The following is a 57,671-nucleotide window of genomic DNA, read 5'->3' on the forward strand; positions in this document are numbered from 1 at the left end:
CGGTTTGTAAGAGTTGTCTGGCGATTTTTTTAGCACGGTCAATGTCCGGTAATGCAACAGTTATATGCCCCATTTTTCGGAACGGTTTGGTTTGTTTTTTTCCGTACAGATGCACATACACTCCTTCTTGCTGCATTGCTTCTGTCATTCCCAGGTACTTCGCATCTCCGTGATATCCGGCTTCTCCTAACAAGTTAATCATTACTCCGGGGAGTACGATTCCTGGAGCACCAAGCGGCAAATCGAGGACAGACCGGAAGTGTTGTTCAAACTGGGAAGTGTAATTACATTCAATCGTATGGTGACCACTGTTATGTGGCCGCGGGGCGATTTCATTAATCAGAAGCTCCCCGGATTCCAGCAGGAAAAACTCAACGGCAAGTATTCCGATCATATCCAGTTGATTGATGACATCAATGGCAATTTCTTTTGCTCTTGCTTCTGTTTCCGGTGAAATAGCTGCGGGAGCAAATAAGAATTCAACGAGGTTCAGTTGCGGATTGAATTCACATTCTACGACAGGGTAAGCCACTGTTTCATTGCGTTCATTCCGAACAACAATAACAGACAATTCTTTGCTGAACGGAACAAATTTTTCAAGAATTCCCGGTGCGTCAAATCCGTTTGGGATATCGGTTTCCGACCGGAGTAATACAACACCTTTTCCGTCATATCCACCGGTTCTTATCTTATTTGCAGCAGGTAAAAAATCGCGATTTTCACGAAGTTCATCCATGTTGTTTACCAAGATGAACGGAGCGGTTGGTAAGTGGTGATCGAGGTAAAACTGTTTTTGAAGTCCCTTGTCTTTAATGATCCGTAAAACACGGGGTTGCGGGAATACTTTTTTTCCTTGTTGTTCGAGTGCTTCAAGCGCCTCGATATTGACATTTTCAATTTCTACTGTCAGCACATCTTTGTCCTGACCAAAATCCAGTACCGTGGCATAATCGGTGATGGAACCTTCACGGAAACTCGTTGCGATGGACTTACAGGGCGCATTCGGATCACCGTCCAGTACGTGAACATCGATGTTGTAAGAGATTGCTTCCTGGATCATCATGCGCCCTAATTGACCGCCACCTAATAAACCCAGTTTTTTTTTCTGGGTATCGAATACATCTGAGTAGACCGGATTTGCTTCATTCATGTGGCAAAGATACATGCGATTTTTACGCAAAAAAACGGATCGCAATTTTTTACGCGAAAAAAAATGAAAAAAATACTAACTTTGGATTTCCTTATTGTGAAAATGAACGAGATTCAAGTGAATGATAAATCCTTTGTGCCTTTCTTAAGTGCGGCTTCCATTCAACATGGAGTAAAAGAACTGGCCACTGCGATCAATAGTGATTACAAAGGTAAAAAAGTGGTATTTGTAGCCATTCTAAACGGAGCATTTATGTTTGCTTCCGACCTGATGAAAGAAATAGACCTGGATTGTGAGATTACCTTCGTGAAAGTAAGCTCCTATAAAGGAAGTGCCTCAACAGGAAGGGTGGACGAATTGATCGGACTCAATAAAAACTTGTCGGGTGCCCATGTGATTATCCTGGAAGATATTGTGGACACCGGGATTACAATGGATAAAATTCACAAGTTAATTGAGCTGCAATACCCGGAGTCGTTGAAAATTTGTACATTGCTTTACAAGAAGGAAGCACATCAGGGGAAGGCCATTCCTGATTATGTGGCGTTTGAGATAGAAAACAAATTTGTTGTGGGATATGGACTGGATTATGATGAGGCTGGCAGAAATCTAAAAGAGATATACCAAATTAAAGAGTAATAAAGTTAAATTTACAGATTATGTTGAACATTGTTTTATTCGGACCTCCCGGAGCGGGAAAAGGAACTCAGTCAGAGAGAATCATTGAAAAATACGGACTCAAACATTTATCTACAGGCGATATTTTCAGAGCAAATATAAAAGGCGAAACGGAACTGGGTAAATTAGCGAAAAGCTACATGGACAAAGGTCAGCTGGTTCCGGATGAAGTAACAATTAAAATGTTGCAGTCAGAATTTAAAAAAGCAGAAAATCCAAAAGGATTTATTTTTGATGGTTTTCCACGTACCAACGCTCAGGCGGAAGCGCTGGATAACTTTTTAAGCTCTGAAGGCACTTCCATTAAAGTAATGTTGGCATTGGATGTGGCAGAAGAAGAATTAAGAGAGCGTTTGAAAAAACGTGCGGAAGTAAGCGGAAGAGTAGATGACGCCAATCCGGAAGTGATTCAGAACAGAATCAACGTCTACAAGGCAGAAACATTACCTGTCAAGGAATATTACCTGAAACAGGATAAATTCATTGAAATTGACGGGATTGGTACGGTAGATGAAATCACCAACCGTCTGTTTACTGCAATTGACAAATTATAAGAAATATCCATAACAGATAGATATATAAAAAAAGACCCGGGAATACCGGGTCTTTTTTGTTGGCGTATTGTTGATCTTTATTCCGTCAGAACTTCCATCCGATACCAAAACTCGGAAGGATCGGGAATTGATAAATAACTTCGTTGGTAATACGATTCACATAGAAGATATTCTTGCGATTGTACACGTTTGTAACACTTGCAATCAATTCTAACTCCATTGCATTCTTGAACAGGAAACGATGTTTTACTGTCATATCCAATCGGTGATAAGAAGGTAAACGGGAAGAGTTAAATTCACCCAGTAAAACGCCCATTGTTGTTGAATTTGACGTTGTATAATCCGTTGTGACACCACCCGGGAAACTCTCCGGTTGATAATATCCCGCTGTTGGTGTGAACGGCAATCCGGAACCAAAGTTCCAGCGAACATCGATTTCTGTATTTTTCTTTTTACCCAAATAATAAGAAGCAACCAGGTTGATGTTGTGACGACGGTCAAATACGGGGAAGTATTCAACAAATCCATCCCATCGTGTCGATTTACTCAATGAATAAACGGCCCATAAATGGAAACGACTCAAATCGTATTTCAATAAGAAGTCAACCCCGTAAGATTCTCCCGATTCGATCAGGAAGTTCTTTTTGTATACATCGTCGATGTCCGCAAATTCAGGAGTGTCATCGTAAATTTTATTCTGATTGATGTTACTCAACTGGTCAAAGTACTTGTAATATCCCTCCACATTCAGAGAGAGGTTTTTCGCAAGGTCAAACTCGGCTCCTAAAATTGCATGCCATGCTGTTTGAAGTCCGTTTCTTGGTGAACGTTCTTTTCCAAACTGGTTTACGAAGTTGGATTGGATGTTCTCCGGTGCGGAAAGCATTCCGTTAAACAAGTTGACAATATCTCTGTCAGATGATGCGGATGTGAAGTTTTGTGTATAACGTCCTCCTGACATTTTCAAACGGATAAATTCAGTGGCGTTGAATTTAACTCCCAAACGCGGCTCCGGTGAAATATTTGCAACAGAAGGGTAGGCCTGTACACGGAAACTCGGTTGCACAACCCATCTTCCTGCAACATACCGGTAACTTACGTATGCTCCGATTTCCGTTGAGAAGTTGGTGTTTTCAATTTTTCGTTTTAATTCATTGTACGTCAGGTAAGACGTGTTGAATCCACTGATGTTTAAACCATAAGTCAACTCACTTTCTTTTTGTAAGAAATAGGTAAAATCGAATGCCAGGTCAAATCCACCGATTTCTGAACTCCTCAACGGGCTTCCGGTTTCCTGGAATGTTGTTTTATAGTGGCTACCTGTCAAACGTCCTTTGATAATTGTTCGGGAACTTGCCGGTACCAACAGGAAGTTGATTCCCCCGCCGGTTGAACTCCAGTCCAAATCAGCTATGGCATAATTAACACTGTCTCTGTTGTGAAATGCAAACGCGCTGAATTTCGTTCCAGCATCTCCGTTAAAGGTAATTTTTCCGTAAACATCCGTAAACGTATAGGGCATTCCCGCTCCGGATGAAGTACTCATGTTATTGATGTTTCTGTAGAGCGTTTTAGAGGTGTAATCCAATAAACTGTGTTTTGCTGATAAGATATATGAACCGGATCTCGGAGAACCATCTGCTTTTCGTTTTCCCAACGGACCTTCCAGAACAGCTTTTGCCATGAAAGGTGAGGCAGACACTTTTCCTCCGAACTTCTGACGGTTACCGTCCCGGTAGGTAATGTCCATGATGGATGAAATTCTTCCTCCGTATTTTGCATCAAAACCACCGGTATAAATATCCGTGTTTTTGATCAGTTCCGTTTCGAAAACAGAGAAGAAACCAATGGTGTGAAATGGTGAATAGATGGTCATACCATCCAGCAATATTTTATTTTGAATAGGCGTCCCCCCGCGTACATACAACTGACCTCCCTGGTCACCTGTGGTAATCACTCCCGGCGTAATACTCAATGCTCCGATGATGTCATTTTCCGCCCCGATGGTCGGGATACGCTCAATTGCCGCCTTGTCCAGACTGATCTTTGAAACTTGTACCTGTGTTTTATTGCGCTGTGCTTCGGCAGTAATGGATACACCTTCTATTTTCTGAACATTTTTGATCTTTTCCAGGTTGAATTTCAACTCGGTAATGCCATCTGCTTTTGTGACACTTACAGGATGTTCGATTAATTCATAGTCAAGCGTTTCAATGGACAGGTAGTATTCTCCTTTCGGAACACTGGGAATGGAGAATAATCCATAGACATCTGTCATTGCACCACCGAAAAGCGTACTGTCTTTTTTGAAGAGTTTTACTTTCTCAAACGAAACAGGTTCACCGTTTTCTTTGTCGTAAATGAATCCACGAATGTTATGGGTTTGTCCAAATGATACTGCTGATAAAACCAGAGATAAAAAGGAGAATAAGAAAAATTTCATAAACAGTCTTATAAAAAAATATAAAAAAACAGATTACGAATGTACGACTTTCTGTTTTAAAATAAACGTATGCAGTGCATTTTTAATTTAAAATGCACGGATTATTGATTAAGCGGCTTAAATGGAGTTGCGACTACCTGGTTCCGAAGATTAAACTGCCGACCCGAACAAGTGTACTGCCCGCTTCAATGGCAAGTTTGTAATCACCGCTCATTCCCATTGATTTTACATCAAATGACGGTTGGTCGTTAAAATAGGTATGTTTGAGAAACAGAAACAGCTCCGCCAGTGACTGAAACTCGTTGCGTATCTGATCCGGATTATCCGTAAAGGTGGCCATTCCCATGACACCTCGTATGCGAACGTTGGTCAATTGCAGGAATGTTTCATCTTCAAGCAGGTTGATCGCTTCTTCGCGGCTAAGTCCGAATTTAGAGGTTTCCTGTGCAATGTGAAATTGCAGCAGGCAATCAATAACACGGTTGTACTTTTTGGCTTGTTTGTCAATTTCAACGAATAATTTCAGGCTGTCAACAGCGTGAATCATCTGCACGAAAGATGCAATGTATTTGACTTTATTGGTCTGCAAATGACCGATTAAATGCCATTCAATGTCTTTGGGAAGTGCTGTGTACTTTTCCGTAAGTTCCTGTACTTTATTCTCTCCGAAAATGCGTTGTCCCTGGTTGTAGACTTCAAGAATTTCCTCCACAGATTTTGTCTTGGATACAGCGACTAATGTCACTTCATCGGGGATATTGGCAATAACTTCCTGGTAACTCATAGCCTTGCAAAAATAATGTATTTCTTCAATATTCAATTACTCTGAAGGTGAGGTTAACACGTGATTCTGTAATTTTTTTGGTTGGTGGTAACCGGTGCAGCCAATAGGTTTGAGTAGTATCCTTCATCAGGAGTAAACTTCCGTGTTCCAGTACCAGGTCTACCTTTTCCTGCGAATATTTGTGTTTGAATGAAAATTTTCGCTCCGCCCCGAAGCTCACAGAAGCAATCGTTCCGTCTTTTTTGAGGTCTTTTTCACCGTCACTGTGCCACGCCATTCCTTCATCACCTGTATGATACAGGTTGAGCAGGCAGGAATTAAATGATTCCCCGGATCCGGCTTCTACTATCTCTTTTAATTCCAATAATGTTTTTGTCCATGGCGTAGCGGTTTTTGTCGTATTGGAATACGTGTAACTAAACGATGAATCGCCATACCAGGCAACTTTTCGTTTGGTAATGATTTTTTTTCCGAAAATCACCGCTTCGTCGTTTTTCCACTCAATGGTGTCCAGCAATTCACGGAAATACCGATCTGCTGCATCTGCTGATACGATTTTGCCGAAGTAATGAACAGTTCCGTCTTTGGGAAGCAGGTTCATTGTTTTATTTATTTCGTCATCAAAGAGTTTCATCACTGCTGTTTATTTGTGCATGTTCCCAACCGATAATCGCTGTTTTTCGTGTCGGTCCCCACATGTATCCGCCAAAAACGCCGGACGACTGAATGACTCTGTGGCAAGGAATCAAAAAGGCAACCGGGTTGCTTCCGATTGCTGTTCCTACGGCGCGCGAAGCAGTTGGCTGATGAATCGCTTCAGCTATTTTCCCGTAAGTAGCGAGATGACCCAGTGGTATTTTTAGCAAGCTCTCCCATACTTTGAGTTGAAAATCAGTTCCTTTCAGATGTAACTTTACCTGTTGCGGATGATTCCAGTCGTGTTCGAATATTTTCAGGGCGTTTTTTTGGAGTTCGTCTGTTTGCCGGGAGAAGGATGCGTTCGGAAATTTAGCCACCAGGTCGTTGAGTGCTTTTTCCGGGTTGGAATCAAATGCCATGTAACAAATCCCTTTCGGTGTCGACGCAACAATTACATTTCCAAACGGACTCTCTGAAAATTCAAAGTTGATCTGAAGGTCTTTCCCTCCGTTTTTATATTCGGCAGGAGTCATTCCCTCGATGGTAACGAACAGGTCGTGCAGCCTGCTGGTACTGGATAATCCTGTTTCATGCGCGACATCAAACAAGGATAGCTGCCGGTCTTCATTGATCAATTGCTTGGCATGCTCAATGCTGATATACTGGAGGAATTTTTTCGGACTTGTACCTGCCCAATCCTGGAATAATCGCTGAAAATGAGAGGGACTGAGGTGAATTTTTTCCGCGACTTCATCTAAATTGGGTTGTCCCCTGAAGTTGTCCCGAATGTATTCGATTGCCGCCTCGATCCGTTGATAATTTATGTGTTCTGTTGCATCCATTTTACCGGTTTTGATAACAAAGTTGGGGCTATTTTTTGTATTTTAAAATCCGAATCTTGCTGAAATACTTCTCAACCTACCGGAAAAGGTAATTGATTCTTCTTGGAAATCCAAACCCGAACACCTGGAGATTTGTAATGTCATTCACCAATAAAATGCAATCCGCTTCTTTCATCGCATCTTTTATTTTATGAATATCGAAAGGGATTAATTCCAGATCACTATTGTAAGTTCTGCTAAAATAATAATGGTAGAAACTATCGTCCGTAAACATGGCTTTTCGGGCTCCCGAATTTTGAATAGTGAGGAAGAAACTGTCTCCTATAATGACTGCCTTTAATCGTTTTTTGCCTTTTTTAGGAGTAATGATAACGTCCCTTAAGCGCGTGTCTTTTGGTTTTACCAAAATATTCCGCAATAATTCGAGGTCCAGGTCATCCACGTTGAAACCATTGTGATAGACGGTGTCATAGCTAAATGAATCATAGTGTTCCTGCTTGACAGAACTGATGTATTTCATTAAACTGTCAGCTGCTACAGTTGATGCGTAGGATGTCCAGTGAATCCCTCCTTTTGCAAAAATGGCAGGTATTTCCGATCGGTTGTTTAGAAAATAATGATTAAAATCAATGTGATGGAGTTGCTTTTGTTTTAATCCGGCTAAGACATAGTGGTAATTGGTTTCTTTTGAACGTGTCCGGTTGCGCTCAGGAAGAAACTGTTGATAATAATGATGTTTAGAAGGAGGGATAATGGTAATGACAGGAATAGAATCACCCAGGTAGTGTTGTAGCTGAACAATTTCGTCAAGTGTATGTTCGATGGAGTCTTTTCCTATAAAATTGGAGGCATCGTTAAATGAAGGGATATAAAAGCGGAAGTAGTAATCTCCGAATTTATAGATGTTATTGGCATTGATTTTTCCAAATAATGTGTACTGATATTGATTTCGGAACCGAAGCAGGTATGTTCTTGAAACCGAATGATCCATTAACTTTTTTTCAAATTGATGTTGAGCGGATCCGTCCAGCCAGGAACCTGAAACGGAATCTTGTTGTTCCTCGACCCCAAACACATGTGCTTTCGGTATACCGGGCAGGTGGTTGACAAGCAATGGCAGAAACAACAACCCCATTAGTGTCAATGCAATATAGCGATATGTTGAGGAGCGTGTTTTCATCAGAATTTAAAATAAATAAACGGATTAAAACTTCCTGTAACTACATGCGACAGCGATATGAAAAATAAGATTCCGGCAATGAATAAGTAAATCAGGCTGGTTTTGATATTTCGGATCTGTGTCAACTTCAGGTAATAGAGCCTGCTCAATTTAGTCATTCCCAATAAAACAATCATTGTTGCAATGAAAACATGACTGTTGAAGTAAAATAAGTCTGCGCTATCCATAAACTCAACAGACTCGAAGCGGTACATTGCTGTCAGGTGATTCCACGCTTCCGAAAATGAATCTGCATCAAACAAGACCCAGCCGTGAAGCACAATAATAAAGGTAATGAGCATCCGCAGGAAGGAAGTGGATTTTTGTAAGCGAAACAGCCGTTCAATGATCAGCCAGCAACCGTGAAATACTCCCCAGAGGATAAAGTTCCAGGAAGCGCCGTGCCACAATCCGCTTAGTGTAAATACAATGAATAAATTGAGGTACATCCGATTGGTACCGACCCGGTTTCCTCCCAGGGGAATGTAGAGGTAATTGCGCATGAAATCACCCAGTGAAATGTGCCATCTTCTCCAGAATTCCGTAATGGATTTGGAAAGATACGGCCGGTTAAAGTTCTCCGGTAAGCGGAAACCAAACATCGTTCCCAGCCCGACAGCCATGTCTGAATATCCTGAGAAATCAAAATAAATTTCAAATGTATAACAAAGGGCAGTCATCCATGCGATCGAAGTTGAGGAAGTCTGCAGCACAGTGGTATCCCAATTGTGTAATAAATCCCCGTATTCGGAAAGTACATTAGCGATCAATACTTTTTTGGCTAATCCGATGGAAAAGCGATAAAACCCGTTAATGACGTTTTCCAGCCGGTCCTTCCGATGAGAGAGTTGCGGGGCGATTTTTTTATACTTGACGATCGGACCGGCAACCAATTGCGGAAAAAAGAGAATAAACAACCAGTAGTTGAACATACTCTTTTGCGGTTTTGCTTCTTTTCGGTACACATCAACACCATAGGTAATGGAGTGGAAGGTATGAAATGATATTCCGATCGGAAGCGCGATGGCAGCCCATTGTATTTGCTGTAAACCTGTCTGTTCGAGCAACAGGTTGAAGTTGTCAATGAAAAAATTGAAGTATTTATAATAACACAGGAGTGCCAGGTTGATCGTTACGTAGAGAACCAGGTAAAATTTCGGGCGTTCGGAGTTATGAATCCGGTGAACGACATAAAAATTAATCCCGCTGACCAACAGCAAAATCCAAATGAAATCGGGAGCTCCCCACCAGTAAAGGAAGATGCTTCCGGCCAGTAAAAGGCCATTGCGGAGAATTGTTGGTGAACAAAAATAAATAAGGAGGATCAGCGGTAGAAAATAAACCAAAAAGATACCGCTTGAAAATGTCATGTCCTTCCTAACTGATTGTTGTTGAAATATGGAAGCAAATATAACGGTATTTACAGAATTACGAAGGGAGAAAACAAAAAAGAGGACTCCTGATGAAGTCCTCCTCTAACAAAATTTAAAATTCACTCATTTACTTCGCCTTGTCATATCGGGCTTTGTAATCCTGAGCTTTTTCAGTGTTACCTAAGTTCTGATTGATTTGAAACAAAATCAACAATACGTTTGCATCATTTGGTTGTTTCTCAATATATTTTTCAAGGGGACCAAGTGCTTTTTTATACAAATCCTGGCTTTTGGACAACATTACATCATAATTGAAGTCATTCGGATCCAGGTCATTTGCTTTGTCGCGTAGAGTCGTTGCCCACGTTACGTAGTGTGCTCCTAAGTTATATTGTGCTTCCAGGTAATTCGGATCAATTTCCAATGCTTTCAGCAATGCTTCTTCCGCTTTTTCGTTTTGTCCCAGATCCGTATAAATCGTACCGATAATGTAGTGCAACTGTTTGTTCTTCGGATCAGCGGCAATTGCGTCATTCAAGGATTTTTCAGCGGCAACGTTATCTCCTAATGTCATGTTCAAACGAACCTGCTCCAATAGAATTGTTTTGTCGTTCCCCAGCTTCGCTCTTCCCTTTGCCAGAATCTCTTTTGCCTTGTCGTAGTCTTTGATTTTTGTATACGCCCCTGCTGCCAATGCATATCCTTCTCCACCGTGGTAACCGATTTCTGCCAGTTCGCTGTATGCTTCAGCAGCTTCTTTATCCATGTTTGCTTTTTCAAAACACAATCCCGCGTTGAACAAGTTGGAAGTATCCGTTACATTCTTAGCTGTCGTGATTTTGTAGATGTAATAAAACGCAGCCCCTGCTTCAGCATATTTTTCTTCTTCGTAAAATTTTCCTGCCATCGGAGCTAGCATACCTACCTGCATATTCACCGAATTTTCGATGTCCGGACGGAATTTTTTGTCTTTCGTATAGCTTTCTTTCAATGCGGCAATCGACACTTCAAATGCATCCGGCCCGAAATTTTTGATCACAAAATTTGTATCGCCAGTCATCATAGCAACCTGAGCTGCTGCACCGTAAATTTCACCTTTGTAATACAACGTTTTTGATGTTCCTTTTGTATCCGGGTGTTCTGACGCCAGGTCGATGTATTTTTTAGCATTCAGCAATGCTGTTTTAGCATCGTCTATTTTTCCTGTCATAAGTGCCGGCTGGTACTTTTGTTTGAATTCAACGGCCGCACTGGTTTCATTCGTTTTTTGAGCAAAACTCATTCCGGAAGCAAGAATACATCCGGCTATAAGTGTAAATGATCTTGTTTTCATTTTCAATAACATTTAATTATTCTTCATTTCCATCTTCAATAGTTGTGCCATTCTCATTAGACACATCTCCTTCCGGTGCTTCCGTACCCTCATATCCTTCTTCATCTTCCTCCTCATCACTTCTGGGTACACGCGCAATCGCAGCGATTTCAGCATTTCCTTTCAGATTGATCAACCGGACACCCTGAGCGGCGCGTCCCATTGTCCGAATCGTATCGATGTGCATTCGGATTGTTACCCCAGATTTTGTAATGATCATCAGGTCTTCTTCATCCGTCACATTGTTGATTGCCAATAACGGTCCTGTTTTATCCGTAATGCTGAGTGTTTTCACTCCTTTACCTCCACGGTTCGTGATTCTGTAGATCGGCTCGTGATCTTCCGGATCGTTCAGGAAGGTACGTTTTCCATATCCTTTTTCAGATACAACCAGTACAGTCGAGTAGACATCTTCCACGCAAATCATTCCCACAACGGCATCTGTTTTGCTGGTCAGTGTAACTCCGCGCACCCCTGAAGCATTTCGACCCATCGGGCGAACGGTTGACTCGTTGAAACGAATCGCACGACCTTCTCTTGTTGCCAATACGATTTCGTTTGTTCCGTTTGTCAATCGTGCTTCCAGTAATTCATCTCCGTCACGTACCGTAATGGCATTGATTCCGTTTGTTCTCGGACGGGAATATGCCTCCAGTGAAGTTTTCTTGATCACTCCGTTCTTGGTACACATGATGATGTAGTTGTTGTCTACATATTCTTTATCTGTCAGATCCTGTACTTTCACATATGCTTTGATCTTATCGTCCTGTTCAATGTTGATCAGGTTCTGTACAGCTCTTCCTTTTGATGTTTTGTTTCCTTCCGGAATTTCAAACACACGCATCCAGAAACATTTTCCTTTTTCTGTAAAGATCAACAGGTAATTGTGATTGGTAGCAACAAATAATTGCTCCAGGAAGTCTTTATCCCGTGTTGCAGAGCCTTTTGATCCCATTCCACCTCTGTTCTGTACTTTGTATTCAGAAAGACTGGTACGTTTGATGTATCCGGCATGTGAAATTGTTACGATTACTTCTTCATCCGGGATCAAGTCTTCAATGCGCATTTCGCTTGCCGAATATTCGATGGTCGAACGACGCTCGTCTCCGTATTTCTCTTTTACATACGTTAATTCGTCTTTGATAATCTGCATTCTGCGTTCTTTTTTCGCCAGAATGTCTTTCAAATCTGCAATTAAAGCAACCAAATCAGCATATTCTGCACGCAGTTTATCTTGCTCAAGACCTGTTAATTGTCTCAAACGCATTTCAACAATCGCTCTGGATTGAATTTCGGACAAATTGAATCGTACGATCAATTGTTCACGTGCTTCTTCCGGGCTTTTTGATGCACGGATAATAGCGATTACTTCATCGATGTTGTCCGAAGCAATGATTAATCCTTCTAAGATATGCGCCCGCTCTTCTGCTTTCTTTAATTCGAATTGCGTACGGCGGATCACTACTTCGTGACGGAATTCAATGAATTGCGCCAGGATTTCTTTTACATTCAGCAAACGTGGTCTTCCGTCAACCAAACAGATGTTGTTAACCGAAAAGGACGTCTGAAGAGATGTGTATTTGAATAATTTATTTAAAACGACATTTGGAATGGCATCACGCTTCAATTCATAAACGATACGCATACCATTTCGGTCAGATTCATCGCGAATATCGGAGATGCCTTCTATCTTTTTGTCATTGACCAAATCCGCTGTTCGCTTGATCATTTCCGCTTTGTTAACCTGGTAAGGGATCTCGGTTACAATGATTTGCTCTCTTCCCTGGTATTCTTCAATTTCTGCTTTGGCACGGATCACAACACGTCCCCGACCTGTTAACAACGCTTCTTTTACGCCTTCGTATCCGTAGATGATTCCACCTGTCGGGAAATCCGGTGCTTTGATGTAATGAAGTAATTCTTCGTCTTCAATATCATTGTTGTCAATGTAAGCAATTGCACCGTCAACAACTTCTCCCAGGTTGTGTGGCGCCATATTGGTTGCCATTCCCACCGCGATCCCGGAAGAACCGTTCACCAACAGGTTTGGTATTTTGGTCGGTAAAACAGAAGGTTCACTTAAACTTTCATCGAAGTTTGGTGTAAAATCAACCGTATCTTTGTCCAGATCGTCCAGCATTTCTTCTGCAATCTTACGCAATCGCGCTTCTGTATAACGCATTGCCGCAGGACTGTCCCCGTCTACAGATCCGAAGTTACCTTGTCCGTCTACCAACGGATAACGCAATGACCACGGTTGAGCCATACGTACCATTGTGTCATATACTGAAGAGTCACCGTGCGGGTGGTATTTACCCAACACTTCTCCTACAATTCTCGCTGATTTTTTGTGTGGTCTGTTTGAGAATACTCCTAATTCCTGCATTCCAAAAAGTACCCTTCTGTGAACCGGTTTGAAGCCGTCACGCACATCAGGTAGTGCACGCGATACAATCACTGACATTGAATAATCAATGTAAGCTGACTTCATTTCGTTTTCAATGTTAATCTGGATTATTCTTTCTCCGTCTGCCATCTTGTCACTTAATTTAATTATTGCACACTATTTGTGCAGTTATAAAGCAAACGCCGAAATTAGTTATTTTGTAGATATGAAAAACGCTAAAAAAAGGTGAATTACTAACAAAATTCTGTGGAAAATACGGTTTTTTGGGGAGTTATTAACAATTTTATTTTTTTAATTTTGTAAACAAGGATAAATACGCAATTTTATCCATTGAAAACGAGTAAGAGTATGGAGGCTAAATTTTCACCTAGAGTAAAAGATGTCATCGGATACAGCCGGGAAGAGGCACTGCGCCTTGGGAACGATTTTATTGGTGTAGAGCATCTGTTGTTGGGACTTATCCGGGAAGGGGATGGTACGGCCATTCGGATTTTAAATGAATTCAATCTTGATCTGCGGCACATCCGTTCAGAGGTGGAATCCAGTCTGATTAAATCGAACCAGGTATTCAGCAATGCAGGACAAATTCCGTTGGTAAAGCAAGCGGAGAAAGTACTGAAGATGACTTACCTTGAGTCGAAATTGTTTAAAAGCGCGATGATCGGTACCGAACACCTGTTGTTGTCTATCCTGAAAGCGGAGGACAGTGTCGCGTGTCGCGTGCTGAATAAGTACGGTGTGATTTATGATAATGTAAAAGACGAATTAGAGACAATGATGACAGAACATAATGACGAAATAAATGCAGCTCCGAGGGCAGAATTTCCGGGGTCCGGAGAGGACGAAGGACAAGATTCGTTTGGTGCTCAGAGGAGACAGGCAGATCCGAAATCAAAGACACCTGTGTTGGATAATTTTGGAAGGGACCTGACAAAAATGGCGGAAGCCGGGCGTTTGGACCCGATTGTAGGCCGTGAGAAAGAAATTGAGCGTGTCAGCCAGATTTTATCCCGCAGAAAGAAAAATAATCCGATCCTGATCGGTGAACCGGGGGTTGGAAAAAGCGCTATTGCAGAAGGACTGGCGTTGCGTATTGTACAACGAAAAGTTTCCCGGGTCTTGTTTAACAAGCGGGTGATTTCTCTTGACCTGGCTTCACTGGTTGCAGGAACAAAATACAGAGGACAGTTCGAAGAACGCATGAAAGCAGTCATGCAGGAAATTGAAAAAAATCCGGATATCATTTTGTTCATTGATGAAATTCACACCATTATCGGAGCGGGAGGAGCTTCCGGGTCACTGGATGCATCCAATATGTTCAAACCGGCATTGGCACGTGGTGAAATGCAGGCAATCGGAGCAACAACACTGGATGAATACCGTCAGTATATCGAAAAAGACGGTGCATTGGAACGCAGATTCCAAAAAGTAATTGTAGAACCGACAACAATTGAAGAAACGATTCAGATTCTGAATAATATCAAGGAGCGTTACGAAGATCACCATTCGGTAACATATACACCGGAGGCAGTCGAAGCATGTGTCAAATTGACAGAGCGCTACATTACCGATCGCCATCTGCCGGATAAGGCGATTGATGCACTGGATGAGGTGGGTTCCCGTGTGCACATCACAAATATCAACGTTCCCAAGGAAATTGTTGACATAGAAGAACAAATCGAAAGTCTGAAAGACGAGAAAACGGAAGTTGTAAAATCTCAACAGTATGAAAAGGCTGCTGAACTTCGTGATAAGGAGCGTAAATTACAGGAACAGCTGGAGGTGGAGAAACGCAAATGGGAGGAGGAATCTAAAAACAACCGTGTTGTCGTGACGGAAGATCACGTGGCAGAAGTTGTTTCCATGATGTCAGGAGTTCCCGTAACGCGTGTATCTGAATCGGAAACAGCGAAGCTGGCGACTATGGCGGATGACCTCAAAGGAAGTGTGATCGGACAGGATGAAGCCGTTAATAAAGTTGTAAAAGCGATTCAGCGAAACAGAGCGGGATTGAAAGATCCGAACAAACCGATCGGTTCGTTTTTCTTCCTCGGGCCAACAGGGGTCGGGAAGACACAATTGGCGAAAGTACTGGCAAAATACCTGTTTGATTCAACAGATGCATTGATTCGTATCGATATGTCGGAATACATGGAGAAATTCTCAATTTCCCGATTGGTCGGAGCGCCTCCGGGATATGTGGGATATGAAGAAGGTGGTCAGTTGACGGAAAAAGTGAGAAGAAAACCGTACTCCATTGTGTTGCTGGACGAAATTGAAAAAGCACACCCGGATGTATTCAACCTGTTGTTGCAAGCATTGGATGACGGACACATGACGGACGGATTGGGAAGAAAAATTGATTTCAAGAACACCATTCTGATCATGACTTCAAACATCGGTGCACGTCAATTAGCTGATTTCGGATCCGGAGTGGGATTTGGAACGAAGGCGAAAGAAGAAGCGCGGGATGAAAATGCACAGGCTGTTGTTCAGAATGCGTTGCGAAAAGCGTTTTCACCGGAGTTCCTGAACCGGGTGGATGATATGATTATGTTTAACTCTCTGAAACGAGAAGATATTCACAAGATTATTGACCTGGAACTGGCGAAATTGTACTCTCGTTTGAATAACTTAGGTTACCAGATTGAATTGACGGAGAAAGCAAAAGATTTCATTGTAAACAAAGGGTATGATGAAAAATTCGGAGCACGTCCGTTGAAAAGAGCAATCCAGAAGTACATCGAAGATCCGTTGGCGGAGGAAATTATTAAATCTTCTCTCCACGAAGGTGACACAATAAAAATGGACCTGAATCAAGCCGAAGACGGATTGTCCGTTGTGATTGAGAAAGGAAAATCCAAGCAAAAAGCGAAATAATCAGTTATCAATACAATAAGAAAGTGGGCGAAGTGAAAACGAAGCCCACTTTTTTTAGCCCCTTGCCCACAAATTCAGTTATTTCATGCCGAGATTGCGCATCATACCGGTTTTACTGCTTTCAGAAAGAGGATTGGTAAAATCAATCAAATTTAAAGAACATCGTTACATTGGAGATCCGATTAACGCTGTGCGTATTTTTAATGACTTACATGCTGATGAACTGGTGTTTCTTGACATTGAAGCAACCCGGAAAAAACGCTTGATTTCTACCGAACTGATAACGGAAATCGGAGAAGAAGCCAATATGCCCTTCGCCGTCGGAGGAGGAATCAACACGCTTCAGCACATCCAGGACATTATCAGCTCAGGAGCCGAAAAAGTAGTGATCAGCACAGCAGCAGTCACACACCCTGAATTTATCCGGGAGGCGGCGATTACATTCGGATCATCAACCATTGCCGTTTGTATGGATGTCCGAAAACCCTTCCTGAAGAGCAACAAAGTATACAGTCATGCGGGGACAAATGCATCCGCTTACTCCCCGATTGAATTTGCCCAATTGATGCAGGAAAAAGGGGCGGGGGAGATCATCGTTCAATCTGTTGATAAAGACGGAACGATGAGCGGATATGATATTGAACTCATTCACTCCATTTCCGAAGTAACAACAATTCCCGTGGTTGCATTGGGGGGGGCAGGAGATTACCACGACTTGTCAATGGTTCACCGGGAAGGATATGCAAGTGCTTCTGCTGCAGGAAGTTTGTTTGTGTATCAGGGCAAGAAAAGAGGAGTGTTGATCAACTATCCTGAAAAAGGTGAAGTAGACCTGGGGTAACCGCTTCAGGGCTGTTGTATGAATATTGCTTTCGGCAAATGCCAATTAATAAATTAATTGTTTTATTTTTGTCGACACTGAAAAATTAATGCATCTTATGAATACGCCATATCAAATATGTGTTCGTTGTGTAATGGATACAACTGACCCGCACATTTCATTTAATGATAACGGGGAGTGTAACCATTGTACAGAATTCATAGATGTTCGCTCCAAATACCAGTACAACCCCGAAAAATCCGAACACGAATTTCAACAGCGCATTTCCACAATCAAAAAAGATGGAGCGGGTAAAGAATATGACGTCGTACTCGGCTTGAGTGGAGGAATTGACAGTTCATACGCGGCATATATCTGTAAGCAGAATGGATTGAGGGTGTTGGCAGTTCATCTGGACAACGGCTGGAATTCGGAAGAGGCCGTTCAGAATATTAAGAACATTGCCCGGAAATTGGGAATAGATTATGAGAGTTTTGTATTGGATTGGAATGAATTCAAGGATTTACAACTGGCTTTTCTGAAAGCAGGAGTTCCGGAAGCAGAGACGCCTACTGATATTGCTATCCCTGCGGTTCTCCACAAAACGGCTGCCAAATACGGCATAAAGCACATTGTGAGCGGAGGTAATTTTGCGACAGAGGGAATCCTTCCTAAACACTGGCATTACAACGCGAAGGATATGCGTTATTTCAACAGCATCTACAAGCAGTTTGGGACCCGTTCGCTTAAAACATTCCCGACCTTCGGATTTAAAAAAGAAATGTACTACAAACTGGTGAAAAAAATCAACTTCTTTTATGTACTGAATACGGTTCCCTACAACAAAGAAGATGCGATGGCTTTCCTGGAAAAAGAGCTGGGATGGAAGTACTACGGAGGAAAACATTATGAATCCAAGTACACCGGGTTTATACAATCGTACTACCTGTACGAAAAATTTGGGATTGATTACCGACGCGCAACGCTGGCGACGCAAATCTGTAACAAAGAAATTTCCCGGGAGCTGGCGTTGGAACTCCTGCAGTCAAAGCCTTACTCTGATGAAAAAGTAGAACAGGAAAAGGCATATATCGCTAAAAAACTAGGAATCTCCAGGGAGGAATTTGACCGGATTCTTTTGCAACCCGCAAAATGGTATACCGATTATCCCAATGATGAAAAACGACTGAAATTTATTTATGATACCTACCGGAAACTTTCCAAAAAAGAAAAATTAGGTAGTTTCTGATCAGGCAGTTTTGCCGGGAACAACGTGTTGTTTTTGTTTGTACTCAGCAGCTGCGTCTTTGTTGTAACGGATAAAAATATTGGCCCATACAATTTTTGACAAGGCATAGTTGAACGGAGCTGTGATGATAGAAATCACACCGACAATAATCAACATGTTCCAGACGTCAATACTTCGGAAGATGAGGTAGTACAGTACGATAACGGCAACAAACAGGGCAACTCCGAATGCGTAAGAGACATACATGGCGCCAAAGTAAAATCCGGGCTCTTTCGATAGTTTCATGCCGCATTCAGAGCAATGTTCATGCGGTTTTCCCATGTTTTTGAAATCATACGGGTGAGAAATGAAAAAATCACCTTCCTGACATTGCGGGCATTTGAACTTTACAATGCTGTACATTTTAGATCCTTTCTGAAGTGCCATCTCTGATTTGTTTAATAATTATACTGCAAAATTACATATAAACCCGAGTAAAAAAAGGGATTTCAAAAAGGTATAAAAACTTTTTGAAATTGTATAAGCCATCTTTTTTGTGTGTATGACGGATGGGATGTAAAGCGCATATCCGGATGAATTGAAAAAATGAACCTGCATTATAAAATATTAAGAAACGGGATGCGTTTTATACCTCATAACATCATATCTTTGTTACATGTCATATTGTGATTTTTGTAAAAACTTACCGGAAGGCCACATTCACCGCGTATATCATGATACAAAGTATGGTTTCCCCATTGTAGATGATAATGAGTTATTTGGACGCTTGCTGTTGGAAATCAACCAGGCAGGATTGTCCTGGGACATTATTCTCAAAAAAGAATCCTCATTCCGAACAGCATACAGCGACTTTCGCATTGAAAAAGTTGCGGCTTATACCGAGCAGGACAGGGAGCGTTTACTGAATGATCCCGGTGTTATCAGAAACCGGCTGAAAGTGAATGCTGCAATATACAATGCGCAGCAAATACAAGCCATTCAGGAAGAAAGCGGCTCGTTTAAACAATGGTTGGATGATCAGGGGCTGACGACCAAAGAAGCGTGGGTGAAACTGTTTAAAAAGCGTTTTAAATTCACAGGAGGAGAAATCGTCAACGAATTTTTAATGAGCACAGGATATTTAAAAGGCGCACATATTGAAAAATGCACTATTTTTGATGAAGTGATAAAAAACAAACCAAAATGGTTAGAGCAGTAAAAAACACACTATTAGCTTCATTTTTGCTGGCTGCAGGAACTGTTTCTGCACAATTCAGCTTGGGGGGAGGACCGAGTTTTATGTTTGAATTCGGAAATGGTAAGCCGTTTTACGGATTACATTTTAATGTTGAAATTCCAAGGAATAACGAAGTAACGTTTTATGGTCGGGCAACTTATTTGTTTAACCAGAATAAAGCAGAATATATCGGAGATCTGGCAGCAATCGCAAAAGATGCGAACACCGACCCGCAATGGGTCAATGTATCCCTGGAAAATGTTACTTCTATCGGTTACTTCATGATTGACGGAGGAACCCGTTATTACCTGATCAACGGATTTGACGAAGGGTTTTCATTGTATGGTGGAACAAACCTGGCGTTGATCGTCAATTCCGTAAAATATGGAAATCGATTCGGGGAATACGATAAGGAAAAGTATACGCTGGACATGACACAATATCCCGAAGGACGGGAAAAAGGAACAATTATCCGGTTGGCAGTAGGGTTTACAGGAGGTATCAAATACACGATACCTGCTTTCGGAAGTTTTTATCTTGACTTCAATCCCCAGTTGACGTTGTTCGGAATTCCAAGTACACAAGGAATTCCAAGCTCCGTATACAAGCCGGTATTTTTTAATTTTAATATCGGTTACAGAAGAGAACTCTATTGACCGGATTGAAAAAATAATTTTATAAAGTTATCTGAATACGGGGGAGCAATGCTGCCCCGTATTTGTAACTGATCACCAATTAAACTAAATGGAAGGATGCAAGTAAAGATCTTATGGGCAGATGATGAAATTGAATTGTTGAAACCGCACATCTTGTTCCTGGAATCAAAAGGTTACTCTGTAACAGCAGTCAACAGCGGGGTAGATGCGGTGGAACGCAATGCCGAGGAACAGTTTGACGTCATTTTCCTGGATGAGAACATGCCCGGAATCTCCGGACTGGAGGCGCTCAGCCAGATCAAAGAGCAAAAAGCGCATGTTCCTGTGGTGATGATTACCAAAAGTGAAGAGGAATACATTATGGAAGAGGCCATCGGGAGTAAAATTGCCGATTACCTGATTAAACCAGTCAACCCGAACCAAATTTTGCTGAGCCTCAAGAAAATATTGGATCAGTCCAAGCTGGTGTCTCAAAAAACAACATCCAACTACCAGCAGGAATTCAGACAACTGGGGATGCAGTTGGGAGGAAGACTCGACGCAGAAGAATGGGCCGAGATTTACAGGAAAATTCTTTATTGGGAACTGGAATTGCAAAGTGCCGATGACTCCGGGATGAGTGAAATACTCAACATGCAGAAAAAAGAAGCCAATACCCTTTTTGCCAAATTCATTGAAAAAAACTACATCGACTGGCTGCATGGAGACGATGACGCCCCGCAAATGATTCATACGTTATTCAAAGACCGGATTGGACCGATTGCGGATAAACAAAAAACATATGTTGTTGTCATTGACAACCTGCGTTACGACCAGTGGAAAGTTCTTCAGCCGATCATTTCAAAGTACTTTACCGTTGATTCAGATGAAATCATATATTCCATCTTGCCTACAGCAACACATTATGCCAGAAACGCTCTGTTCGCCGGGTTGATGCCTTCCGAAATTGCCAAACGATTTCCCAATTTGTGGGCTTCCGAAGATGATGAAGGCGGAAAAAACCTGCACGAAGACGCATTCCTGGAGGCCAATCTCAAGCGCCTTGGAAAAACATACAAGTGGAGCTACAATAAGATCACGAACCTGACAGCAGGAAGGAAATTGGTGGATAATTTCAATCAATTGAAAGACAATCAGCTGAATGTCATTGTCTATAATTTTGTAGACATGCTTTCCCATGCCCGCACAGAGATGGAAGTGATCAAAGAATTGGCGGACGATGAAGCTGCATACCGATCGTTGACACAGTCGTGGTTTGAACATTCTCCGTTGCAGGAAATGATTAAAAGAATAGCGGATCAGAAAGCAAAATTGATCATCACGACAGATCATGGAACGGTGAAAGTCACCAACCCGGTAAAAATTATCGGTGAACGAGCAACCAATACCAACCTGCGGTATAAAACGGGGAGAAACCTTTCGTACAACGAAAAGGAAGTATTCCGTATCTCAAATCCTGATGAAGCATACCTGCCCAAAACATCTGTTTCCGCAGAGTTTGTGTTTACACGCGAATCCGATTTTTTCATTTATCCGAACAATTACAACAAGTTTGTGAATTTCTATGCGAACACATTTCAGCACGGAGGAGTTTCCCTGGAAGAATTATTAATTCCGTTTGTGGTACTCACGGCCAAATAATCAGTGATGTCCGGATACAAATGATTGATCTGACAGTTGATGGGGCTTGACGCTATCGGTTGAGACAGCACGTTTGCCTGACGAGGAATTAATGTAGACTTGTCCGTTAATTTACGATTATCTGTTTATATTTGTATCAATGAACCAAATTGCTGTCAGTGTAAAAGGAGTTTCCAAAAAATATGTTATTGGAAAACAAAAGGATGGAAGTCTTCGCGGAACACTTTCTTCCTTGTTTTCAGCAGGCAGTTCCTCCAAAGAAGAATTCTGGGCGTTAAAAGATGTGTCGTTTGACATTCAGCGGGGCGATGTGGTGGGAATCATTGGGAAAAACGGCGCAGGAAAGTCGACGTTACTCAAAATTCTATCTCAGATCACCCGGCCGGAGGAAGGGGAAATCGAAATCAACGGAAGGGTTGCATCGCTACTTGAAGTAGGTACCGGTTTCCACCCGGAACTCACAGGACGTGAAAATATTTTTCTAAACGGTACTATTCTCGGCATGACCCGAAAAGAAGTTGCTTCCAAATTTGATGAAATTGTAGCGTTTTCAGGTGTTGAAAAATTCATTGATACACCGGTAAAGCATTATTCATCCGGGATGTACGTCCGACTGGCATTTGCTGTAGCAGCACATCTGGAGCCTGAAATCCTGATCATAGATGAAGTATTGGCCGTTGGTGACGCTGAATTCCAGAAAAAATGCCTGGGCAAGATGAAAGACGTGGCCGGAGAAGGGAGAACCGTCATTTTTGTGAGTCATGACCTCGGAGCTGTCAAACAATTGTGTACAAGAGGAGTTGTGTTTGACAAAGGAAGAGTTCTTGAATTTGGAGATCTGGATGTATGTCTGGATAAATACCATACCAGCGAAAAATCCATTTTGTGCCGAAAAATTTATGAACGGGACAAGAGACCAGCAAGCAATTGGGCAGAGTTACATGCCTACAATCTGACAGATGCTGCAGGAAATGATATCAGTTCTTTTAATCTGTACGATGGTGCCTTTTTGAAGTTGGAGTATCAAGTGAAGGAACTCAGTAATGTTGATGATATATTCTTGTTGAATCTCCACGTATTCGATCGTGATAACAGATGTGTTTTTGTTACCAGTGTTAAGCAGGAAGAAGGGATTAATGAACCGGGAATATTTCAAACAACGTTTGAATTTGTGCCGAATTATTTAAATAAAGGAATGTATAGCGTTGGAATAGCTTTAACTTCATATCCGGGAACTCATGTTCACTTTTTTGAAAAAGAGGCCTTTACATTTGAAGTAACAGAAGATAATACAACGTACAGGAACATACCGTATGTTGGTGAGATGCCAGGTGTTACAAGACTGTCGTTACCATACAAAATTGAAAAGCTATGAAAGTCGTAATTCTTGCCGGGGGATTAGGTACCCGATTAATGGAAGAAACAGAAGCCAGACCGAAACCGATGGTTGAAATTGGTGGAAAACCAATTCTGTGGCATATCATGAAAATATATGCACACTATGGTTTCAATGAGTTTATTCTGTGCCTGGGATACAAACAATCCTCCATCAAAGAATACTTTATCAATTATTATTTATACAATGCTGATATAACGGTTGATTTAAAAAATAATGATGTGGAGGTTCATTTGCCAACAGATGAAACATTTAAGGTGACATTGATTGATACTGGTCTGGAAACAAATACTGCAGGCCGGATTAAACGCATTAAAAAATATGTTGGTGAAGAAACATTTATGCTCACATATGGAGATGGTGTTTCCAATGTGAACCTTACAGAATTGCTTACATTTCATCGAAAATCGGGAAAAATGGCGACATTGACTTCCGTTCAGATGCCAGGAAAATTCGGTAATATCTGCATCGATGCAAATTCGGAGGTTAAAGAATTTATTGAAAAACCTACTGGTGACGGTATGTGGATTAATGGAGGTTTTTTCGTCATGGAACCAGGTGTTTTTGAATTTCTTGAAGGAGATATGGATGAAGTTCAGTTTGAAAAGGGACCCTTGGTTGAATTAGCAAAGACAAATAATCTGGCAGCGTATAAACATGAAGGTTTTTGGAAATGCATGGATGCGTTGAGGGACCGTATTGAATTAGAAAAGTTATGGCATTCGGGTAATGCTGAATGGAAGATTTGGAAATAACATGGTTGACTTACGTGATTTTAAAGGAAAGAAAGTCTTTGTAACCGGGCATACGGGGTTCAAGGGGAGTTGGTTAATCGCTATGCTTTATCAATTAGGAGCTCAGGTGAAAGGATATGCGCTTGAACCACTCTACTCGAAAGAATTGTTTGATATCATTGAAGGAAGTCGCATCAGTGACAGTATCATTGCAGATATAAAAGATCAGAAACGATTAGAATCTGAAATTTCCGCATTTCAACCGGATTTTGTATTTCACCTGGCAGCCCAGTCTTTGGTGCGTGAGTCCTATACAGATCCGTCAGAAACGTTTGAAGTAAATGTAATGGGAACGTCTTATTTACTTCAGGCAGTATTGAAATTGGTACATCCATGTACGACAATTGTTATTACCACAGATAAAGTCTACGAAAATAAGGAGAAAGCGATTTATTATTCTGAAAACGATGTCTTAGGAGGCTATGATCCGTATAGTACAAGTAAAGCATGTGCGGAATTGGTTACAAGTTCGTTTATCCGCTCCTTTGCAGCTCAATCCGTTCATCGCTTTGCGACCGCCCGCGCAGGAAATGTCATTGGAGGAGGAGATTTTTCAAAGGATCGTATCATTCCTGATTTGATTCGTTCCATTGAACAGAATGCCCCCCTTGAACTAAGAAATCCGGGAGCAATAAGACCGTGGCAACACGTGTTGGAACCTTTAACCGGATATCTACAATTGGCATTGTTGACAAAAAGTGATTATTCACTCGCTCATTCCTATAATTTCGGACCGAATGAAAAAGATCATCTCGAAGTAGAGGAACTTGTTAAAACAGCAATTGCAGTTGTTGAAAAAGGAAGTTATCTGATTAAAAAAACAGATGATTTACATGAAGCAAACCAACTTCGACTGAATATCTCTGCAGCAAAGAAAGATTTAAATTGGTTTCCTCGTTATAATGCAGAACAGGCGATTCAATATACAATGGAATGGTATTTTTCACCGGATAAAAAGGCATGTACTTTCCGACAAATAAATCATTACTTAGATGAAGTTCACAAAAACTGATATTCCTGGTTGTTTCTTAATCGAATTGTCTGCTTTCAGAGATGAACGAGGATGGTTTTCCCGCTTATTTTGTCAGGATACATTTCTGAAAGAAGGAATTGATTTTCAAGTCCGACAAATAAACCAGTCGATGAACAAAGAACGACACACATTCCGGGGGATGCATATGCAACGACCACCTTTTTCCGAAGGGAAAATTGTCCGTTGTGTCTCCGGTGCAGTTCAGGATTTTGTGTTGGATTTACGTTTGGGATCCCCTACTTTATTAAAAACATCTTCATTTCATTTGAGTGAAAATGATGAGAAATTACTGTATATACCCAAAGGAATAGCGCATGGTTTCCTGACACTGGAAGAATCTTCTTCTCTCACTTATTTACACGATACAAATTACGTTCCTGAAGCTGAATTTGGTGTGCGATTTGACGATCCCGCAATTGATTTAATTCTACCATACGCTATTCGGAATATTTCGGAAAAAGATGTATCTTACCCTCTGTTGTCTGACTTTAAAGGATTTAAAATATGAATTGCCGTTTTTGTAAAACTGAACTAAATTACGACTTTGTTGACCTTGGATTTAGTCCTCCGTCCAATTCTTTTTTGACGGCAGCGCAACTAAATGAGCCGGAAATGTATTATCCTTTGAAAATTAAGCTTTGTGATAATTGTTTTCTTGTCCAGATTGATGAATTCGCGAAACACGATGATATTTTTAATGATTCATATGTTTATTATTCTTCTTTTTCAACCAGCTGGTTGGATCATGCGAAGAAATACACTGAAAAAATGGTTTCGAGATTCGGTTTTGGCCATGCTTCCATGGTTGTGGAGATTGCGAGTAATGACGGATACCTGTTACAATATTTTAAGGCAAATCAAATTCCTGTTCTGGGAATTGAGCCAACGGCAAACACAGCAAAGGTAGCTGAAGAAAAAGGAATAGAAACATGCATTGAATTTTTTGGCAGTGCATTGGCAGAAAAACTGATCTCAGAAAAGGCAAAAGCGGATTTACTGATTGGAAATAATGTTTTGGCGCATGTGCCGGACATTAATGACTTTATCAGAGGCATGAAAATCATGTTGAACGACAAAGGAGTGATCACGATGGAATTCCCGCATCTGCTTAAACTGATTGAAGAAAATCAATTTGATACAATTTATCACGAACATTTTTCATACTTATCTCTTTATACCGTAAAGAAAATGTTTGAATATCATGGGCTCCGGATATTTGATGTGGAAGAGTTGCCAACACATGGTGGTTCTCTGCGTGTTTATGCAACACATCTCGAGAACAATGACCTAAAAACAGAAGATGCCGTAAATTATGTATTAGAAAAAGAGCAAATGTATGGCTTGAGACAGGTTGATCTATACACAACCTTCCAACAAAAATCTGAACAGGTAAAAAACAATTTATTGACATTCCTGCTGGAAGCTAAACAAGAGAATAAAAAAGTAGTTGCTTACGGTGCGGCAGCAAAAGGGAATACGCTTCTTAATTTTGCAGGAATCAAACAAGACCTTCTTCCATTTGTTATTGATGCATCCCCCTACAAGCAGGGGAAGTTTTTACCAGGATCACATCTGCCGGTTGAAAAAGAGTATATATTAGTTCTGGAAAAACCGGATTATATCATTATCCTGCCGTGGAATTTAAAACACGAAATTTCAGAACAACTTTCCTATACAAGGGAATGGGGGGCTCGTTTCGTTGTGGCAGTACCAGAACTTCTAATTTTTTAAAGATGAAAATACTGGTTACCGGTTCAACGGGATTCATCGGTGAAGGAGTTGTAAGTGAACTCTTGAAAGAAGGACATGAAGTCATAGCTACTTCCAGAAACGAACACACTGCTTCATTTCATGACTGGTTTTCATCTGTACATTATAAGCCCTATACGATCGGGAGCAAAGACATTTCTGACTTGTATGCATATTTTGAAAAACCGCAGGCAGTGATCCATTGCGCATGGGATAATCTGCACGACTATAGGGGGCTGCATCATGTTGAAGAGAACCTGATGAATCATTATTTTTTCCTGAAAAGTATCATTGAATCGGGAGTGGAAAATGTTACTGTTTTAGGTACCTGTTTTGAATATGGAATGAAGGAAGGGTGCCTTTCCGAAACAATGAATGTAACCCCGTCTAATCCATACGGGATTGGAAAAAATACGCTTCGCGTGTTTCTTGAGATGTTACAGTCTGTACACGACTTCTCGCTGAAATGGATTCGTCTGTTTTATAACTACGGGAAAAGCAACAACTCGAATTCATTATTTGCTCAATTGGACCGGGCGATTGCACAACATGATTCCGTTTTTAACATGAGTGACGGGAATCAACTAAGAGATTATTTGCTGTTTGACGAACTGGTAAAAAAAATTGCTGCAATAAGTGTACAGGATCGGATTTCCGGAATTATCAACTGTTGTAGTGGAAAGCCGGTAAGAGTTATTGAATTGGTGGAAGAGTACATCCGAATAAAAAATAGCCCGATACAATTAAACAGGGGATATTATAACTATTCTCCGATGGAACCGGTGCATTTTTGGGGGGATAATACAAAATTAAATACGATATGATAGTCAGTCCGATCACACAAACGGAGCATGTAATGTGTATTTTTGAACAAAAGGAAGTTCCTGTTTTTCAAAATAAAGTATATAAAACCAAAGAGGAAGCTGCCGGCTGTATGAAACTTCCTGTAAAGCTATATCAATGCCAGGATACGGGATTTGTTTTCAGTGGAGGTTTTGATCCGGAGGTATTGGATTATAATGAAGATTATCAGAACGAACAAGGGAACTCTGATTATTTTCAGGAACACCTGGAAAGTGTATTCAAACTGATATCGGAACGTCATCTTTTGAATAGAAAAATCGTTGAAATAGGTTGTGGAAAAGGACTTTTTTTGGATTTGATGTTGAACAGAGGGTGTGATGTGATCGGAATAGACCCTACTTATGAAGGAACTTCTGAGTATGTTATAAAGGATTATTATTCAAATGAATATAGCCATCTGAAAGCTGGATTAATTGTATTAAGGCATACACTGGAGCACATTGCTTTACCCTACGATTTTCTGAAAATGATTTCCGATGCAAATGAGAAGGAAACAGTTGTTTATATTGAAATTCCTACCTATGAATGGATTTATCGAAACAATGCAATAGAAGACATTTTTTATGAACATTGTAATTATTTTACCACTAAGAGCATCAAAGCATTATTTCATGAGGCTGAAGTGATACCTGTTTTTAATGGGCAGTACATTGGTATTTTTGCTAAGTTGGGAATGCTCAAAGACAGAAGTGAGATTCATGAAGAAGTAATTGAGACGTATTCCCAATCATTTCAAACAGCATTGAATCATTACAATAACCTTGTGGGAACAGCATCACAAAAAATGATTTGGGGAGCAGGTGCAAAGGGATCTACATTCCTAAACCTGACAGATGATAAAGCTGAAAAAGTATTGGGAGTAATTGATATTAATCCGAAAAAACAAAACAAATTTATAGGGGGAACAGGTCACCGGATTTATTCACCTGAAATTTTAAAAGAACTTCCTGTTGACGAAATTATTGTCGTAAATAAAAATTACATGGCTGAAATAGATGCTACAATTAAAGCAATGGGACTGGAGATTAACCTTAAAACATTAGAAAGATGAATGAAGTTGAAAAATTCAATGAAGAGGTAAAAAATAATATTAGCAACCAGGGACAAAACAACTCCTTGCTGGACAGTGCGAAAGAATTTATGCAAAAAACCATCGATGCACGTTATTCGTACAATTTTTCGTGGATGGGAAGACCGATCATTGCCTATCCCCAGGATATGATCGCCATGCAGGAAATTATATGGGAAGTAAAACCTGATTTGATCATTGAAGCAGGTGTTGCTCACGGGGGATCAATCGTATATTATGCCTCTTTGCTGGAATTGATTGGTGAGGACGGAATTGTTGTCGGGATTGACATTGATATCCGAAAGCACAATCGGGAGTTGATTGAAAGTCATCCGATGATGAAACGAATTCATTTATTAGAAGGTTCATCTGTAAGTGAAGAGATTGTCAGTGCGGTAAAAGAAATTGCTGCAACAAAGAAAAAAATTATGGTTTGTCTGGATTCTAATCATACACACGACCATGTATTGGGTGAACTGAATGCATATGCGAACCTGGTTACTAAAGGGAGTTATTGTGTTGTTTTTGACACTGTTGTAGAAGATTTAACGAATGATTGGGCCGGAAGATCATGGGGCGTCGGAAATAACCCGAAGACTGCTGTTTGGGAATTTTTGAAAGGCAATACGGATTTTGAAATAATGAATTCAATTGATTCAAAACTATTGATCTCAGTTGCTCCTGGTGGATACTTAAAGCGGGTAAAATAATTGATCAAGTCAGTAACATGGTAGAAAAACCATTCTTTTCCATAGTGATTCCTACGAAAAACCGCCCTGAATTATTGAGAGATGCGATTCAGAGCGTTTTACTCCAGAGCTTTACAGAATTTGAACTGATTGTTTCGGATAATCACAATGATGCTGCAACCAAAGAGGTGATCGATTCTTTTCCGGAAGATGGAAGATTGAGATATGTCAGGCCGACTGATGAGTTGAACATGCTTGATCATTGGGAATTTGCCACGTGCCAGGCGATAGGCAGGTATGTTGTATTGCTGACGGATCGAAACGTACTGTGTCAGCATTCACTGAAAAAAATTAAACGAGTTATTGATACACATAAGGATATCAATTTTATTTCATTTGGTACAAAAGCATTTTTAGAGCACCAAAACAAATTTGGAACTCGTTCTACTACCGGAAAATCCAGAATGTATAACTCAAAAGAACTGGTAGACAATTTTAAGGGCGCAATTTATTATTCATCCGGAAGTCTTGACTTTTTTGCACCCAAAACGATTAATAGTTGTTATAAAAATGAAATAGCGCAGAAAATACGACGTGAAAAGGGAAGCTATTTTAATCTGAGAGGTGTTTCAACACCTGATTATGCTAGTTTTTTTGTAAACACATTAATGGACCAGCAATGTTATTTTCTCGGTGATACGATTATGCTGGGGCAAGGTGCTTCGGTTAGCAACGGAAGTAATTTTGCGAAAGGAGATACATCTTATTTTAAAACATTAGGAGCAAATTACGAATTGCATGCATCATTGGCAGATGTTCCATTCATTTATAATTGTATCTACAATGATTTTATTGTAATCTATTCCTACTGGGGGAAACAAGACTTTCCGCTCACGTTTAATTACGATATCTATTTCGCTAATTTATTGCTGGAATTGATGATTAAAAGAGAAGCAGGGGCAAGCGAGGAAATCTGTCTGTCATTTGAAAAATCTGTTCAGCAAGCAATGATTGAACATGGTTTCTCAGAAAAAAAAATACATGAAATAACTGAACTGGCGAACGGTTGTTTTATGAAAGATCGCAGTAAAACAAACATGTTCTTGAAAAACTGGAAGATACATTTTAAGGATTTCTTATTTCATAGATTTAATGATAATAAACTGTTAAACCGTATCTTTAAGTATAAATATGATTCGATTCTGACAGCAGCTGGATTTGATTATTATAAAGCTCTTAGGTGATGCAGTCAATTATTTTTATTGTCCCGTACTTTGGTAAATGGCCTGAATGGATGGATTTGTATATTGACTCCATTCGAAGGAATCCAACGATTGATTTTCTATTTATAACCGATTGTGATACAGCCGTTCTGACGGATATTCCGAATATTTCATTCCGGCAAATTACATTTGAAGAATACATCAGTCGATACAAAAAAATGTTAGGAGAAGACATTCAAATCACTGATCCGTATAAGATATGTGATTTGCGCCCATTTTTTGGAATTATTCATGAGCAGGACATCCACAAATATGATTTTTTCGGTTGGACAGATACCGACTTGTTTTTTGGAAATATCAGATCATTCTACACCAATGATATTTTACAACGCTATCAGGTGCTCTCTACGCATGCCATTCGCTTGTCCGGACATTGCACACTACTTAAAAATACACCGAAATACCGAACAATTGGTTATCAGATTTATCAGTGGGAAGAAGCCTTGAAAAATCCTGATTTTATAGGAATAGATGAACATGGAATGACCAACGCACTCTGTATGACCTTTCTTGATAAAGTTGCCGAAAAATTAAAATGCTCAATAAATAATCGGTTACTTAATGGATTGCGGAAGTGGAAAGCACGTAAGTATTATTTTGTGGAGCAGTATACGACTCCTTTTACGTCAATTCCCTGGATAGACGGTTCATTAAATAGCATGCAGCCCGATGAATGGACGTATGACAAAGGAATCATTACCAATAAACGGGATAAAGACAGACGTTTTATGTACATACACCTGATGAATTTTAAATCAGGTAAGTGGAGACATGATGGAACAAAAGCACCATGGGAAGAAAAAGAAATCTCGATGGATATTCATCCGGATTACCGTATAACAATTGACAGGCATGGAATAAGAACTCAATTATGAAGGAGGAAAGTAAAAAAATTACTCTGCAGACAGGTAATGTAAGTTTAACCCCTGAACTTGGTATGTATTACATTGATATGCGACCAGCAATCATTCATTATACAGATAATATTTTTAATGGCTGTTTTGATGATGACGGTGTTCCCATGTGTGGAATTGAAGGGCACTTTGAATATTCCCCGATTAATATTGCTCAGTACGGTTTTATAGTACACGCGGATTACCTGGAAAACCAGGATGAGGTAACATTCCGGCAACTAAAGAAATGCGTTGAAAAGTTAGTTGAATTAGCGGACATTGATGACCGGATGTGTATTTGGTGGCACCGGTACAGGGAAAGTAAGTACGGAATAGAAGCTCCATGGGCTTCAGCTATGGCACAGGGAGAAATCATTTCTCTTTTTTTGCGGTTTTATCAGTTGACGAACGAGGGAAAATATTTGGAATTATCGAAGAAAGCATTTAATTTTCTAAGTGTAAAAGTCGAAGATGGCGGTGTAAGACAGTATGATCACAACGGAGACCTGTGGTTGGAGGAATATCCGTCTAACCCACCCTCATTTGTTTTAAACGGCTTTCTTTATGCATTGTTTGGCCTGTATGACTTATTCCGGATAACCAATGATGAATTGGTTTGGCAAGAAATAGAGTTATGCATCAGGACATTGAAAAACAATCTACATAAGTTTGATGCAGGATACTGGTCTTATTACGATTTGCAGAAAAAAGAATTGGTAAGGTACTATTATCAGAAGAATGTGCATGTACCGCAAATGGAAGTAATGTATCAGTTGACACACGATAAACTATTTCTTAACTACAAGAACAAATGGGAAAAAACACTTAATCCTGTAAATTTCCTTTTTGTACGTATCATGTATCGAATTTTGCCGAGATGGAGAAAGAAAAGCCTGAAAATAAAATGAAAGCACTGAAGATTTTATTTGTCATAACAGATCTCGGAAAAGGAGGGGCAGAGCGTTTTTTGTTGGATTTGACATCACAGCTGGAAATCTATCCCCATATTGATTATCGGATTGCATCATTATACAACATGGTCCAATATGAAGAATTTAAAAACAATGATAAAATTCACTTTTTAGATTTTGCTACTTTTTCTCTCAAGACAAAGAACTACAATGCAACGTATTCTGATTTATTAAATGACTTTCAGCCGGATATTATTCATACCAATCGATTTTTGGCTGAATTCATAACATCCTACGACATCAGAAGATCGATTAAATATGTGTGCCATTGCCATGATAATATGGTGCAGTTTAAACGGTTTTCCCTAAGTAGTTTAGTCGATAAGGTAACATTGTTAAATTCCATTGAATATAACTATTTGATTCGTCGTAAATACAGGAAAGTACCCACTTATTTTATTGCCAATTCGCAACACACGTATAGTTATTTTCAAGACATGTTACCGGCAAATCAGAAAAAAAATATTCGCTTGATTCCTCTTGGGTTTAATTATGCTAACTTCTTTGTTGAACGGCAATACAAGCAAAAAAAGAAAAAGATAAAACTCTTAAATGTAGGAAGCTATCAGGTCAAAAAGAATCAAGTCTTTCTGCTGGATATTGCAGAAGAACTAAAGAAACTTGGTGTTGAGTTTGAAATAAACCTGATTGGTGACGGACCGGAATTTCAGCATATATATAATGAAATCAGGAATAGAAAACTGGGAGATGTCGTTTTTCAACATGGCCTGCAGTCAAATGTCCACGAATGGTACAATGATTCGGATTTATATATTCATACAGCATATTATGAGCCATTCGGCCTGGTCCTTTTAGAAGCAATGGCCTCGGGATTACCCATTATCTGTTTAGATGGAAAGGGGAACAGGGATATTATAAAAAATGATTATAACGGATATATGTTCTTCGAGCAAGAACCCAAAGCATTTGCGGATAAGATAGTGGAATACACCCAAAATGAAGAACTGTATCAGCTGATTTCCGTTCAGGCCCAGGAATATGCGAAGCGATACGCTCTTCCGGACAAAACGAGAGAACTCGTTGATTTTTATTATTCAATTATAGATTCAGAATGACAGAAGTGAAGGAAGTATAGTTTTTATCCGCGTGGTAGAGTGTTTTCCATGTTTGATAAGCATTCCCCCTTTTTTCAGGTTGTTCCAACAGTTCATAAATTGCAGAACAAATCAGGTCTCTGTGGGGAGGATCCTGTAAAATAATCCCGTTTTGGGTTGTTACAATTTCAGTGTTTCCGCCAACATTTGTTACAATACAAGGAATTCCGAAACTCATCGCTTCCATAATGGAAACTGGGATTCCTTCTGAAGAACTGACATTCATAAAAACATGAGGTTTGATCTCCTGATAAGCTTTAAAAATTTCATTGTTTGGAATTCTTCCCCTTAGATGAACAGTGATATTAACAGGAAGTTTTTTAACTTTTTTCTCCAATTCAACCAGTAAATCACCATCGCCAAAGTGAGTCCATTCAATAGGAAGGCTTGTAATTTGTGAGAGTGCTTCAGCGATTAAATGAACCCGTTTTACTGTATTTACATTGGAACAGCTTACTATTTTTACAGTTCCTTCAGGAGTAACAGGTTGGAAAGGATTATTGACACCTAACCGGGATACAATGATATGATCATTACGGGTAATTTTCCAGGATTTGTAGATGATCTCTTTCCCCTTTTCCGATATAGGGAAAAGAGCCTTCAGGTTAGAAGAAATAAATGATCGGAAAGGTAAATAATTAACTGCACTGACCTCAAAATAGGTATCCCATCCATGTGCTCTTGAAATCCCTGTTACGTGTTTATCTTTGAATGCTGACAACGCAATTCCCAAAGCGGTATCATCACACCAATAACTGTAAAACAGCGTTTGATCAAATTCAGAATGAAAATGCGTGTGAATATAGTTTCTCACCTGCTTAGCACGTTGAAAGGAGACAAGAATGGTCTTCAAAATTCCGAGGGTTATTTTCTTTTGGTAAACGTTACCAACACGCCTGATTTCTGTCCGGACAATAGGGATAAAAATGTTCAGCAGACTTGTTAATCGTGTTGTCAGAGAATAATCCAACTCAATGCGTTTGACAGAACAATTCTTTGGAACAACTCTTGTCTGCACGGCCGATTGATTTTGTGTGATAATAATCACCTGATCAAAAGCATTGCATAAGTATTTTATTTCCGTTTCCAGAAACGTTTCACCGGCTCCGAATGGGTAATCGGAGGTAAAGAGTACCAGTTTTTTTCGATTCATTCGTCAAAGATAAATGATTATCTTCGTGCAGTTGAAGATCACGCAATGAAAAAACTTCTTATTCTTGCCTATGACTTTCCCCCATACGTTTCTGTAGGAGGGCTTCGCCCATATAACTGGTACAGATATCTGAAAGAATACGGAATAGAACCCATCGTTGTGACCCGCCAATGGAGCAATACACACAAAAGCGCATTGGATTATATTGCCCGCGGACATAGTGATCAAACGATTACAGAAGTAAGCGAATACGGAACGGTTCTGTATGCACCTTATACACCAACCTTGAGTAATCGATTATTATATCGGCATGGCAATAATAAATACAGCTATTTGAGAAAATCATTGACAGCAACACATGATTTTAAACAGTTTTTATGGATTTCAGGAGCAAAAAGGGAAATCTATGAAACAGCAAAAAAATACCTGCAGAAAAATCCTGTTGATATGATCATTGCAACAGGAGACCCATTCGTTTTATTTCTTTACGCAAAAAAATTGGGGAAAGAGTTTCATACTCCCTGGATTGCCGATTACCGTGACCCCTGGAGTCAGGATAAAAGAGTTCAGGCAAATATACTTTTCCATAACTGGAATAAAATGTTGGAAAAAAAGATTGTATCAACATCGGTTGGAATAACAACAGTTTCAGGTATCATGAAGTATAAATTACAGGAATATTTTCCACAGAAGAATATATATATTATACCAAATGGTTATGACCCGGAGGCTGTTTCGACGGTATCGAAGATACCTCAATCGACAGATAAACTGACAATTTCATTTGTCGGAACGATTTACGAATGGCATCCCTGGAGAAGTTTCTTAAAGGAATTTTCTGATTTTATAGAGCAGGGCGAAGAAAGAGACATACAATTGAATCTGTATGGAATTAATATAGAAACAGAGATTCGGAAAACAATTGATGAATTGCCTGAAAAATCAAGGAATGCGATTCAAATCTGTCCCAAACTCTCCAATATGGAGTTGCTCAGCCGGCTTGCACGTGAAAATGTCATGTTGTTGTTTAATGATTATTCGATCCTGGGGACTAAAATATTTGATTATCTCGGAACCAGACGTAAAATATTGTTGTGCTATGCCAATGATGAAGATGCACTGAGGTTGAAGGAAGCACATTACACCATCGATGAGGTGGATGGAATGAGTAAGCAGTTGCAGGTTGATTTAATTCGTGAAACAAATGCGGGAGTGATTGCAGAGAATGTCACGCATTTAAAGCAACTCCTGGATGAGTTGCATCAAGAGTTCCGGGAAAAAGGGAAAATCGAATGCGCTTCCACAGGAGTGGAAAATTATTCCCGTAAAATACAGGTGAAAAAGTTAGCGGATATTGTACAGAGCCTGTAACGATCATCCGGAAATGAAGAATGAATGTAAGTACATCTTTCGGATTTTATGTAACTTCGATGTTATATACAACAAAACCAATACCATCCATGAACATGCATTGTCCTTATTTTTTGCTGATTGCGCTGGCCTTGACAGGATGCCGGGAAGCAATTCCCAATCGCGTTGATGATTCACAGGTGGAAAACACTGCTGTAATTACGGAAACACCGGAAGAAATTGCGGTTGATCTGAGTGACTATGAACAATTGATTCCGATAGAAATTGTTGATACAACTGCCCGAAACAGCTATGAGAAATACGGAATAGAATTTTCCGGTAATTGTTATGCATGTGATTTAGCCAGGATAGAACTATCACAGCAACGGCTGACATTTATCAATGTCTGCGACGACAATGACCGGTATGAAATAAATGACATCTCCTGTGCAGCGGTTGGGAAGGAGATGCGTATCCGGGCAGACGCGTATGCGTTTACACTGATCAAAATTGACGATGCACCAGTGTATGAATTATCAATAACAGGAAAGAACCTGAAACTTGATAATAAACGAATCGCGACATTTTATACACCAGCAAAGAAATTACATCTGTTTAAAGAACACGATTGCGGTGATTTCCAGGGATAATTCCTGACATTTAATCCTAAGCAGAACCATTTCCTCATGAAGCCCTTGTCCGACATACAACACTTATATGCTCCCGTTCAGCCGACCGTTGATTCGTCTGATCAACCGGTGACATACACGGAATGGTTACCGGATGAACAACTGCGGCACGTTGTCTACTGTTATTGGCAACTTCACACAACCGGTGAACTTTCGAAGCCATTCAGCTACCGCGTTGTTGCTGATGGGTGTATTGATATCTATTTTGATTTGAATAATCCGATCGAAAGCTGTGTGATGGGATTTTGTGACCGGTTTACGGAGTTCCAACTCGGAAAAGCATTCAATTACGTGGGAATACGTTTTTTTCCGACCATGTTCCCGCAATTGTTCCGTGTAAACGCACGTACATTGCGCAACCGTTCTGTGGATTTACATACCATTCTTCCCGAAGTCGCTGCATTTTTGTCGGATAACTTTCATACGCAGTTATCTCCTGCTGAGCTAAGGGCGTTATTCAATACCTATTTTGGTGATCGTACAACAACTGTAGCGTTGGATGAGGACAATCGCTTGTACAAAGCCATGACACATATTCTGAAAAAATCGGGTGCTGTAGCAATCGAAAAAGAGTTAACAACAGGAATCAGCTCCCGGCAGTTACGCCGCCTGTTCGATTATTACATTGGCACCACTCCCAAAACATTTTGCAAAGTCATTCGTTTTCAACGCACGATAACGAACGTCCCTTCCGGGCAATCCGTGATGGAAAGCAACGAGTTTTTTGATGTCGGGTACTACGACCAGGCACATTTTATCAAAGAATTCAGAACATTTTATGGAACAACACCCGGGAAAGTCCCTGAACGGTGATCTTGTCCGATTTTTACAATCCCGCAACAATCCGGTGCACTACTTTTGTTCATCGAATGAATAATCAATCGTTATGATGAACAACTATCTGCTGTTGACAATCCTGTTCTTGGGTGCGTTCAATGGTTATTCTCAACCCTCAAAAGATGTAAAGACAATGAAATTAAATGCAGGAATTATTACTGAAAAGATCAGTGAAACAAAAACATTTTACATGGAAACACTCGGATTTGGAGTTACATTTGAAAACGAATTTTATTTGTTGCTGCATACTCCGAATCACGAGGCGGAGATTAGTTTTTTAACACCCGGACATCCGAGTCAGCAACCGGTTTTTCAGTCTCCCTTTCAAAACCAGGGAGTATACCTGACACTGGAAGTGGATGATGTGGACAGCATGTATGCAGAGCTCTGCGAAAGGCAGGTTCCCATCGAAGTTGAACTGCGGGAAGAGCCCTGGGGAGACCGGCACTTTGCAATTATTGACCCCAACGGTATCGGGATTGATATTGTAACGTATTCACCGCCGGGAGAAGAGTAGGTTATTTCCTTCGAAAACAGAGAGGGATGAAAAGAAAACGTTGTATCTTTGAATCATTCGATCGGATCTCACAATTCAGCTAATGAAACACGTTTTAGTCGTCTTTTCCTGTACAATTTCCCTGTTGTCAAATGCACAACCTCAGTTAACACACAAAAATACCGGCGAGATGAACCGGGATGAAATGACTCGTTGGATACAACAAGAACAGGTCCCCGCGGTGGGAATCGCTTTTATTGAAAACGGTGTTATCAAGCAAACGGAGGTATTCGGCGAATTGGAAAACGGTGTACCCGCACCACTGAACACAATCTGGAATGTTGCCTCACTGACAAAACCTGTAACGGCATTGGTCGCGCTTTTGTTGATTGACAAAGGCGAATGGAATCTGGATGAACCGGTTGCCCGTTATTACACGGATCCGGATCTGGCAGGGCATCCATACGCTCAAAAACTGACAACACGTATGATTTTGAGTCACCAGACAGGTTTTCCGAACTGGAGGTACCTGAATCCCGACGGAAAGCTCGGTTTTGATTTTGAACCGGGAACAGGTTACCAGTATTCCGGGGAAGGGTATGAATACCTGAGAAATGCATTGGAACAAAAATTTGGAAAAACATTGGATCAATTGGCCGATGCATTGATTTTTCAACCATTGAATATGACGGATACACATTTCTTCTGGGGACCGCAGGTGGATGAAAAACGGTTTGCCAAGTGGCACAATAGTACGGGAGAACGTTATCCGACGAATAAGACCACTTCCGCAAACGGCGCGGACGACCTGCTCACAACGGTTGAGGAGTATGCTGCATTTATGGTGTGGGTACTGAGCGGTGCCGGACTTTCCGAACGCCTGCAACAGGAGTTAACAGCCGACCAGGTACGTGTGAATGCCAGCAAGCACTTCGGGTTGGGGTGGTGCATTGATGAAAAAATCAATGAAAATAACGATTTTGCACTGGTTCACGGCGGCAACGATATTGGCGTGAACACCATCGCATTTCTGATTCCGAAAACAAAAAACGGCTTGTTGATTTTTACCAATTCAGATAACGGAACAGCTGTTTTTGAGACCTTACTGGTGCAGTTTTTAGGACAAGACGGAGCAGGAATTCTGAGAGTGGAAATGCAGGAATGAGTGGCAGGGAATTCCATGCCATATATGCCAACAAAGGAATCTTTTCATCTTTCAGGGTTTTACATCAGGATTCGTTAACTGATTGTAGATAACCGGCATTTTTCCTTTCCACTTTTCCCATACTTCTTTTTCAGCAACCAGAGATGCCATGAAATGGGCAACATTGATACGGCTGACTTTTCTGGGGTTGAATAAGCTATTCGTGGGAGAGATGCATGTTTCATATGATGATACGGTGTTTTCATTAGTCAAATTATCCGGACGTACAACAACCCATTGTATTTTTGGTTCCTTTTTTCCGATTTTTGTTCTTAAAAAATCAGCAGCCGCTTCATTGTCGCTATGAGGAGGTAAAAGCGTGCGAATGATGGTCATAACTATTTTTTGTGCAAAGGAAATCTTTTCGTGCAGATCCATGTTTCTGTAACCCACCGTATTCATCAAAACAAATTTCACAGGGGTACCCGGCTGTGTACTTAAAATAGCTTCACAAAACAAACGAACAGTGTCAGCAACAAGTGTTTTCGGGTGACCGAAGATACCTTTCCAGGTCATATTGTGCCCCAGACAAAATGCGACGGAATCACATGCTGTGAGGTGGTGAGCTGTTTCTTCAACACTCAGTTCTGTTATGTTTTTTCGAATGATAGTGATGCTGCCATGATTATTCCAACGGTTGGGAATATTACTCGACGGGCGTATAATAATTTTTACGTTGTTTCCGGAGTTAATTAATTGTTCAACTAAGAGTTTTCCTGTTGCTCCACTTGCTCCGATGATTAATGTTGTCATATTTTTTCTGTTGGTTACTCTGGTTGTTTTACTATTAAATCCCTGTATTCTAACGTGATTGACGCACGGGGGGCAGTCCGAAAATAGTTTATTTTATTTTTTACAACGAATTGCAGGGATGTGTTCAACAAGTGCAACCCGATAAACATACTGAGACGGATTACGAAAATGTATGGGGTGTTTTCATTGATATTGTACTTGTTTTTACGTAATTTGTACTTCTTTTGGATGCATTTCTTGTACCGGGTGTTTACATTGTTTTTTTCGGAAACAAAAGTATTGTTTTCCAATTGACAAGAATTGTATCAAAGCGACATTTCGTTTTTTGGGTGATTCGCAAAGCTGTATGGTGTCGTTTTGGTACAATTTTGAAACAAACAGAAATCATAACTTTGAAAATAATCATGGTGGTGTCATAACTATTTAAAATCAAAAGACATTATCAAACAGAATTAGCTTATGAAACATACAATTTTAGTTTTCTTCCTGTTGGTTTGGGTAACAACCTTCGGTCAGAGCCAAACAAGGCGGGTTTTGTTCCTGGGGAATAGTTACACGTATGTAAACGACCTGCCTCAGATGATTGCAGATTTGGCATTGAGTACAGGTGATGTGTTGATATATGACAGCCATTTAATCGGGGGATATACATTAGAGGATCATTCTACCGATCCGACTTCGTTAAACAAAATTTTGTCCGGTAATTGGGATTATATTGTCCTGCAGGAACAGAGCCAGCGACCTGCTTTTATTAATCCTGTAGGTTTTATGGGCGGCTTCATGGAACTGAAGAATTATATTACATCCAACAAACCCTGTGCGCAAATTACTTCGTTTATGACCTGGGGGCATCAAAACGGAGATGCGCAAAATTGCCCGGCAAATCCCGCTGTTTGTACATACATCGGGATGCAGAATCTGATAACAGAGAGGTACATGGAGTTCTCTGACTTCTTTGAATCAGAAGTTACTCCTGTAGGGACAGTTTGGAAGTACATGAGAGAGCATTACCCGGCAATCAATTTGTATCAACCCGATGAAAGTCACCCGTCTTTGGCCGGCTCTTATCTTGCGGCATGTTGCTTTTACACTTCACTATTCCGAAAAGATCCGACCTTGATTACGAATAACTCAGGACTGGATGCCAACACCGCGACGAATATCCGAAATGTAACAAAATTATTGGTGTATGATGAACAGCCGGACTGGTATATCGGTAGGTATATTCCTCATTCAAATTTTAATTACGTAATAGGGGAGGGGCAGAATGAGGTTTTGATCAATAGTCACACCCCGACGTACAGAGATAGTTTTAGCTGGGATTTCGGAGACGGCGCTACTGCTACTACACTGCTACCTACGCATAGTTACGCTGCCGACGGATTGTATACGATCTCACTTACTTCTTATCAATGTTACCTCGGTGAACTGTTGGAATCAGTTTTTACCCGTACTGTTCGTTTTTGTGCACATACCAATACCATTTCACCGGATCTCATTTTATGCCCGGGTGAGACGGACACACTTTGGACACAACCTGCCGACAGCTATCAATGGTATGACGACTCAGGGAATCCGGTCGCTGGTGCTACGAATCAATCTCTGATTGCTATAGCCGGGGGATCATACAGTGTGTTGACTACGATTGACGGTTGTGCGGAAATGTCTGTGCAAATCTTTGTAGATATGTACCTGGATAACCCGGATTGTAGTTTGGGAATTGTCGATAAACCCAACGATAGTGAGATAACGGTTTTTCCTAACCCTGTTGGTGAGGAGTTTTATATCCGAACAAACAGGCCAATTAACACAATTGCGGTCAATGATGTAGCAGGTAAACAAGTACATGTTTTGCAAATTTCACCAACTGTTTTCAATGTTTCAGGTTTGGTGAAGGGGATTTATTTGTTGAACATCACGTTGGAAAACGGGCAGAGTGTTTCGACAAAATTCATCAAACAATAAAGTGGTATTTTCCGCAGAAACCGGTTAAAATCATTGCATCGATATTCAGGTAGCTCATTATTCCGGGTAAATGAAGGAGGCGCTTTCGGAGCCCAACGATTGATTCCGGAGAAAGTCAGAAGGGGAAATCCCGGAGAATAATTTAAAATCGTGGATAAAATGAGATTGGTCGGCATATCCTGCGTCATATCCCACACGGGTAAGGTCACCATAACATGCGGTGGACAAAGCGTGTAGTGACTTTTCAAACTTTGCTAATCGTGTAAATTTACGGGCAGAAATGCCGACGCTTTGTTTAAATCTACGCTGTAACTGACGTTCAGATATATTGTGATACTTTGCAATAGCTGCTAATTTGATCTCATTATCCGGGATTCCGTGCGCATTTCCGCAAAACAGTTGCTCAATAATCGGATCTGATTTCCCAATAGTCACTTTTTCATAGAAGTACCGGTGAAGTACAGCGACTCGCTCCTCGTGGCTTTTTGAATTGATCAATAAATGGGTTATTTCCTCTTTTTCCAACAACTGAATATCGGGAGTTTGATCGGTCAATTGAGCAGCATCCAGTCTGAAGAAAGTATGCAATGCATGCGGATGAAAACTAACTCCGAAATGAGAGAACCGACTGTCCCAAAATGTATCTGTAGGTAGGGTGTCGATGCCACTTAAATAACAGATGGGTTTGGTCGTTCCGTTGGTCTCCGTTATGAATGATGAAGAAGTAATGTCCTGGAAAATAAGTCTGGGATAGCGGTCAGCAAACGAACGGATGTGTAAGGTTTGAATTTCAGGAGTATATACATCATAACTCCAAAAGTACCGAATCCAGTTCCTGAGCAAGGGATGTACATGGTAGTGTTTGTAGTTCATCACATTCATTGGTTTATACACGTGAATGATTTGTCCTAAGTTTACGCATTGATCCGTTTTTTTTTGAATGTTCGTAATTAAGCTGTGATTCACTTGTATTGACTAAAATAACGGTACATAGTAGATATTGTTGTACATTCAGCAGAAATTACTGATAAGTACTCTATTTAAACGTGAGTATGAATTGTTTCAGTTGAAATGAGAGATTTTATTTACATAGGGAATGACAGGGTTTTATACGGACAAGCAACATTGAGCAAAGACAATGAGCTTGTTGATAATACATCCGAGCCTTTATCTGAAATTTTAATGAAAGATATCAGGCTAATGCTATTTGACTTGAAAAGAAACGAAGTCCTGATAAAATGTATCAACCGCTCTGAGTACTTAATTAATGTTGATCGAGGGCAATCACTAACCCAGTTAAAAAATGATATCCTCACCGCATACCCTGGAGCCGAGGTTTTCGACGAAAATTCTACTCTTTTCTATTTAATGCGGAAACCCATTTTTGCCATTTTTTTGATATTCATATTGCTTATTATCGTTGGCGCAGCAGGTAAAAACGGCTATAAGTCTGGCGCAAGTATGAAGGTGAATGCAGTAACCGATGTAGTGAACGGAATGTCAGCACTGGATACAAAGAATTTAGTCATTGTATTCGCAGTGCTGCTTTCCCTTCCTATGATAAGAATCTTTTGGCTTTTTCGCAACGTAAAGCGCAAAACAATAATTAAGTTTCATTGAAATTCTACCGTCACAACGTATAAATTTATGGAAACATGAGCTTACATAACCCTTAACATAATATTCAAGGACGATGTGCAGTTAAGCAAAAAAGGCCATCTTAATTTTGATTTTTTTGCTTAAAATAAAACTAACGTAATTGTAAACTTCCTTATTTGCCCGAATCGCTATAAATACGTTCTGTTGTTATTCTCAACAATTGAGTAGGTTAATATGTGTATGTCCGATCATTCGACCGACAACACATACAGTAAGTCCATCAAATTACCGCACAAATTTATAGGTTTTTGTACCTGCTTTTAGCTGTAAAGCGGCGATATACATTCCCTGGGGAAGGTGATCAACCGGAATTTCTAATTGCCCGGCCTGTTTTTCAAACTGTCCTGTTTTTGTGCCGTCAACAGCATAAATTTCAACGCTTCCTTCCCAGTCGCCTAAAACAAAAACAGTTTTTCGATCTGCAGTAACTGCGAATAACTGCTCATCGATCAGTTGTGATTGCAGCCCCAGCGACTGAATGTTGTCCAAATGGAAAGCCGAAATAACCGGGTAGTGATCGGAGGTGTTCTGCGAAAAATTACTGATATAGGTTGGCATCATGTCGAGAACCTTTGCAGATGAAGGAATATAATCAGCGGTCAATGGGGTGGTTACCATAATGTGGTCGAGAAAGGAACCGCTATAGAATGCATAGGAAGTTTTTCCGGCATCACTGAGTGCTTTTGTAGGGAAGAAATAGTCATCGGGATAATCCAGGAGGATTTGAAAGGGTGTTTCAATACCATTGAAGGTTGATTGGTCCAAATCATCATTCCAGTCACCTAACACAATCGTTTTTTTATCTTTTCGGATGAAATCCATGTAATTCTTTAAAGCAGTTACAGCTCCTTTTCTTCTGTCGTAGGATTCCTGATCTGCAAACGCTTTCAGATGAATGACAATGGCATAAATTGTATCGGGAGCAATAAATGATTTCGTTTTTAAGATAACTTCTAACGGCGGGCGACTTGCAAAGTCATAGTTGAAGCTGGATGAAGTCAGAATGTGTTGACTTGAAATCACTTCAAACATATCTTTTTTATAAAACAAAGCTGTTTTTTGTGTTTGATTATAAGTTGCCAATACACCTTTGTATTGCGGTAGATCGGTCAGAAGCTGCTGGTATGCTAAATAGTTTGACATTTCAGTAAATCCCCAAAGATCTATATCCGTGTTGTTGACAACCTGTTTGATATTGTTGAATTGTAATTGCTCATTGGTCGGACCATACTCTGTGCTACCAAACCATTCCAGATTCCAACATCCCACATCGAGCAGGGTATCGCTCCCATATTGGGGTACTTGTGAAACTGCAGCGAAAAAAGATGCCAGGAAAAGATGGAGTACGATAACTGTTTGTTTTATGTTCGCCATTTAATGAAGTTAAAAAAAACATTCTAAACAAAAAAGGACGGTTTATAACCGTCCTTTGTGACCTCGTCAGGATTCAAACCTGAAACCTCCTGAGCCGTAATCAGGTGCGCTATTCAGTTGCGCCACGAGGCCGTTGCAAGATTTGCGAGTGCAAAGATAGAGCATTTATTCTGATTCCGCAACTTTTTTTTACTTTAATTTTGCTTATTATTCAATGACAGCGCTTATTCCCCTGTCTAATAGAGCTGTACACATCGGCTCCAGTTTCTCAAATGTCCCTCTTTTTACCTGGCATTTACCATTGTAATGAATGATCAGGGTGCATTGCTCTGCCTGGATACTGTCGTGCCGGCATACCTTAATCAGTGATTCGATCACATGGTCAAAGGTATTGACATCGTCATTGTACACAATCAAGTCATGTTGATCCAGTAATGTTTCAACCGACAAAACACTTTCCTGCGTCTGGACACTACTCATTATTCCGTTCATATTCACTTTTATTTTGTGTTTCGGTCAGCGGATAACCAAACAATTCAGAAATGATTTTCATTTCTTCGACTTCCTCTAACTGAATGTCAAAGATATGAATTTCTATTCCATTTTCCGAATGTGCATATGCTTTTCTGTATGGGAATTTTGTCAGCCAATCGTTGAAATCTCCCGGGATCGATGTTGCGTTAATCAGGAAAGTTACCCTGGAATCGTTACTCTTCAATACATCCGACTTGGTATAATGAACGGTATCTATTTCGTCCGAGAAAGCGGCGATCCGTGGTAGCATAAATGCGTCCGAATAGAAAGTGGATTTGATGTGTTTATCGTTCTTATCGTAATAAAAATTTCCTTTGTTATTGTATCGGTTCAATTCTTCTCTCGGGTACTGTTCATACATTTTTTTCGTAACGAACTGCACATATGACTCAGGACGTGTATTGGTTTCTCGGAGCGTTCCTGAACTAAAAACGGGAACTACCGTTGTAACATCTTGGTTAGTTGGTTGCACTTCGATTTTCGGCTGCGGATTCGGCGCTCCTTTGTAAACGGTTACTCCATTGTTGATCAATTCACGTGCTTTGCTGACGCTGATTCGGTTGCCCCGGTAATAAGCGACGACAAAAGCGTCCGGAATTCCTTTCTTGCGCACCTCACTCTGCAGGTTTACCGCATGCATTAAATCGCCATACATTCCTACAGAATACCGAATTTGACCATTGTCCAGGCGCAGTGTATACAACGGTTCCAGGTTGAACAACAAATCTCGGGTCACAGGACGATTAAATACACCCACCTGCACGGTATAAAAGAGTTGATCACCGTCGAATTGCTCAATTGCCCATGCTTTTGCCGCTCCCGGTGCCTGGTTGTAGGTATGCTCGGCGACCGGTTTCAGTGTTTTAGAAGTATCCTCCAGTCCCAGGTTTTGAGCAATGTTCCTTGCGACTTCCACCTGAATCTCCTCCGCTTTCTTGCCAATGCATGCATGGCGGGCTTCCAGCTGACGGGCTTCTCCGAAAGAAATGCGCTTCCCGTCACAATAAGCGACTACAAATGCGTCACTGTATCCCAATTGCCGGATTTTTTCACGTGCATCAACTACGGTCGACGCGGTATTGAAGTAACCGGCCATGTAACGGGTGATGTTCGAGTTTTCAATTTTTTCCCCCGAAACAGGGGAGAATTCTTTGAAATGGGTTTCCGGTATTGGGCGTGCAAAAGCACCTACCTGTACACGGTAAATCAGTCCCATTGGTGTTTTTACTTCAACAGGTATTTTCTTTAATTCAGAAAGGGGAGAAGTTGCCGGATTGAACTCGATGCCATGGACTGAAATCGGAATCAGTGCGGTGGCAATAAGTGATTTTTTGATCGGATTGATTCCTCTCGCAACTAAATTTTGAAATTTCATACCTGCAATCGAGTCAGTTGGTAAATGAACAGAAGCCGTTTGAGCCGCTTCATTGATCTTAACCTCAAGTTCTTTCAAAGATACTGAAATATTTTTTATGCGTTCAATGGTCGCAGACTTTTGATCTGAAAGCTGTATTTTTTCACTTGTACCGGCTGTTTTTTCACGATTCCTGAGCTCCTCCAACTGCGCTTGATAATTGGTCAATTCCTGTTCCAGTTTTACATGTTCTGCAACGTATTTCTGTTGTTCCGCGATTGCTTTGGCATAGGTTTCGTACTCTTCCGACGCGGCAATTGTTCGTTCCTCGTTGTAGGTGAGTGCCGTTGTATTTTCGGATAAGGAAGGTGTCTTGTCTACAGGTGTATACTGTTGCAGCTGAGTCTCCAGGAATACCTGTTCCCGTTTGATAAATGCTTCCCGTTCATTCAACGCATTGATTTCCTGGAGGAATGTTTCCTTTTCCTTTTTTGAAGCCGTTGCAAGTTGTTGTTGCAGAAGTGAACGGATATTTGTCAATTCCTCAATTTCAATAATTCCCTGTCTTCTGCGCGCTTTTAGCACTTCTTCCGGGTACATGCGCGCTTCCGGGTTCGCTGAGGAGACAGCAATATTCTCGTTGAGAGTTTGAACACGATCGATTTGCCGTGCCTGCTCTTCCCGGATGTTCAGTAGTTCGTCGACAAGTATTTCTTTTTTCAGCGGATCTTTTTCCGATTTGATTTGTACGGATAATTGTTCTGACTTGGTCGTGTAAGCTGAAGAAACTGGATCTCCGGACGTATTTCCGGGCGTTGAAATATAGGATGTTAACTCCTGTATTTTTTCTTCATTCTTGCGGATATTTTCTGTCGCTTTGGCCTGTTTTATCAAGGTCAACTCTTTTGTCAATTCTTTTCGTTCTTTTACAGAAGTGGCGTTGTCGGTTAATTTAGAGGTAATGGACTGTTCCTGTGTCGATGGTATTACTTGATCAGGCACATTTCCGGAATTACCAATGTTGTTTTGAGCGGTATTTTGCTGTTCAATGATTTGTTGCTGTTGTTGCAATACGTCGATGCGTTTGTCAATGCGCGTAAATTCCTGCTCAGCAGCCCTTCTGTAAGCTGTTTTTTCTTCTTCGGAAGCGTTTTTCTCCGCTGTTTCCAGTGTTTGTCGGATCGTGTTCTTATAAGCATTCAGACGCTGGATGTTTTGTTCAATTTCGGATGTTGTTTCCGGTACCTGGTTAAAATCGTTGTTGATATTGCCGGTGTAGGTTTGTTGCAATTCTTCAATAAGGATGGTTGGTGTTTTGGAAGGGGTAATTGCAGTCTGATTATTCGTTTGAGCGGTATTTTGCTGTTCAATGGTTTGTTGCTGTTGTTGCAATACGTCGATGCGTTTGTCAATGCGCGTAAATTCCTGTTCAGCAGCCCTTCTGTAAGCTGTTTTTTCTTCTTCGGAAGCGTTTTTCTCGGCTGTTTCCAGTGTTTGTCGGATCGTGTTCTTATAGGCATTCAGACGCTGGATGTTTTGTTCAATTTCGAATGTTGTTTCCGGTACCTGGTTAAAATCGTTGTTGATATTGCCGGTATAGGTTTGTTGCAATTCTTCAATAAGTATGGTTGGTGATTTTTGCTGTTTCGGATCGGGTAGGGACGTGTTAGTGGTTGATTCACTGGAAGTTGTTTGCGCTGTTTTTTCGGTTGTCAGCAATGCACTGACTTCAGCTATTTTCGCCTCAATGGAAGCCAAGGCTTTTGCAATCGTTTGGTTCGATGGTGCAGCCGCTTTTAATTGTTGCAGTTGTTGTTGCTGTGCTCCCAGCGTTGCTGACAGGTTGTTCAGTACTTCAATGCGTTCATTTGTTTGTGTTGCAGCATTCAGCTGATTGAATTGTCGGAGCTGATCGGAATACGCGGATTCTGTTTGCTGTGAAACGGTGATTACCTGTTTTTCCAACTCCTGCGCGGCATTTAGTTCATGTTGCAGGCGTGTAATGTGCTGTTGGCGTTCCGTAATTGTCGTTTGTAACCGGGAACGGTATTCGTCCAGTAAATTAATTTTAGCGGTGGAAAGGGATTGTTCCTGTGCTGTTGCCTGTTGCGATTTCAGTTGCTTGATTTCAGCTGTAATTTTATCTGCCAGTTCCTGGTCATTAGTGTTGAGTTGTTGTAATTGTTCCTGCTCAGACAACGTGCTGTTCTGTTTGATTCCTTGTTTATTTAACTCATAATCAGGAAATAGTTCCTGTACAATGCTTTCTGTTTTTAACTGTTCAATCTCGTTTTTTGCTGAAACAGTAATTGCTTCCTGTAAAAGTTGCTGATCGTGTTGGAGCTCCCGGATGAGTTTTTGTGTCGTATTTTTTTGCTGGATTTTCGTTGCTTCATCCACCGCGGGATCGTTTTCCAATTCCTGCAGGTAGTTCGTAAGTTCCCGTTGCTTTTGATCATTGAGTGTCAGCAGGCGTTCCTGTTTTTCGTATTCACTCCAGCCGGCATGGGCATAAATCTCCTCACTTTGTGTATTGTACTGTTCAATGGTTACTTCGGTTTTCACACCTTTCGGATCATCTGTCTGTTGCGTTGAAAGCTCGGCAAGAGAGGCTTCAATGTAGGACTTCAGCGTTTTACTTTTTTCATCACTGACAATCGTTTTTGCCCGTGCAAGCTCCTCTTTGGTAGCCGGTTTTCCCTGATAGCTTTCAATTTCGTTAACGATGTTGAGTTTTTTATTGATTTCATCCCGTTGTTGTACTGCTGCAGGAATCAGGTTTCTTGTTTTGGAAAGGGAGCTCTTTGCATTTTCCAGTTCATAATTTTTGGCATCTGTTTTATCCTGGAATTCCTGTTTATACTTGTCTTTTGCAGCGTCTTTTTGTTGTGTCAGGGATTCAATTTCGTTTTCCAGTCGCTTGATTTCCTCTGCATAACCGTTTTCGATGGATTGAAGTCGCGTAATTTCATTGACGATTGCTTCCTGTTTTTTGAGTAGTTCTTCCGAAGGACTTGTTTGTACAGGAGCAGATAATACACTGTTCAGGTATGTTTTATTCTGGTTCAGCAACGCAACAAGTTCAGTCGTTTTTCCCTCGTTCAGGAATTGGTTGTATTGCCTGGAAATTTCGCCCAGTTTTTCGGGATTGGCGGTAGTAGATGAATGTGTTGTTTCAATCGCTGCGGCTTCTGTCTGAATCTGCTTTATTTTTTCCAGTTTTTCTTCCCGTTGCTGGTATAATTCTTTCGCATTGGTTAGCACAAGTTCTTTTCGTCGGTTACTTTGAGAAGCATCGGCTTCTTTTACAAGTGCCCTGATTTCCGTATCAATGACAGCGATTTCACTGTACAAGTTGCGACTGATTGCATCCGAGGCCTGTTCCATTTTGTTTTCCCCTGTGCTGTTTTGCTTCAATTCTGTATGTGTGCGTTCGAGTAATTGTCCGAATTCCATTGGTGAACGTGTATCCAAACGTAATTCTGCCAATGCGGCTTTCAGTTTGGCCTGACCTTCGAGTTCTTCCGTATTGTACTGATCTTCGTTGACATTCAGGTTCGCACGTTCTTTCAATACCTGCGATACAATGCTTTGGGCATCTTCTACCTGCTCATCGAACAGGTTTGTGATCCGGATCCGTTCTTTTGAATCAGCGAGTTCGTGATCCATCTTTTGCTTCAGTGGACGCAATTCTTTTAAGAATGGAATGTCAACATCAACGGTAAATACTTCATTCGACCCTTCGACGGTGATTTTATACTGATATTTGCCTCCTTTTGGAAAGGTTATGAGGTAGGAGCTTTCTTTCAGGGTTTTGAAGACCCCGATTTTCTTCCCGTTTGTTTTGTCAACCACTTCAACGGTCATTTTTGAACCGGGCGGAAGTACCGAAGATGCAAAGGTTCCTTTCACGATGGCGAGTTGGATGGGAATCCGTTCAACAGCGACTTTGTAGACAACAATTTTCCCGTCCTGGGATTGACGCCGGGAGGAGAAATAAGCATTTTTATTGTCCTTATCCACCACATACAATAAGTCATCATCCGGTGAACTAATGGAAAAATCGACATTGATCACGTCTTCAAACGTGTTATTGTCGGCATTGAATTTCGCTTTAAAAATGTCGTATCCTCCCATTGAGTTGTGCCCCTTGGAAGAAAAATAGAGCTCGGTACCATTGGGATGCATGTACGGGAAATCTTCATCAAAAGGAGTATTCACGGCTCCGTTCAGTTTTTGCGGAACTCCGAATTTCCCCCCGGGCAATTTCCGTGCGACATAAATATCCAGGTTGTCACCTTCCCCATAACTGGAAAAGTATACGTTTTCCATATTCGGCGCCAGGTAAACAATTGGTTTGTGGTTGTATTTTTTATCGTTTTTGGTTTGAAAATCAACAGCCGTGATAATACTACCACCTATTTCAGCCAAATCGTACAGACGGAAAAAATCATCCTGTTTGATCTCTGTTCGCTTCCGTACAATGACATCTGTGAGTGTTGTGAGCAGATTTTTTCCGTTTTCACACATCGCAATATTGCGATTGGACTCTGCAAAATATGCTCCTTTATTTCCTGCTTTGGCAATGTAATTTTTGTACTCTGAAATGGCGTCGTTGAACTGGTAATTGAGGTGATAGGCTTTTCCCAGGAAAAAAGATGCTTCCGGAATAGGAGTAGGGCTCTTAACAGCGTAAGAAAGATAACGGATGGCGTCTTGTTTACTGTCGGAATTAAACAACAAACAGGTTCCGTATTTATAACTGTAGTCGTAACTTCTTGGTTGCAATGAGAGTAAGCGGAGGTAAAGGGGGGTCGCTTCTACATACTCTTTGTTTTTAAACAAAGCATCTGCATTGACTCTCACTTCGTCTTCTGTCTGAGTGAAAGAAATGAATGTAGTCAGCAGCGCAACCACAAGCAGCATATTATGTATTTTCAGTGACACTTTTACAAACAATTCACCGTTTCAAATTTACATTAAATACATATACGGTTATCGTTTGAAAAGGTTCATTTTGTTTTCATTTCCAGCAAGTAAGCGTTGAATGTTTTTTCTGTGAGCGATGATGACAAGTGCAGCCAGCAGGATGGTGAAACTATTCAGCCAGATGGAGCGGATTCCGAAAATAAAGTAAATGGAAACCGGAAAACTCAATGCAGCACAGATTGCACCAAGTGAAACGTAGTGAGAAACGATAAATACAACTAAAAATATACCGATACAGATTCCTGCAGCAGGCGGATGAATGCCAATAATTACCCCAAGTGAAGTCGCCACTCCTTTCCCTCCTCTGAATCCAGCAAAAACAGGAAATACATGTCCTACAACAGCGAGTATGGACGCCAGAATCTGAACGGTAATTAATTGGTCGGACTGCCATTCCCCCACCTTGAAAACAAAGGGGAGGAATGCAGCTAAGAAACCTTTGATAATATCAATGGACAGTACAACGATCCCCGCTTTTTTTCCGAGTACCCGAAAAGTATTGGTCGCTCCTGCGTTTTTACTCCCGTGTTCACGAACATCGATTCCGTATTTTGCTCTCCCGACCCAAACAGCGGTAGGGATGGATCCTAATACGTAAGCAATGAGACCGAATAAAATGTAATCCATTATTTGAATAAGTTGTTAAATACCGTTTTTAAACCACCCTGTCCTAATTGGTACAGGAAGTTTTTTGTTTTTCGTTTGTCGTCTTTTAATGCCGAGATCGCGGCGGTTAATTCCGTATCTCCCGTCATAATGTCCATAATTCCTTCTTTTTTACCCATTGAGTAATTGAAGAAATAATCTTTTCCTCCCGGAACATCAATCAGCAATGCAAACCAGTCACCTCCGGCTCCTGAGAATTTCTGCTGGAAGAAAGCCCTGAAAGGAACATATTTCATGACAGGCTTCTCGAACATGTTCACCAGGATAGCTGATTCCACGTTGGTGATCAACCCCTTGAAATTATTCAAGGTCGGTTGGCTGTAATAACTCATTCGCAAGCCTGTAATGGTAATTGCCGACTCCAAAGATGCAGGTATTTTTTTGATTTCCCCCTTAATTGTAAAATCTTCCTGCAATTTATCCGCTTCCGCCTGACTTCCCCACATCGTAATAGCCGATTTAAGTGTGTTGGTTGCGAAGTCCATCGGATTCAGCCCTTCTGTTGCGTTGATTTTATCCGGAATGTCTTTGAAAACAGACTTGTCCAGCGGCATGTCGAATTTAGCCGTCAGGTTGAAATGAATCGCACCGCTTTTCTGGTTGTAATCAACCGTACCAACCGTTTTTACACTTACGTCTCCATGATCCATTCCCAGACTGACAATTCCTTCCCCGAACATGGAGCATGTTTCGGTATTCAATGCCAGGAAATTTCCTTTTTCAGACCGGTTGATCAATTTTTCTTTCGGTGCAATCTGGAATTCTTTCGAACCAAAGTCGTACGTCAGTACTCCGGAGGAAGTAATCACAACAGGATCTGTGGCATTGGTCAATGCAGACAAGAAAGTCGGGTAAAGCTCGATGCTGTCGACATTCGGAGAATCCCTCCACACGATTCCGGCGGATATCGGTTGACCGTCCAGGTTTTTCATGTTATTGGTAACAGGAATCTGGATATTTTTCGGATCAACAGAGCTGGTAAACGCCAGCCAGTTTCGTTCAAATTTACTACAGTTGTGATTGATACGTGTCGCTCCCGAGAACAAAATTTCAGGTGAAGCAGCCTTTACCGTCAGGTTTCCGTAATAATCAAACTCATCACTTAATTTAAATCCTTTATTCTGGTCAATTTTCCCTGTTGCAATGGTCTGGTATGACGTATCCAGTCCGATGGCGTCCATGACGATATAGGTTGGAACGCTGTCCTTGTCATAGTAAGGATATTCTCCGCTTCCTTTGTAGGCCCTTCTGGCAGTAATGTTGACTGTAGAACGTTCAAATTTATGGTACTTGGTAATGTAATTGGCAACAATTGTTGCGTTTTTCAATTGATCCATTTCCGCTTTTTTGCGGATATTGAGCTTCATACTGTCAGGATAAATCCGTGCATCCGCAATGTCAACGTATTCCACTTCGCTACAGTAAATTGTTTTTGCTTTCATATCCAGTCGTGCTTTCGGCGCTCTGAATTGGAGTGAATCCTGTTTCGGATGTGTAGAGAAGAAGTTCGGACCAACCAGGTCGACTCCGGTATCGATGGCGATGTCTTTGGCAACTTTTTTCTCCATTTCGATGGTTTCCCGGTCCATGAACCAGGTAAACATATCCATTTTACACATGTATTGGTTGACAGGGAAATCGACGCGCGATTCTCCTTTATTGGAATTAAAAATTCCTTTTCTGTCTTTGAAGCTGACGTGTGATTTGACATTGTTTGTTTCAAAAATCAGTGGCGCTTCTCCTTCTTCCCGGCTTTCATTTTTCAGGTTAAAACTGGAGGTGTCGGCGTAGAGGTCTTTCCATTCGTATACAAAACCATCCGAGACAATGGTCGCGTTATTAAAGGTCATCAAGCCTTTCCCTTTCATCCCTTTCGGCGTAACGTATGTTGTTCCTCTTAACTTGGCTTCGTTTTCAAAGTAACTGATGTCATTTCGCGGTGTTGAACTGGCTTTGAGGATGTCTTTTTTCGGGATATAGGTCATGTAGGCCTCTTCACATTTAGCATCCGGGAACTGAACCCCGTTTTGTACCGCCTGGTTCACAAACGTAACAATTCCTACGGTTGAATCCGGAAGGAACGTAAAGAGATTTTTAGACACAGAAGTCGATTTGACGAAGTTGATTGTTCCGGCTCCCTGCAATCCGTTTCCCGACAGCATTACTTTATTGTCATATTTTGCCCCTGTACCGTAGAAATTAAACCCTTCTTTTGGAGAAGCAGTTGAAAATCCGAATGAATAGTCGGGCATGACTTTCAAATCTTCTTTGATAGTTGGAAAGATGCCGGCAGAAACCAATTCTCCCTTCAAGCGAAGTGTTTTGTCATTGAAATTATCAATGCTGTCAATCACAAAGGGTTGGAGCGCATAATAAAAACGCGTGCTGTCGTATGCACCTCCGTATAAATCTTTGGAGTTGTAAAATACTTTTGTCGCATTTTTAACCGAAAGAATAGGGTAGACAGCTGTTGTCGCGTCGACTTTATTTCCGGAACGGTTAGATGGCAGGTCGACCACGATGTCGCCGACAATACCTGAAATGGTGCTGTTCATGGCAATTCCCGCGGTACCGTGCTCAGCACTTCTTGGTTGAACCCGTAAAACAGTTGTTTCTGTTTTGAGCAGGTTGACTTTATTTTCGTTGTAATTGTAGTTCGCGCTGATGGTGTTGATTTCTGCTTTTCCGGCATTGATCCATCCACTGAATTCCAGGTCACGATTGCGTTTTACTTTTACTTTATTGTCTTTCGGAAAAATGTGCATGTTCTGTTTTTCAGAAAGTGTAATGTTGTCAACACCTACCAGGTCAATATCCATGGTTCCGAGGTTGAAGGAACCGAAATTTTCCAGTGTGCGGCGCATTTCATTCTGCTTTTTGTAATTTTCACGAATCTGTTGAAGCGAGGCATTGTTTTTAATTTCTTCTTCCGAATAGCCTTTCAACTCTTTCGGACGGAAATCACTCACCAGGATGATGTTGTCATAATCTTTTTTTCCAGCCTTTCCCTGAACGAAATTTTCTAATTTTTGATTGATAATTACCTTTTTATTATCTGTATCATAGCTGATAAAACCGTAATTTGCCAGTTGCAGCATCATCGGACGCATTTGTTCCAATGTACCTCCCAGGGCGGTTGCACATTCTCCTTCGGAGAGTTCATATTTATCGTATTTATAGGTGTATTTGCTGATTGCAACCAATGGATGTGTCGAAGAAAGTCCCTGTAGTTTATCATACAACTGACCGTCGTAGTAGTCAACGGATTCGAAACGGGCAATGCGCTGTTCCTGGCTGGTTCCTTTTTCATAGGTATACTGAATCATGTTTTCCTTCTCAGAAAGAACGAGTTTGGGAACATAGTAATCCAGTTTGTGATACGAATCACTGAAGGGAGCTTGTCCTATTCCGGAACTTGATCTGGAAAATTCGAGGATTCCATCCGCATAGAGGTAGCTGAAGTTAATACTCGGATGTGTGATGGAGTCTCCTGTGTTTAGTATAATGGAGCTTCTTCCACCATTGCAGTACACCTGTTTGTCTGTAATGTAAATTTCAGATGCCTGTGTAATTACAAATGGTTTCGCATTTTTTACAATGGTTATTTTGGCTGGAATGTTTTTTACTCCCGCTCCTACAAATTTTGCTCCTTTCATGGAAAACGCCCCTTCATAATTGACATTCGGTTTGATGTTGTTGATTTTCAGGTTGGTTTTATACGAAAGAAACTGCGGAAAGATTTTATCTTCTTCCCGGTTGATTTTAAATGCCCTGTCTGAAAGTGATCCGTCCAGTAATTCATTAAAATAAGGTGTTTTCAGCTTCACAGAGTCAATGTTGAGGTTGGTATTTTTCATGGATAACTGAAATTTACCGATCTGCGCATAGGTTTCTGCTTTGGACAGGTTCACTTTTTCCCAGGTAATGGTTCCGCCTTTTCCTTCCCATTTCTGAAGTCCCGGGTCATAAGTCCCGGACGTTTTATAGATGACGATACTGTCGCTGTATTTTGTGTTTTTCTTGGAACTTCCGGCAATGTCTACTGCGCGGCAAATCAAGTTTCCGTCGGTCAATTCAATGTAAGGTTTATCGTCGTATTTAAATTCGTATTTTCCACCTTCGTAGTACCATTCAAAGTTGGATTTTCCCGCAAGCTTTCCTTCGTAGAAGAACCCTGCCGCAGATTCAGCAAAGTCAGTGAAACGTTTGGGGTTCCGGCTCTCCAGTAATTTGTCGATGGTGCTTTGATAAGCATTGTAGCTGGACTCCGACTGTTTGTTTTTGACAAGGGAGTAGACGGAATAAACATAGTTGTAAATATCCGGATAGGTATCAAACCGCTTTGCAGCAAGCGCATTACAGGTTGTGATCATATTGGTAAAATAACGATCCGGGAATTCGGATGACTGCAAGAGGATAACCGTCAGTTCTTCTTTTATAAACCTGGAATGTTCCCCTTTACCGTAAGGAGTTAAAGCACTTTGAAATTCTTTGATGAATTTCGCTCTGTCAGCACTGTACGTCTGACCAAATCCTGAAAAAACTGTTGCTATAAACAGCAAAGAAATGAAGTGTTTCATAATGCTCTGTAAATTATTAATTAGTATGTACCAACACCCGGTAGAAAGACCGGAAATTGAGAATCAATTACTTTTTAATTTTCCTTTCTCAGTTGAATAGCTGCCCAGTTATCTTTCAGATAGACATGTTCTTTTTTCAAATTGAAATCACTTGCAAATGCGGTAAGTTCATCCACATCCGAATCAAAAAAGCCGCTGAGCATTAACACGCCATTGGTTTCCAGTGCTTGTGCATAGAAAGGAATGTGCGCTTTTAAAACATTCTTGTTGATGTTAGCCAAAATCAAGC

At 40.8% G+C, this 57,671-nt stretch carries 46 protein-coding genes and 1 tRNA gene (2 of these 47 only partly in view); 27 read left to right on the forward strand and 20 right to left on the reverse strand.

Going from position 1 to position 57,671, the window contains the following annotated elements; translation table 11 throughout:
- Positions 1 to 1,150 carry the 5' portion of a 5-(carboxyamino)imidazole ribonucleotide synthase gene (locus H9Y05_RS04725; RefSeq protein ID WP_216713636.1) on the reverse strand. It extends 17 nt beyond the left edge of the window, so the window shows 1,150 of its 1,167 coding nt (coding positions 1-1,150); it begins with the start codon at positions 1,148 to 1,150; the stop codon falls past the left edge of the window.
- A gap of 63 nt (positions 1,151 to 1,213) precedes the next feature.
- Here H9Y05_RS04725 and hpt point away from each other — a divergent pair, with 63 nt between their 5' ends.
- Together hpt and H9Y05_RS16520 are read left to right on the forward strand one after the other, a co-directional pair.
- A complete protein-coding gene (gene hpt / locus H9Y05_RS16515; protein WP_317170276.1) occupies positions 1,214 to 1,789 on the forward strand; it encodes a hypoxanthine phosphoribosyltransferase in 576 nt (191 codons plus the stop codon).
- A 20-nt stretch (positions 1,790 to 1,809) separates the two neighbouring features.
- Positions 1,810 to 2,382: an adenylate kinase gene (locus tag H9Y05_RS16520; protein WP_163490787.1), complete on the forward strand. Its 573-nt coding sequence runs from the start codon at positions 1,810 to 1,812 to the stop codon at positions 2,380 to 2,382.
- Positions 2,383 to 2,467: 85 nt separating this feature from the next.
- On the opposite strand, the gene H9Y05_RS04740 is transcribed toward H9Y05_RS16520, so the two are convergent.
- From H9Y05_RS04740 to gyrA, 8 genes are all read right to left on the reverse strand, one after another.
- Complete coding sequence (locus H9Y05_RS04740; RefSeq protein ID WP_163490786.1) at positions 2,468 to 4,825, reverse strand: TonB-dependent receptor; 2,358 nt, start codon at positions 4,823 to 4,825, stop codon at positions 2,468 to 2,470.
- Between the two features lie 133 nt (positions 4,826 to 4,958).
- Entirely contained in the window at positions 4,959 to 5,609 is a 651-nt protein-coding gene (locus tag H9Y05_RS04745; protein ID WP_163490785.1) for a YggS family pyridoxal phosphate-dependent enzyme, read from the reverse strand.
- A 25-nt stretch (positions 5,610 to 5,634) separates the two neighbouring features.
- Positions 5,635 to 6,243 carry an alpha-ketoglutarate-dependent dioxygenase AlkB family protein gene (locus tag H9Y05_RS04750; RefSeq protein ID WP_216713637.1) on the reverse strand — a complete coding sequence of 203 codons (609 nt, stop codon included), beginning with the start codon at positions 6,241 to 6,243 and terminating at the stop codon, positions 5,635 to 5,637.
- Positions 6,230 to 7,090 (reverse strand): methylated-DNA--[protein]-cysteine S-methyltransferase, encoded by an 861-nt coding sequence (locus H9Y05_RS04755; protein ID WP_163490783.1) that lies wholly within the window; start codon positions 7,088 to 7,090, stop codon positions 6,230 to 6,232. Before H9Y05_RS04755 ends, H9Y05_RS04750 begins: the two co-directional genes overlap by 14 nt.
- 76 nt (positions 7,091 to 7,166) lie before the next feature.
- A complete protein-coding gene (locus H9Y05_RS04760) occupies positions 7,167 to 8,270 on the reverse strand; it encodes an alginate O-acetyltransferase AlgX-related protein (protein ID WP_216713638.1) in 1,104 nt (367 codons plus the stop codon).
- Positions 8,270 to 9,679, reverse strand: coding sequence for an MBOAT family O-acyltransferase (locus H9Y05_RS04765; RefSeq protein ID WP_216713639.1), 1,410 nt, complete (start codon positions 9,677 to 9,679; stop codon positions 8,270 to 8,272). The genes H9Y05_RS04760 and H9Y05_RS04765 overlap by 1 nt, the downstream gene beginning before the upstream one ends.
- 130 nt (positions 9,680 to 9,809) lie before the next feature.
- Positions 9,810 to 11,015: a tetratricopeptide repeat protein gene (locus H9Y05_RS04770; protein ID WP_163490780.1), complete on the reverse strand. Its 1,206-nt coding sequence runs from the start codon at positions 11,013 to 11,015 to the stop codon at positions 9,810 to 9,812.
- A 16-nt stretch (positions 11,016 to 11,031) separates the two neighbouring features.
- Positions 11,032 to 13,590: a DNA gyrase subunit A gene (gene gyrA, locus H9Y05_RS04775; protein ID WP_163490779.1), complete on the reverse strand. Its 2,559-nt coding sequence runs from the start codon at positions 13,588 to 13,590 to the stop codon at positions 11,032 to 11,034.
- Between the two features lie 219 nt (positions 13,591 to 13,809).
- On the opposite strand from gyrA, the gene H9Y05_RS04780 reads away from it, so the two are divergent.
- From H9Y05_RS04780 to H9Y05_RS04790, 3 genes are all read left to right on the forward strand, one after another.
- Positions 13,810 to 16,341 (forward strand): ATP-dependent Clp protease ATP-binding subunit, encoded by a 2,532-nt coding sequence (locus H9Y05_RS04780; protein WP_163490778.1) that lies wholly within the window; start codon positions 13,810 to 13,812, stop codon positions 16,339 to 16,341.
- Positions 16,342 to 16,426: 85 nt separating this feature from the next.
- The gene (locus H9Y05_RS04785) at positions 16,427 to 17,182 is read left to right on the forward strand and encodes an AglZ/HisF2 family acetamidino modification protein (protein WP_216713640.1); all 756 of its coding nucleotides are present in this window, start codon (positions 16,427 to 16,429) and stop codon (positions 17,180 to 17,182) included.
- A gap of 97 nt (positions 17,183 to 17,279) precedes the next feature.
- Positions 17,280 to 18,410 carry an N-acetyl sugar amidotransferase gene (locus H9Y05_RS04790; protein ID WP_262890163.1) on the forward strand — a complete coding sequence of 377 codons (1,131 nt, stop codon included), beginning with the start codon at positions 17,280 to 17,282 and terminating at the stop codon, positions 18,408 to 18,410.
- On the opposite strand, the gene H9Y05_RS04795 is transcribed toward H9Y05_RS04790, so the two are convergent.
- Positions 18,411 to 18,836 (reverse strand): DUF983 domain-containing protein, encoded by a 426-nt coding sequence (locus H9Y05_RS04795; RefSeq protein WP_163490775.1) that lies wholly within the window; start codon positions 18,834 to 18,836, stop codon positions 18,411 to 18,413.
- A 229-nt stretch (positions 18,837 to 19,065) separates the two neighbouring features.
- On the opposite strand from H9Y05_RS04795, the gene H9Y05_RS04800 reads away from it, so the two are divergent.
- The 15 genes from H9Y05_RS04800 (at position 19,066) to H9Y05_RS04870 (ending at position 33,740) form a co-directional block, all read left to right on the forward strand.
- Positions 19,066 to 19,608 carry a DNA-3-methyladenine glycosylase I gene (locus H9Y05_RS04800; protein WP_163490774.1) on the forward strand — a complete coding sequence of 181 codons (543 nt, stop codon included), beginning with the start codon at positions 19,066 to 19,068 and terminating at the stop codon, positions 19,606 to 19,608.
- Positions 19,593 to 20,282 carry a hypothetical protein gene (locus H9Y05_RS04805; protein WP_163490773.1) on the forward strand — a complete coding sequence of 230 codons (690 nt, stop codon included), beginning with the start codon at positions 19,593 to 19,595 and terminating at the stop codon, positions 20,280 to 20,282. The genes H9Y05_RS04800 and H9Y05_RS04805 overlap by 16 nt, the downstream gene beginning before the upstream one ends.
- 96 nt (positions 20,283 to 20,378) lie before the next feature.
- Positions 20,379 to 21,923 carry a T9SS response regulator signal transducer PorX gene (gene porX, locus H9Y05_RS04810; RefSeq protein ID WP_216713642.1) on the forward strand — a complete coding sequence of 515 codons (1,545 nt, stop codon included), beginning with the start codon at positions 20,379 to 20,381 and terminating at the stop codon, positions 21,921 to 21,923.
- A 139-nt stretch (positions 21,924 to 22,062) separates the two neighbouring features.
- On the forward strand, positions 22,063 to 23,298 hold the full coding sequence (locus H9Y05_RS04815; protein WP_163490771.1) for an ABC transporter ATP-binding protein: 1,236 nt from the start codon (positions 22,063 to 22,065) through the stop codon (positions 23,296 to 23,298).
- A complete protein-coding gene (rfbF, locus tag H9Y05_RS04820; RefSeq protein WP_163490770.1) occupies positions 23,295 to 24,074 on the forward strand; it encodes a glucose-1-phosphate cytidylyltransferase in 780 nt (259 codons plus the stop codon). Before H9Y05_RS04815 ends, rfbF begins: the two co-directional genes overlap by 4 nt.
- A gap of 1 nt (position 24,075) precedes the next feature.
- A complete protein-coding gene (gene rfbG, locus H9Y05_RS04825; RefSeq protein WP_163490769.1) occupies positions 24,076 to 25,125 on the forward strand; it encodes a CDP-glucose 4,6-dehydratase in 1,050 nt (349 codons plus the stop codon).
- Positions 25,106 to 25,654, forward strand: a complete 549-nt coding sequence (locus tag H9Y05_RS04830) for a dTDP-4-dehydrorhamnose 3,5-epimerase family protein (RefSeq protein WP_163490768.1) — start codon at positions 25,106 to 25,108, stop codon at positions 25,652 to 25,654. Before rfbG ends, H9Y05_RS04830 begins: the two co-directional genes overlap by 20 nt.
- The gene (locus H9Y05_RS04835; protein WP_163490767.1) at positions 25,651 to 26,877 is read left to right on the forward strand and encodes a class I SAM-dependent methyltransferase; all 1,227 of its coding nucleotides are present in this window, start codon (positions 25,651 to 25,653) and stop codon (positions 26,875 to 26,877) included. The genes H9Y05_RS04830 and H9Y05_RS04835 overlap by 4 nt, the downstream gene beginning before the upstream one ends.
- Positions 26,878 to 26,879: 2 nt before the next feature.
- Complete coding sequence (locus tag H9Y05_RS04840) at positions 26,880 to 27,719, forward strand: NAD-dependent epimerase/dehydratase family protein (RefSeq protein WP_163490766.1); 840 nt, start codon at positions 26,880 to 26,882, stop codon at positions 27,717 to 27,719.
- Positions 27,716 to 28,810, forward strand: coding sequence for a class I SAM-dependent methyltransferase (locus H9Y05_RS04845; RefSeq protein ID WP_163490765.1), 1,095 nt, complete (start codon positions 27,716 to 27,718; stop codon positions 28,808 to 28,810). The genes H9Y05_RS04840 and H9Y05_RS04845 overlap by 4 nt, the downstream gene beginning before the upstream one ends.
- Positions 28,807 to 29,538 (forward strand): cephalosporin hydroxylase family protein, encoded by a 732-nt coding sequence (locus tag H9Y05_RS04850; RefSeq protein WP_163490764.1) that lies wholly within the window; start codon positions 28,807 to 28,809, stop codon positions 29,536 to 29,538. Before H9Y05_RS04845 ends, H9Y05_RS04850 begins: the two co-directional genes overlap by 4 nt.
- A gap of 17 nt (positions 29,539 to 29,555) precedes the next feature.
- Positions 29,556 to 30,761: a glycosyltransferase family 2 protein gene (locus H9Y05_RS04855; protein ID WP_163490763.1), complete on the forward strand. Its 1,206-nt coding sequence runs from the start codon at positions 29,556 to 29,558 to the stop codon at positions 30,759 to 30,761.
- A complete protein-coding gene (locus tag H9Y05_RS04860) occupies positions 30,761 to 31,675 on the forward strand; it encodes a DUF6625 family protein (protein WP_163490762.1) in 915 nt (304 codons plus the stop codon). Before H9Y05_RS04855 ends, H9Y05_RS04860 begins: the two co-directional genes overlap by 1 nt.
- Positions 31,672 to 32,601, forward strand: a complete 930-nt coding sequence (locus H9Y05_RS04865) for a D-glucuronyl C5-epimerase family protein (RefSeq protein ID WP_163490761.1) — start codon at positions 31,672 to 31,674, stop codon at positions 32,599 to 32,601. The genes H9Y05_RS04860 and H9Y05_RS04865 overlap by 4 nt, the downstream gene beginning before the upstream one ends.
- A complete protein-coding gene (locus H9Y05_RS04870; RefSeq protein ID WP_216713643.1) occupies positions 32,571 to 33,740 on the forward strand; it encodes a glycosyltransferase family 4 protein in 1,170 nt (389 codons plus the stop codon). Before H9Y05_RS04865 ends, H9Y05_RS04870 begins: the two co-directional genes overlap by 31 nt.
- Here the strand turns inward: H9Y05_RS04870 and H9Y05_RS04875 are convergent.
- Positions 33,724 to 34,932, reverse strand: coding sequence for a glycosyltransferase (locus tag H9Y05_RS04875; RefSeq protein WP_216713644.1), 1,209 nt, complete (start codon positions 34,930 to 34,932; stop codon positions 33,724 to 33,726). The two genes, H9Y05_RS04870 and H9Y05_RS04875, sit on opposite strands and share 17 nt — an antisense overlap.
- Before the next feature lie 45 nt (positions 34,933 to 34,977).
- On the opposite strand from H9Y05_RS04875, the gene H9Y05_RS04880 reads away from it, so the two are divergent.
- The 5 genes from H9Y05_RS04880 (at position 34,978) to H9Y05_RS04900 (ending at position 39,469) form a co-directional block, all read left to right on the forward strand.
- Complete coding sequence (locus tag H9Y05_RS04880) at positions 34,978 to 36,303, forward strand: glycosyltransferase (protein ID WP_216713645.1); 1,326 nt, start codon at positions 34,978 to 34,980, stop codon at positions 36,301 to 36,303.
- A gap of 20 nt (positions 36,304 to 36,323) precedes the next feature.
- The gene (locus H9Y05_RS04885; RefSeq protein ID WP_216713646.1) at positions 36,324 to 36,932 is read left to right on the forward strand and encodes a hypothetical protein; all 609 of its coding nucleotides are present in this window, start codon (positions 36,324 to 36,326) and stop codon (positions 36,930 to 36,932) included.
- A 36-nt stretch (positions 36,933 to 36,968) separates the two neighbouring features.
- Positions 36,969 to 37,784 (forward strand): AraC family transcriptional regulator, encoded by an 816-nt coding sequence (locus H9Y05_RS04890; protein WP_216713647.1) that lies wholly within the window; start codon positions 36,969 to 36,971, stop codon positions 37,782 to 37,784.
- Positions 37,785 to 37,941: 157 nt separating this feature from the next.
- A complete protein-coding gene (locus H9Y05_RS04895; protein WP_216713704.1) occupies positions 37,942 to 38,325 on the forward strand; it encodes a VOC family protein in 384 nt (127 codons plus the stop codon).
- 82 nt (positions 38,326 to 38,407) lie between these two features.
- Positions 38,408 to 39,469, forward strand: a complete 1,062-nt coding sequence (locus H9Y05_RS04900; protein ID WP_216713648.1) for a serine hydrolase domain-containing protein — start codon at positions 38,408 to 38,410, stop codon at positions 39,467 to 39,469.
- Positions 39,470 to 39,520: 51 nt separating this feature from the next.
- Here the strand turns inward: H9Y05_RS04900 and H9Y05_RS04905 are convergent, their stop codons facing one another.
- Positions 39,521 to 40,261 (reverse strand): NAD(P)H-binding protein, encoded by a 741-nt coding sequence (locus tag H9Y05_RS04905; protein ID WP_216713649.1) that lies wholly within the window; start codon positions 40,259 to 40,261, stop codon positions 39,521 to 39,523.
- A 459-nt stretch (positions 40,262 to 40,720) separates the two neighbouring features.
- On the opposite strand from H9Y05_RS04905, the gene H9Y05_RS04910 reads away from it, so the two are divergent.
- Positions 40,721 to 42,226: a T9SS type A sorting domain-containing protein gene (locus H9Y05_RS04910; RefSeq protein WP_216713650.1), complete on the forward strand. Its 1,506-nt coding sequence runs from the start codon at positions 40,721 to 40,723 to the stop codon at positions 42,224 to 42,226.
- Between the two features lie 57 nt (positions 42,227 to 42,283).
- Here the strand turns inward: H9Y05_RS04910 and H9Y05_RS04915 are convergent, their stop codons facing one another.
- A complete protein-coding gene (locus H9Y05_RS04915) occupies positions 42,284 to 43,099 on the reverse strand; it encodes a helix-turn-helix domain-containing protein (protein ID WP_163490752.1) in 816 nt (271 codons plus the stop codon).
- Between the two features lie 198 nt (positions 43,100 to 43,297).
- Here H9Y05_RS04915 and H9Y05_RS04920 point away from each other — a divergent pair, with 198 nt between their 5' ends.
- Complete coding sequence (locus H9Y05_RS04920; RefSeq protein ID WP_163490751.1) at positions 43,298 to 43,846, forward strand: hypothetical protein; 549 nt, start codon at positions 43,298 to 43,300, stop codon at positions 43,844 to 43,846.
- 264 nt (positions 43,847 to 44,110) lie between these two features.
- Here the strand turns inward: H9Y05_RS04920 and H9Y05_RS04925 are convergent, their stop codons facing one another.
- The 7 genes from H9Y05_RS04925 to prmA all read right to left on the reverse strand — a co-directional run.
- The gene (locus tag H9Y05_RS04925) at positions 44,111 to 45,259 is read right to left on the reverse strand and encodes an endonuclease/exonuclease/phosphatase family protein (protein ID WP_216713651.1); all 1,149 of its coding nucleotides are present in this window, start codon (positions 45,257 to 45,259) and stop codon (positions 44,111 to 44,113) included.
- Positions 45,260 to 45,317: 58 nt separating this feature from the next.
- Positions 45,318 to 45,391: transfer RNA gene (locus H9Y05_RS04930), tRNA-Arg, on the reverse strand.
- Positions 45,392 to 45,466: 75 nt separating this feature from the next.
- A complete protein-coding gene (locus tag H9Y05_RS04935; RefSeq protein WP_163490971.1) occupies positions 45,467 to 45,739 on the reverse strand; it encodes an ATP-dependent Clp protease adaptor ClpS in 273 nt (90 codons plus the stop codon).
- Entirely contained in the window at positions 45,732 to 52,073 is a 6,342-nt protein-coding gene (locus H9Y05_RS04940; RefSeq protein WP_216713652.1) for a hypothetical protein, read from the reverse strand. Before H9Y05_RS04940 ends, H9Y05_RS04935 begins: the two co-directional genes overlap by 8 nt.
- Before the next feature lie 69 nt (positions 52,074 to 52,142).
- Positions 52,143 to 52,763 carry a glycerol-3-phosphate 1-O-acyltransferase PlsY gene (gene plsY / locus H9Y05_RS04945; RefSeq protein ID WP_163490748.1) on the reverse strand — a complete coding sequence of 207 codons (621 nt, stop codon included), beginning with the start codon at positions 52,761 to 52,763 and terminating at the stop codon, positions 52,143 to 52,145.
- The gene (locus H9Y05_RS04950) at positions 52,763 to 57,382 is read right to left on the reverse strand and encodes a hypothetical protein (protein ID WP_216713653.1); all 4,620 of its coding nucleotides are present in this window, start codon (positions 57,380 to 57,382) and stop codon (positions 52,763 to 52,765) included. The genes plsY and H9Y05_RS04950 overlap by 1 nt, the downstream gene beginning before the upstream one ends.
- A gap of 74 nt (positions 57,383 to 57,456) precedes the next feature.
- A protein-coding gene (prmA, locus tag H9Y05_RS04955; protein WP_216713654.1) for a 50S ribosomal protein L11 methyltransferase crosses the window boundary here: on the reverse strand, positions 57,457 to 57,671 show its 3' end. It continues 628 nt past the right edge of the window; 215 of the gene's 843 nt are visible here — the last part of the coding sequence; its start codon lies off the right edge, out of view — the gene reads right to left on this strand; it ends in the stop codon at positions 57,457 to 57,459.

The organism is Taishania pollutisoli (assembly GCF_014518315.1).
Classification (GTDB): domain Bacteria; phylum Bacteroidota; class Bacteroidia; order Flavobacteriales_D; family Crocinitomicaceae; genus Taishania; species Taishania pollutisoli.

Bases quoted from the DNA above. Each gene is read 5' to 3' on its own strand.
- hpt (WP_317170276.1), top strand. From the start codon at position 1,214: ATGAAAAAAATACTAACTTTGGATTTCCTTATTGTGAAAATGAACGAG.
- H9Y05_RS16520 (WP_163490787.1), top strand. From the start codon at position 1,810: ATGTTGAACATTGTTTTATTCGGACCTCCCGGAGCGGGAAAAGGAACT.
- H9Y05_RS04740 (WP_163490786.1), bottom strand. From the start codon at position 4,825: ATGAAATTTTTCTTATTCTCCTTTTTATCTCTGGTTTTATCAGCAGTA.
- H9Y05_RS04745 (WP_163490785.1), bottom strand. From the start codon at position 5,609: ATGAGTTACCAGGAAGTTATTGCCAATATCCCCGATGAAGTGACATTA.
- H9Y05_RS04750 (WP_216713637.1), bottom strand. From the start codon at position 6,243: ATGAAACTCTTTGATGACGAAATAAATAAAACAATGAACCTGCTTCCC.
- H9Y05_RS04755 (WP_163490783.1), bottom strand. From the start codon at position 7,090: ATGGATGCAACAGAACACATAAATTATCAACGGATCGAGGCGGCAATC.
- H9Y05_RS04760 (WP_216713638.1), bottom strand. From the start codon at position 8,270: ATGAAAACACGCTCCTCAACATATCGCTATATTGCATTGACACTAATG.
- H9Y05_RS04765 (WP_216713639.1), bottom strand. From the start codon at position 9,679: ATGACATTTTCAAGCGGTATCTTTTTGGTTTATTTTCTACCGCTGATC.
- H9Y05_RS04770 (WP_163490780.1), bottom strand. From the start codon at position 11,015: ATGAAAACAAGATCATTTACACTTATAGCCGGATGTATTCTTGCTTCC.
- gyrA (WP_163490779.1), bottom strand. From the start codon at position 13,590: ATGGCAGACGGAGAAAGAATAATCCAGATTAACATTGAAAACGAAATG.
- H9Y05_RS04780 (WP_163490778.1), top strand. From the start codon at position 13,810: ATGGAGGCTAAATTTTCACCTAGAGTAAAAGATGTCATCGGATACAGC.
- H9Y05_RS04785 (WP_216713640.1), top strand. From the start codon at position 16,427: ATGCCGAGATTGCGCATCATACCGGTTTTACTGCTTTCAGAAAGAGGA.
- H9Y05_RS04790 (WP_262890163.1), top strand. From the start codon at position 17,280: ATGAATACGCCATATCAAATATGTGTTCGTTGTGTAATGGATACAACT.
- H9Y05_RS04795 (WP_163490775.1), bottom strand. From the start codon at position 18,836: ATGGCACTTCAGAAAGGATCTAAAATGTACAGCATTGTAAAGTTCAAA.
- H9Y05_RS04800 (WP_163490774.1), top strand. From the start codon at position 19,066: ATGTCATATTGTGATTTTTGTAAAAACTTACCGGAAGGCCACATTCAC.
- H9Y05_RS04805 (WP_163490773.1), top strand. From the start codon at position 19,593: ATGGTTAGAGCAGTAAAAAACACACTATTAGCTTCATTTTTGCTGGCT.
- porX (WP_216713642.1), top strand. From the start codon at position 20,379: ATGCAAGTAAAGATCTTATGGGCAGATGATGAAATTGAATTGTTGAAA.
- H9Y05_RS04815 (WP_163490771.1), top strand. From the start codon at position 22,063: ATGAACCAAATTGCTGTCAGTGTAAAAGGAGTTTCCAAAAAATATGTT.
- rfbF (WP_163490770.1), top strand. From the start codon at position 23,295: ATGAAAGTCGTAATTCTTGCCGGGGGATTAGGTACCCGATTAATGGAA.
- rfbG (WP_163490769.1), top strand. From the start codon at position 24,076: ATGGTTGACTTACGTGATTTTAAAGGAAAGAAAGTCTTTGTAACCGGG.
- H9Y05_RS04830 (WP_163490768.1), top strand. From the start codon at position 25,106: ATGAAGTTCACAAAAACTGATATTCCTGGTTGTTTCTTAATCGAATTG.
- H9Y05_RS04835 (WP_163490767.1), top strand. From the start codon at position 25,651: ATGAATTGCCGTTTTTGTAAAACTGAACTAAATTACGACTTTGTTGAC.
- H9Y05_RS04840 (WP_163490766.1), top strand. From the start codon at position 26,880: ATGAAAATACTGGTTACCGGTTCAACGGGATTCATCGGTGAAGGAGTT.
- H9Y05_RS04845 (WP_163490765.1), top strand. From the start codon at position 27,716: ATGATAGTCAGTCCGATCACACAAACGGAGCATGTAATGTGTATTTTT.
- H9Y05_RS04850 (WP_163490764.1), top strand. From the start codon at position 28,807: ATGAATGAAGTTGAAAAATTCAATGAAGAGGTAAAAAATAATATTAGC.
- H9Y05_RS04855 (WP_163490763.1), top strand. From the start codon at position 29,556: ATGGTAGAAAAACCATTCTTTTCCATAGTGATTCCTACGAAAAACCGC.
- H9Y05_RS04860 (WP_163490762.1), top strand. From the start codon at position 30,761: ATGCAGTCAATTATTTTTATTGTCCCGTACTTTGGTAAATGGCCTGAA.
- H9Y05_RS04865 (WP_163490761.1), top strand. From the start codon at position 31,672: ATGAAGGAGGAAAGTAAAAAAATTACTCTGCAGACAGGTAATGTAAGT.
- H9Y05_RS04870 (WP_216713643.1), top strand. From the start codon at position 32,571: ATGGAGAAAGAAAAGCCTGAAAATAAAATGAAAGCACTGAAGATTTTA.
- H9Y05_RS04875 (WP_216713644.1), bottom strand. From the start codon at position 34,932: ATGAATCGAAAAAAACTGGTACTCTTTACCTCCGATTACCCATTCGGA.
- H9Y05_RS04880 (WP_216713645.1), top strand. From the start codon at position 34,978: ATGAAAAAACTTCTTATTCTTGCCTATGACTTTCCCCCATACGTTTCT.
- H9Y05_RS04885 (WP_216713646.1), top strand. From the start codon at position 36,324: ATGAATGTAAGTACATCTTTCGGATTTTATGTAACTTCGATGTTATAT.
- H9Y05_RS04890 (WP_216713647.1), top strand. From the start codon at position 36,969: ATGAAGCCCTTGTCCGACATACAACACTTATATGCTCCCGTTCAGCCG.
- H9Y05_RS04895 (WP_216713704.1), top strand. From the start codon at position 37,942: ATGAAATTAAATGCAGGAATTATTACTGAAAAGATCAGTGAAACAAAA.
- H9Y05_RS04900 (WP_216713648.1), top strand. From the start codon at position 38,408: ATGAAACACGTTTTAGTCGTCTTTTCCTGTACAATTTCCCTGTTGTCA.
- H9Y05_RS04905 (WP_216713649.1), bottom strand. From the start codon at position 40,261: ATGACAACATTAATCATCGGAGCAAGTGGAGCAACAGGAAAACTCTTA.
- H9Y05_RS04910 (WP_216713650.1), top strand. From the start codon at position 40,721: ATGAAACATACAATTTTAGTTTTCTTCCTGTTGGTTTGGGTAACAACC.
- H9Y05_RS04915 (WP_163490752.1), bottom strand. From the start codon at position 43,099: ATGAACTACAAACACTACCATGTACATCCCTTGCTCAGGAACTGGATT.
- H9Y05_RS04920 (WP_163490751.1), top strand. From the start codon at position 43,298: ATGAGAGATTTTATTTACATAGGGAATGACAGGGTTTTATACGGACAA.
- H9Y05_RS04925 (WP_216713651.1), bottom strand. From the start codon at position 45,259: ATGGCGAACATAAAACAAACAGTTATCGTACTCCATCTTTTCCTGGCA.
- H9Y05_RS04935 (WP_163490971.1), bottom strand. From the start codon at position 45,739: ATGAGTAGTGTCCAGACGCAGGAAAGTGTTTTGTCGGTTGAAACATTA.
- H9Y05_RS04940 (WP_216713652.1), bottom strand. From the start codon at position 52,073: ATGCTGCTTGTGGTTGCGCTGCTGACTACATTCATTTCTTTCACTCAG.
- plsY (WP_163490748.1), bottom strand. From the start codon at position 52,763: ATGGATTACATTTTATTCGGTCTCATTGCTTACGTATTAGGATCCATC.
- H9Y05_RS04950 (WP_216713653.1), bottom strand. From the start codon at position 57,382: ATGAAACACTTCATTTCTTTGCTGTTTATAGCAACAGTTTTTTCAGGA.